Source organism: Nonomuraea sp. ZG12, from assembly GCF_052068115.1.
In the GTDB taxonomy this organism is placed as follows: Bacteria; Actinomycetota; Actinomycetes; order Streptosporangiales; family Streptosporangiaceae; genus Nonomuraea.
In genome coordinates this window covers 1-40427 of the sequence record NZ_JBQHCW010000045.1, presented here as the reverse complement: position 1 = coordinate 40427, position 40427 = coordinate 1, and the positions used below count along the sequence as shown (strand labels likewise).

Annotated in this window: 28 protein-coding genes and 2 tRNA genes; 17 read left to right on the top strand and 13 right to left on the bottom strand. The window is 67.4% G+C overall.

Features of this window, described 5'->3' with window-relative positions; genetic code table 11:
• Window positions 1-871 precede the first annotated feature (871 nt).
• The 3 genes from ACTMTF_RS47670 to ACTMTF_RS47660 all read right to left on the bottom strand — a co-directional run bounded on the left by ACTMTF_RS47670 (window position 872) and on the right by ACTMTF_RS47660 (window position 11575).
• Complete coding sequence (locus ACTMTF_RS47670; RefSeq protein WP_441116715.1) at window positions 872-1312, bottom strand: hypothetical protein; 441 nt, start codon at window positions 1310-1312, stop codon at window positions 872-874.
• Window positions 1313-2451: 1139 nt separating this feature from the next.
• Window positions 2452-3120, bottom strand: a complete 669-nt coding sequence (locus ACTMTF_RS47665) for a DUF4241 domain-containing protein (RefSeq protein WP_441116714.1) — start codon at window positions 3118-3120, stop codon at window positions 2452-2454.
• A gap of 106 nt (window positions 3121-3226) precedes the next feature.
• On the bottom strand, window positions 3227-11575 hold the full coding sequence (locus tag ACTMTF_RS47660) for a DNRLRE domain-containing protein (RefSeq protein WP_441116713.1): 8349 nt from the start codon (window positions 11573-11575) through the stop codon (window positions 3227-3229).
• Between the two features lie 1810 nt (window positions 11576-13385).
• Here ACTMTF_RS47660 and ACTMTF_RS47655 point away from each other — a divergent pair.
• From ACTMTF_RS47655 to ACTMTF_RS47635, 5 genes are all read left to right on the top strand, one after another.
• Window positions 13386-14255 carry a DNA methyltransferase gene (locus tag ACTMTF_RS47655; protein ID WP_441116712.1) on the top strand — a complete coding sequence of 290 codons (870 nt, stop codon included), beginning with the start codon at window positions 13386-13388 and terminating at the stop codon, window positions 14253-14255.
• A 157-nt stretch (window positions 14256-14412) separates the two neighbouring features.
• Entirely contained in the window at window positions 14413-15105 is a 693-nt protein-coding gene (locus ACTMTF_RS47650) for a TRM11 family SAM-dependent methyltransferase (RefSeq protein WP_441116711.1), read from the top strand.
• A gap of 229 nt (window positions 15106-15334) precedes the next feature.
• Window positions 15335-15484 (top strand): hypothetical protein, encoded by a 150-nt coding sequence (locus ACTMTF_RS47645; RefSeq protein WP_441116710.1) that lies wholly within the window; start codon window positions 15335-15337, stop codon window positions 15482-15484.
• Complete coding sequence (locus tag ACTMTF_RS47640) at window positions 15481-16665, top strand: recombinase family protein (protein WP_441116709.1); 1185 nt, start codon at window positions 15481-15483, stop codon at window positions 16663-16665. Before ACTMTF_RS47645 ends, ACTMTF_RS47640 begins: the two co-directional genes overlap by 4 nt.
• A 61-nt stretch (window positions 16666-16726) precedes the next feature.
• Entirely contained in the window at window positions 16727-17140 is a 414-nt protein-coding gene (locus tag ACTMTF_RS47635) for a hypothetical protein (protein ID WP_441116708.1), read from the top strand.
• Here ACTMTF_RS47635 and ACTMTF_RS47630 read toward each other — a convergent pair.
• Window positions 17122-17207: transfer RNA gene (locus tag ACTMTF_RS47630), tRNA-Leu, on the bottom strand. The two genes, ACTMTF_RS47635 and ACTMTF_RS47630, sit on opposite strands and share 19 nt — an antisense overlap.
• 339 nt (window positions 17208-17546) lie before the next feature.
• On the opposite strand from ACTMTF_RS47630, the gene ACTMTF_RS47625 reads away from it, so the two are divergent.
• Both ACTMTF_RS47625 and ACTMTF_RS47620 read left to right on the top strand, forming a co-directional pair.
• A complete protein-coding gene (locus ACTMTF_RS47625) occupies window positions 17547-18131 on the top strand; it encodes a hypothetical protein (protein ID WP_441116707.1) in 585 nt (194 codons plus the stop codon).
• A 252-nt stretch (window positions 18132-18383) separates the two neighbouring features.
• The gene (locus ACTMTF_RS47620; RefSeq protein ID WP_441116706.1) at window positions 18384-20312 is read left to right on the top strand and encodes a chaplin family protein; all 1929 of its coding nucleotides are present in this window, start codon (window positions 18384-18386) and stop codon (window positions 20310-20312) included.
• 195 nt (window positions 20313-20507) lie between these two features.
• Here the strand turns inward: ACTMTF_RS47620 and ACTMTF_RS47615 are convergent, their stop codons facing one another.
• Complete coding sequence (locus ACTMTF_RS47615) at window positions 20508-20693, bottom strand: DUF5703 family protein (protein ID WP_441116705.1); 186 nt, start codon at window positions 20691-20693, stop codon at window positions 20508-20510.
• A gap of 201 nt (window positions 20694-20894) precedes the next feature.
• Between ACTMTF_RS47615 and topA the strand changes: the two genes are divergently transcribed.
• From topA to ACTMTF_RS47565, 10 genes are all read left to right on the top strand, one after another.
• Window positions 20895-23582 (top strand): type I DNA topoisomerase, encoded by a 2688-nt coding sequence (topA, locus tag ACTMTF_RS47610; RefSeq protein WP_441116704.1) that lies wholly within the window; start codon window positions 20895-20897, stop codon window positions 23580-23582.
• Window positions 23583-23637: 55 nt separating this feature from the next.
• Window positions 23638-24849: a metallophosphoesterase gene (locus ACTMTF_RS47605; RefSeq protein WP_441116703.1), complete on the top strand. Its 1212-nt coding sequence runs from the start codon at window positions 23638-23640 to the stop codon at window positions 24847-24849.
• Between the two features lie 67 nt (window positions 24850-24916).
• A complete protein-coding gene (locus ACTMTF_RS47600) occupies window positions 24917-25459 on the top strand; it encodes a helix-turn-helix domain-containing protein (RefSeq protein WP_441116702.1) in 543 nt (180 codons plus the stop codon).
• Window positions 25460-25620: 161 nt separating this feature from the next.
• Window positions 25621-27657 (top strand): dTMP kinase, encoded by a 2037-nt coding sequence (tmk, locus tag ACTMTF_RS47595; protein ID WP_441116701.1) that lies wholly within the window; start codon window positions 25621-25623, stop codon window positions 27655-27657.
• Window positions 27658-27666: 9 nt separating this feature from the next.
• Window positions 27667-28848 (top strand): DNA polymerase III subunit delta', encoded by a 1182-nt coding sequence (locus tag ACTMTF_RS47590; RefSeq protein ID WP_441116700.1) that lies wholly within the window; start codon window positions 27667-27669, stop codon window positions 28846-28848.
• Between the two features lie 114 nt (window positions 28849-28962).
• Window positions 28963-29454 (top strand): sigma-70 family RNA polymerase sigma factor, encoded by a 492-nt coding sequence (locus tag ACTMTF_RS47585; RefSeq protein ID WP_441116699.1) that lies wholly within the window; start codon window positions 28963-28965, stop codon window positions 29452-29454.
• Window positions 29451-30515, top strand: coding sequence for a permease-like cell division protein FtsX (locus ACTMTF_RS47580; protein ID WP_441116698.1), 1065 nt, complete (start codon window positions 29451-29453; stop codon window positions 30513-30515). Before ACTMTF_RS47585 ends, ACTMTF_RS47580 begins: the two co-directional genes overlap by 4 nt.
• A 115-nt stretch (window positions 30516-30630) precedes the next feature.
• On the top strand, window positions 30631-31467 hold the full coding sequence (locus ACTMTF_RS47575) for a PSP1 domain-containing protein (RefSeq protein ID WP_441116717.1): 837 nt from the start codon (window positions 30631-30633) through the stop codon (window positions 31465-31467).
• Between the two features lie 78 nt (window positions 31468-31545).
• The gene (locus ACTMTF_RS47570; RefSeq protein ID WP_441116697.1) at window positions 31546-32238 is read left to right on the top strand and encodes a maleylpyruvate isomerase family mycothiol-dependent enzyme; all 693 of its coding nucleotides are present in this window, start codon (window positions 31546-31548) and stop codon (window positions 32236-32238) included.
• 90 nt (window positions 32239-32328) lie between these two features.
• Window positions 32329-32405: transfer RNA gene (locus ACTMTF_RS47565), tRNA-Thr, on the top strand.
• Window positions 32406-32535: 130 nt separating this feature from the next.
• On the opposite strand, the gene ACTMTF_RS47560 is transcribed toward ACTMTF_RS47565, so the two are convergent.
• The 8 genes from ACTMTF_RS47560 to ACTMTF_RS47525 all read right to left on the bottom strand — a co-directional run bounded on the left by ACTMTF_RS47560 (window position 32536) and on the right by ACTMTF_RS47525 (window position 40161).
• On the bottom strand, window positions 32536-33216 hold the full coding sequence (locus ACTMTF_RS47560) for a hypothetical protein (RefSeq protein WP_441116696.1): 681 nt from the start codon (window positions 33214-33216) through the stop codon (window positions 32536-32538).
• A gap of 193 nt (window positions 33217-33409) precedes the next feature.
• Entirely contained in the window at window positions 33410-33604 is a 195-nt protein-coding gene (locus ACTMTF_RS47555; protein ID WP_441116695.1) for a tyrosine-type recombinase/integrase, read from the bottom strand.
• 69 nt (window positions 33605-33673) lie between these two features.
• Window positions 33674-34078 (bottom strand): hypothetical protein, encoded by a 405-nt coding sequence (locus tag ACTMTF_RS47550; protein ID WP_441116716.1) that lies wholly within the window; start codon window positions 34076-34078, stop codon window positions 33674-33676.
• Window positions 34079-34168: 90 nt separating this feature from the next.
• Window positions 34169-34366, bottom strand: coding sequence for an Arm DNA-binding domain-containing protein (locus ACTMTF_RS47545; RefSeq protein ID WP_441116694.1), 198 nt, complete (start codon window positions 34364-34366; stop codon window positions 34169-34171).
• 277 nt (window positions 34367-34643) lie between these two features.
• Entirely contained in the window at window positions 34644-35387 is a 744-nt protein-coding gene (locus tag ACTMTF_RS47540; protein ID WP_441116693.1) for a DUF2637 domain-containing protein, read from the bottom strand.
• 62 nt (window positions 35388-35449) lie between these two features.
• Window positions 35450-36019, bottom strand: coding sequence for an FtsK/SpoIIIE domain-containing protein (locus ACTMTF_RS47535; RefSeq protein ID WP_441116692.1), 570 nt, complete (start codon window positions 36017-36019; stop codon window positions 35450-35452).
• Between the two features lie 289 nt (window positions 36020-36308).
• Window positions 36309-39311 (bottom strand): tetratricopeptide repeat protein, encoded by a 3003-nt coding sequence (locus tag ACTMTF_RS47530; protein ID WP_441116691.1) that lies wholly within the window; start codon window positions 39309-39311, stop codon window positions 36309-36311.
• Between the two features lie 412 nt (window positions 39312-39723).
• Entirely contained in the window at window positions 39724-40161 is a 438-nt protein-coding gene (locus tag ACTMTF_RS47525) for a site-specific integrase (RefSeq protein WP_441116690.1), read from the bottom strand.
• Window positions 40162-40427 lie beyond the last annotated feature (266 nt).

The window sequence follows — 40427 nt, the reverse complement described above, 5'->3', positions numbered from 1 at the left end:
GGGAGGGTAGGGGGACGGACGTGCCATGACTCGATCCTCTCAAGGAATCAAGTCTCCATCAGACCCGGCGCGGTTCACACCAAGGGAAGAAGCGCAGACACCATGAACCGGCCATCCACGCTCCATCGGCCGTCTGACTAGGAGCGAGAGGTGGGCCCGAAGGCGCGCTCAAAGATCACGTCAAGCATGCCAACCCGTGGCTGACCTGCTTGTGAAGCACTTGACCGAGCGAGTCGTCAAAGATCTGTCAACCCATCGCGTCGCGCTTGATGATGACGACGCCAGCAGGGTTGACGACGTGACGATCGGCCACATCCGACCAAGCAACTCTAGGGTGAGTACAACACGCTCAACTTCGCCGCTGGTCCCAGTGGGGCCTGCCCGAGCGGTTCGCCAGGCGGCTGCGCGGATGACTCCGGGTCGGCGAACTGCTCACGCTGGGCTGTGTCGACCCAGAGACGGTCAGGCGACCGAGACTGTCGGGGGCGATCCGGGCATGGCGGTGGTAAGAAGATCAAGGGGCGGTAGCGGCAGGCCATGGTCGACACGCTCGGGTTCCTGCTGTGCGTGATCGTCACCGCCGCCTCCGTCCAGGACCGTGACGGTGCGCACCCGCTACTGGCCCTGCCGGGGGAGCGGTTGGCCTGACCAGCGACCTGGCAGGCCGGCCGCTCCATGGCTGCCGGAGACCCATCACATCTGCCGACCTTGTGCAGCCCCGACCGGCGGCAAAGCCTTAGAACTCCTGGTGCCCAGCCCTTGGAGGACATGGGAAGGGGCAGGACTGGCCGCCATCCTTGCGAGAACTCTCTCCGTCGAGGAATTGGACCCAAAATGACCACGAAGAATCAAGTCGTGGATCCAGGCTCAGTCACATTTCAGCTCGTGGATCCAGGCCCATTTTCTCAAGCGTTCCCGGGTAATGCTCGGTGAGCATTTCAAGGAGAGCCCTGCGCGTGACGGGTCTGCAGAACTGCAGTGCCTTCAGCAAGATCTCGCGACTCTCGAGGAACTGTTCATAAACCTCGAAGTACAGCGCATTATCCACGTATCCATTCGAGCTCTTGGCGAGGCCCTCGATGAACTCGAAACAGGCATCCAATTCCCGGTCGACCGGTTCATCCCTCAGTTTGGGCAAGAGAATCGGACGCACGAAGGCCATGGAGAGGAAATCAAACAGATCCGTCTCCTTATCCGGCCATGCCTCGAAGTTCGATCGATGCGCCTCCGGGACCTCCCGGAGAATGTCGGCAGCATGCGGGACCGTCCTGAGATAGACCTGAACGATGGATGCAAATTCGATCTTCTCCAACTAAAATCTCCACTCAAGCATTTCCATTAGGGTCTATAGAGGCCGATGCAGACAGGCCCTTCCTCTAAATTGCCGTTTCTGCGACCGCAACACCCCACGTCCTGGAAATAAGTTGAAGGTGCGGCGTGGTGCCTGCATCAGGCTGGCGACGTAGCCGCCGCGGCATGTAGCCGGGGGCTTGTGCGGCGTTGAACAACCCACCGACGAAACCAAATGCCTTGTATCCACCACGCAGTTTCACTGGCCCTCCGACCGGTCGCGGAGCCGCCTTGGGGTGGACCTGCTCGAAAGACTGACCTGTGAGGCCCGACATGGCCGGGGAATTCACGACGTTCGCTCGATTCGTCGTGATGGCTTTTAGGGTCTCTGCGTTGGACTGTACGTGAGCGAGCGTTTACTGCTCCTGTCACGTCTACTGCGTTGAGCGCGTTCCACAGGCCGGTGGCCTCTTTCATGGCGATCTTGAGATTTCGACACCCGAAAGATCAACAGGAGTCGCTCTCTTTTGTACTCCTCCTGGCCAAACACTCAACGTCGCCATACCGCATCAGAAGCCGGCACCGCCGGGGCCCTGTGGACGAAACTAGTTAGTCGGTACCATGCAACGGCCCAAACTTCGAGGACGAACGCGAATCACCGTCGTCCTCATGCCACTGGCAATGTGTTGCAGCCACGAAGTCGGGCCGCCCGTTGATGAGAAATATCTTTCCATGTTTCGGAAGAGTGAAGCCGAATGCCTCTGATCTGGGATCGCTTGGAGAAGAGATCTCTTCGATCGTAAGCTGCCTATATTCAGCATTGATCCGCATCTGCTCGACATTGCTGAAAAGCATCGTCGAAGGAGTCGATCGCGGCGAAGGCCAAGCGCAAGGCCGAACGGCGACGCAGCCAGTGCGAACGGTCGAAGGAACGCAAGCCCGGCGGGCAGCCGGGACATCGCGGAGCGGGGCTGGAACCCGCACTCGGAGACGGCATCGATGGCACCCGAAGCGCCGATCCTCCCGCCGAATGCTCCGACTGCGGTGCTGATCTGGGCGTTCACGGGGTGGCGGCGGGCCGTACCTGTCCGGTCCGACTCAGCGAAGATGACCGCCCGCTGAGTCATCGAGGTCAACTATCACGCTCGGCGAATCCGCGAACTACCGAGGCAGGACGCCTTCGCTATGCGATAGCAATTCTAGGTCGGTTGCAAAGCACGCTATTTGTCCATTTGACGTTCGCCCTATCCAGGTCGGATAGAAGCCATCCCCCATTCCGCAGTCAAAAAGGATAACATTCAAGCCGGAATCAGGATCAACCAGCTCAGCAAAACAATTTCGCATTACCAAATCGCGTGCACCGTCCAGTTTAGCGTAATCTTCTTGAGTTCGCTTCAAAAATTCCATTGCAGCGAGATCCAAATAGCATCCCTGTCCGCTATCTACCGAAAACCCGAAAAATGCATCTTCGGCTAGAAGCGTGGGATCCTGCCCAGGACACAAGGCCGGTTCCCATGAAGAAACAAGCTCTTCTTTGATCACTATTTTGGCCGCAGCCGCCCTCGGGCGTACCGGATGTGGACTTTCGTCGTAATTCACTATCGACAACATGACGTTATATTCTCCTGCGGGAATCTTTTCGGCGAACGCCTGAGAGTCGTCGATCTCGCTTTCCACTCTTATGTCGTTGTCACGCACGACAATGCGACCAGTAGAAAGTCGCAGCTTGCCTGCGTTGCGTACGGAAATACGCAGAGTCTCTCCATTGGGCCAGCGGTATCGCGCATCGTCGCGAAACATATTTTCGAAATCGGCAGCTTGGATGCCCATCGATCTGCTCCCTCGGATCACAGAAACTTCTGCCCAACTATAGCACCCCCGCCCCCTTTGTGCTAGGTGTGGGTGGCGAGGGCGGGGGTGCTATAGCGAGGGAACACTAAGGATTGTTGTGAATCACAAACATGCGATTCCCGCTACGACTGGAAACGTACATCCACATGCGTGCGGGGAGATACCTGCCACGCGATCCAGAATGGTCCGGGATAACAGCGTAGAAAACTCTTTCTCCAGCATCGAGTCGACGGCCAACTTCACGTTCGACCCCGCGCATTTTCTGCTGATTCGCGTCCGCATAAAGCACGGTCATGTTACGTGGATCAGTGTTGCTTCCACCGAACTCGCGAGCGATCAGATGCGACCGGTCTACGCCGGTGTACAGGCTGAATCCTGCGGGTGTCACCCGCGACGAATTGTCTAGCATTGCTGGCCGGCCTTGCAGACACGCTATGGCGCCAGTGGGCTGTCCGCCGGTGTGAGGAGATCTCCGGTCGAGTTCGAAATATTGGATCTCGCTTGGCGCATATTGATCTGCATCGCTACAGCGCCTGCCGTCTTCCTCCAGATTATTTCTGAGCTTATCCATGTCTATTTGCTCATCTTGCGGCGTGTCGCCAGAGAGCATTAGGAGTAAACTAAGAACGCCTGCAAGGCGAAGTCCTGGCGAAATACTATTAGTTGGTGTTTGAACGCCCTTAGTCTGCAGACCGATGCCTATTGGCCCTGTGACGAGCCCGAGATCAGCATCTTCGACCCTGGGCGTTTCGCCGGTTTTGCGAGAATTTCTCTTTGCGGCATCTTCCTGCAATCCCCGATAGCCGCCGTTCCTGCCGTTGGCGTAATCATCGGGAATGTGGCCGTCTAGCTCGATGCCGGTGATGGGGTTGCCGCCGGTGAAGGCGTAGCGGTTGCTGGTCCAGGGGTCGGTGCCGAGGCTCAGGTCGTCGAGGGCGCCGTTGTAGGTGTCGCGGAGGAGGAAGCGGTTGAGGCCGGGGTTGTAGTCGCGGAACCCCATGTCGTACATGCCGGTGGAGTTGTCCCAGCGCTTGCTGTTGAAGCGGTAGGGGTTGTACTCCTCCTTCGCGGTCGGATCGACGGGTTCCGGCTTGTCGACGCCGGTGAAGAGTTTGTCGTCGTTGCTGCCGTAGGCGGTGTAGCCGTAGGTGGCGCGGGTGTCACCGGTCTCCGAGGTGATCTGTTCGACATCGGTGTGCGGGTTGTAGCCGTAGTAGGACGACTCCTCGCGGTTGTCGTCGGTGAATTTCACCTGTGCCAGGCGTTCGCCCCACGGGCTGTATTGGAAGGACTTGGTGAGCTGGCCGGCCACCTCTTCGTCCAGGACTTCGGCTGAGAGGCCGAGGTAGGAGTAGGTGGTGGTTTTGGCGTTGGCGGTGCCTTCCTTCTCCGTCTTCGACGTCGTCCGGTCGAGCGGGTCGTAGCTGTAGGTGGTGACGGTGCCGGTGACCCCATCCCCGCCGAGCTTCTCGTGGCGGGTGACGTGGTCGAAGCCGTCGTAGGTGTACTTCTCCTGGGTTTTGCCGCCGCCCTGGATGGTGCGCAGCCGGCCGTAGGGGTCGTAGGTGTAGGTGGAGGTGGCTCCGGCGGTGACCGAGGTCATGAGGCGGTTGCGGTCGAAGGTGAAGGTGGTCTGCTTGCCGAGGACTTCTTGTTCCCAGACGTTGCTGTTGGCGTCGTGGGAGTAGGTGTCGGTCTCCGCTGCGCCGCCGCCGACCGGTGTCTTCACCGACGTGGTGATGCGGTCACGGGGGTCGTAGGTGTAGGCGTAGTCGTGTTCCAGGTAGGCGCCGGGGCTGTCGGCGTTCTGGATCTTGGCGTGGTCACGGGCGCGGTGCAGGTTGCCCTGGTAGCCGAGGGTGTGTTCGGCCACGACCGTGGCGTTGGGCTTTTTCTCGATCGAGTGGCGCAGGACGCCGGACAGGAAGTAGTCGTAGTCGACGGTGTTGCCGTTGGCCTTGGTCTCGGTGAGGCGTTCGGCGCGGGGGGTGTAGGTGTAGCCGGTGGTCTTCGGCGCGGTGTCGGTGGCGTTCTTCTTGTTGACCACCTCGTCGACCAGGTCACGGATGTCGTAGCGGTAGGTGGCCAGGGTCTTGTCGTGGGTGCGCTGGGTGACGGCGCTGTTTTCGTTGTAGACGTAGCCGGTGGTGTTCTTCAGCGCGCCGTTGAGCTTCTCCTGGATCTGGTCGATCTGGTTGAGGTTGGTGTAGGCGATGTCCCACAGGTCGATCTTGGCGGTGGGTGAGCTATCGGTGATCTGGGTGAGGTTGGCGTTGGGGTCGTAGGTGTAGGCGAAGTCCTTGGCCTCGGTGTCGGTCTCGCCGGAGTTGTCGCGCACCAGCTTGACCGCGTCGGCCACGACGCTGCCGTTGGCGTCGTCGGTCAGTGTGACCGAGTGGGCGGTGCTGGCGGTGAAGGCGAAGGTGCCGAGTTCGACCCAGTCGCCCGCGTTCTGGCTCTGGTCGATCGTGGCTTGGGCGGTGCCGCCGTCGTGGTTGATCGTGTAGGTGGCGTCGGTGGCGGTGGCGCCGGGCGGGTATTGGGCGTGCACGGTGTAGCTGCCCGCGGCCGGGGTGGTCAGGTTCCAGGTGAAGGTGGATGAGCCGGTGCCGGCGGGCGCGGTGGCGTAGTCGTAGCCGACGAACCCCTCGGTGGCCGTCACCGTGGCCTGCGGGCCGACGATGTTGGATGACGGGGTGCCGCCCGAGGTGGTGGTCCAGGAACCGACCGCGGTCACCTGACCGGTGTCGGAGTTGTCGCCCAGCACCACGTCGAGGCCGAGCGGGACGCCGTCGTCGGAGTGGGTCTTGAGCTTGCCGTCGGGGTAGTACGTCCAGTCCAGGGCACGCTGCGACGAGCCGCCCGCCGAGGTGACGGTGCGGTTGGTCTGCAGACCGAGCTGGTTGTAGTCGTAGGTGGTCTTGATGTCCCATGCGTCGGTGGTCGTCTTGTTCCAGCCGTTGTCCCAGTAGGACATGGTGGAGACGTTGCGGACGCTCTGGCCGTGCGAGGGCGGGTGCGAGATCTCCTTCAGCCGGGAGACCGCGTCGTAGGCGTACAAGACGCTGTCGGGGGTGTTGTAGACCGGGTCGTCCGGATCGAACGGGTAGATCTGCTCGACGGGCCGGTTGAGCTGGTCGTACTTGGTCTCGTTGATGAAGTCCGCGGGGTCGTCGGCGGTCTCCACGCCGCGCGGGGTGACGGTCTTGGTCTGGTTGCCGACCTGGTCGTACTCGAAACGGGTGGTGACGTACTTGATGACGCCGTCGGTCTCCGCATGCGGGACGCGCGTCTCGCTCACGTCGCCGCGCTGGTTGTAGACGGTGATCGCCTGGTTGCCCTCTTCGTCGGTCTGGCCGACGGGCAGTCCGTCCAGGTCGAAGGTGACGCTGGTGGCGTGGCCGGCCGCGTCGGTGACCTTGATGACCCGGTGGTTGCGGTCGGGGGTGTAGATCGCCGTGTGATCGGCTTCGGCCGTGGTGTTCTTGCGCGGGTCGATCACCTTGATGGTGTTGCCGACGTTGTCGTACGCGTAGGTGATCTTGTGCTGGTCGGCGTTGAGGACGTCGGTCAGCTGGTAGATCGGGTCGTAGACGTAGGTGGTGGTGAACTGGGCCGCATCGGCACCGGTCAGGTTGCCCTTGGGCTCGGTCTGGGTCTTGAGGTTGCCGGCCAGGTCCCAGGTGAAGGTGGCCTTGCGCGCGTCGCCGCTCTCGCTGTCCTTGGGCAGGTTCGACTCGAGTAACTGGTCGGCCTGGTCGTAGACGGCGGTGGAGATGGCGCCGTTCGGGGCGGTCGCCTTGGTGATGTTGTCGTTGCGGTCGTAGACCGGCGCCGGGGTGACGATGTGGACCGCCGGAGAGGCGTCCTGGTCCTTGGGGACCTTCGACTCCAACGGGCGCTTGAACAGGTCGTAGGTCTGGGTGGTGGTCTTGCCGAGGGCGTCGGTGACCGACAGCACGTTGCCGCGCACGTCGTAGGCGGTGGTGGTGGCGTTGCTGTACGCGTCGGTGATCGTCTCCGGGTAGCCGGAGGGGTGGTAGTCGCCGAACGTGGTGGGGTTGCCGTTGGCGTCGGTGGCCGTGGTCAGCTGGCCGAGCGGGTCGTAGGCGTAGGAAGTGGTGTAGTCGCCGGTGGCCGGCGATTGCACGCCGAGCGGGTCGGTGACCGTGGTGAGGTTGCCGTTGGCGTCGTAGCCGAAGGCCCACTTGCGGCCTTCCGGTGAGGTCTTCTCCACCAGGTCGGCGACGTGGCCGTTGAGGAAGCTCTGGTAGGCCAGCACGGTGGGTGCGGTGCCGTTGTGGTTGGCCTCGGCGTCCTTCAGCTCCAGCGGATAGCCGGTCTTGGGATCGTAGCTCCAGGTCGCGAACGCGCCGTTGGCCTCGGTCAGTTTGACCACGTTGTGGTCGTCGGGGTCCCACTCCAGCGCGGTGGTCTCGTTCTTGGCATTGGTGATCGAGGTCGGCCGGCCGTAGGCGTCCAGCACGTACGCGCTCTGGTGGGTCAGCGGGTCGGTGACGGTGGCGTGGATGACCCCACCGGCAGGGCCGTCCGGGTCGACGTAGTCGAAGCGGGTCACCCCGTCGAGCCGGTCGGTGAGGGTCTCGATCTTCCACTTGTCCTTGGGGTCGACCGGCGCCTCGTAGTAGGCCAGGTCGCTGGTGTTGCCGCGCGGATCGGTGACGGCGACGAGCTTGACGTTCTTGGCGCCCTGGGTGGCGTCGTAGCGGAAACCGAACGTCTTGGCGCCGTCGTCGCCTTCGCCGTCGACCATCTTGGCCATCAGGCCCTTGTCGGTGTAGGCGAAGGTCACCGTGCGGCCGGCGATGTCGGTGATCGACTCGACGTTGTCGATGATGTGCGGGTTGGTCAGCTTGGTGTCGGTGACCGGCTGCCAGGTCTCGTCGTCGATGTAGGTGTAGTCCTGGCCCTTGGCGTAGTAGTCCAAGGTCAGCGTCTTACGGCCGGCGGCGTCGGTGATGTACTGCAGGAACTTGGTCGGCTTGTTGGCCGAGCGGCGGCGTTCGTAGGTGAACGACATGGTGTTGCCGTTCTTGTCGACGATCGCCGACTGGAAGCCCTCGCCGTCGAAGAAGAACTGGGTGCGGTCCGGCTTGGTGAACACCCAGCGCCGTTGCTCGGCCAGGTCGCGCTGCTCGGACGGGAAGGAGGACGGGTCGACCTGCTGCAGGTACAGGTGCACGCCACGCGGATGCGTGTACGCACAGGTGTCGTAGTCACACGCCTGCGGATCCTGACCTTCGGGCAGGGTCCACACATGGGTGGTGCCGTCCCCGTCGGTCAGTCGCACCTGGGAGGGCCATTCCTGGCCGGGAGGGTGGAACTGCAGTTGCGAGCCGAGCTTGGCCAGCGTGGAGGTCTGCAGGCTCCAGCCGTAACCGAGTGAGGCGGTGGAGGTGTCGAGGCTGTTGTACGTCATCCGGGCGAACGTCTGCGCGCCCCGGGAGGGGTTGGAAAAGGCGTTGTAGCCCCAGACGACGTTGCCGGCGTACAGGTTCGTCAGCGCGGTCGTCCCGGCGCCGGTGTTCTTGCCGGTGTAGGAGTAGAACTTCTCCAGCCCGAGCAGGTCGGAGGTGGGCGAGTGGACGCGGATCTGCTGCGGCAGTTGCGGCAGGTGATGGGTGGCCGACTTCCAGTTGTTGGTGAGCGTGTCCTGCACGTCCCACACCAACTGGACGCCCTCGATCTTGTTCGTGCCGTCGCCGCTGACGTCGGGGGCCTTGACGTCGGCGTTCACCGGAGCCGACTCGCCCGGTGCCAGGTCGTAGGGCAGCGGGGTCTTGAGCTGGTTGGCGGCGGTGGAGATGTCGGTGCCGTCGGGCAGTTTCCAGTGGTAGCCGACCACGGTGGAGGCCGCCGGCCAGGTGTGGTCGGTGGTGTTGGTGACGGTCAGCGGGATCTGCCGGACGGCGCCTGAGTCCATCCGCTCCGGGGTGCCGGGCACGTACCAGGCCGAAGCACCCGCGTTCTGCTCGGCGTAGACGACCCGCAGCCGTGGCCGCAGCACCGGCTCGTCCGCCTCGCCGGACAGGAAGGACACCGACTGCTTGGCCGTACCGGCCTCGCCGGCGACCTTGACCAGCAGGCCCTTGTTCGCGGCCGGGTCGGCCACCCATGCCTTGGCCGCGTCTGTCACCGTCCAGCGGCGCCAGCCTGGCGTGGCGTCGATTCCCGGCACGCTGGCGAGCACCGCCGCGTCGACGTCGCCGCCCGGACTGGTCCAGGGTGTGTTCCAGGTCGCCGTCTCGTCGAAGCCGCCGGTCAGCCGGTGGGCGTCGAAGCTTGCGCCGGTGCCGGTGGAGTTCGCCGCCCACAGCGACAGGGTGGTCTCGCTGATCCGCGCGTCGGCGGGGATCTGCGCGGCGAAGTCGTCGAACGTCACCGCGGCGCGGGTGTTGCCGAGCGCGGTGGTGGTGTTGCCCACCTGCAGCCGCTTCTGCCCGGCCACCTCATCGTGGCCGGTGGCGGGCTCACCGGAGGACAGCGTGGTGTCCGCGCCGCCGTACAGGGTCTTGGCGACCTGCCCAGGTCGCGGCAGCACCACCGTCAGCTCCTGCGACGGCGAGCGCTGCCCGTTCTTCAGCACCGCCTCCACCCAGTAGGTCGCCTCGTGGATGTAGGACGGGTCGGCGACCGCGTCGGTCGCGCCGCCGCTGGAGGTGTCCACATACTCGGTGACATCCGCCGGCAGCGCGGTCACCAGGGAGTCGGAACTGGTGGAGTGGCCGTCACCCAGCTGGCACCCGGACGGGCAGTAGCGATACAGCTCGTAGCCGGCCAGGTCGTCGGAGGCGTCCTCCGGGGTCGGGTCCGCGTAAGCCGTCCACGACAGCGCCGCGCCCACCGAGGTGGTGGAGGTGACCGGCTTCAGCGTCACGCTCGGCGTGCCGTACGTGACCACCAGGCGAGGATGGTTGACTGTCTCGCCGAACATGCCGTCGCCGCCGTAGGCGTTCTCGGCGGCCGCTTCGTAGACCGGGCCGCCGACCGGAGCCGTCGTCGCCTCGTCGGCTGCCTTCAACATCAGGCCGTAGGTCCAGAACGACTGGGACAGCCAACTCTGCACCACGTTGGTGACGTTGAAGGAGTGCCAGCGCGACAGCTCACCCGGCTGCCGGGTCACGGCGGCGGCCGCGGTGGGGTCGAACGTCGGCTGATCCCTCCAGGTCACAGTGGACGCGCCCCACTCGGAGGTGATCTCGTGCGCGCCCACCGTCACCGGGCCGGTCTCCCCCAGCGCCTGGTCGAAGTAGACCTCCAGCCGGGCGTCGTCGACCAGGACGTTCTCGTCCGGTAGCGCGTCCACCACCTGAATGTTGATCAGTGAACGGTTGATCGCGCCGGCGCTGGTCTTACCCACCGGCAGTTGCCAAGCGTCGTTGTAGTTGGCGGTCCTGGCCGCTGAGCTGACGTAGGTGTCCTCGGCACCGGCCCAGCCCGGCTGCAGCGCGATCGTGGGATCGATCACCACCGGCCACTTGCGCTCGCCCGCCGCCAGCCAGGCGGCGTCGGGCTTGAGCGTGATCGTCGCCTCGCCGCCCTGCTGGGTGACCTCTTGGGTGACCGCGTCGGAGTAGCGCTTGCCGTAGGGGGAGGCCGGATCGTTCTCGGCGTCGAACATGAACGGCTTCGGGATGGTGAACGCCGCGGTGCCGTCCTCACCCACGAACGCGATCGACCCGTCCGCCCGGGTCTCGGCCCGCAATCCACCCGTCTTGACGGTGAACGCCAATGACGTGCCCGCCGTCGGCGGTTCGGTCAGGACCAGATACTCCTTCACCCCTTCCGAGGTGACCTGGTAGATCAGGTCCGTGCCGTCCCACACCCCCCGGTAGGTGACCGTGGAGCCGTTCACCGCCGGCGTCAGCTGCCGCCCCTCACCGGCCACGCCCAAGGTGAGTTGTCGCTCACCGGCCTTGACCCGCAGCAGCTTGTCGGACTTGTCGCCGAACCGGGTGCCGTAGCCAGCCTTGTCGTTACCGTGGACGAACCCGTCCTCCGACAGCCCCTCGATGCGGGTGTCGATCGGCTGCCAATCACCTTCGCCGTCCCGGTAGTGCAACGGCCGGGCCGACACCTCGGCCTGCGACCGCCCGTCCTCCAACTCGTACACCCTGCTGAAGCGGGACCGTTCACCGGTCAGTTCCTTGACCCGCTCACCCGGCGGTGCGGCGACCTTCCGCTCCGGCGCGGTCGTGGTGGCGCTGCGGCCCGGCAGCGAGATCTCGCCCTTGGCCGGGCGTATCTCGCCCTTGGGCTGCTCGGCGAACCAGCCCGCCACCGTGCCGCTCAGCCACGAAGAGAACCGGGCGGCCACCCCCGGCTCGGCGGAGGTCGGAAGCGTCGTCTGGGCCGCTACCGGAGGCGGCGGAGCGAGCGCTACCAGGACAACGAACGCGGACAGGGCCGCCACGTAACGCCGCCACCGTCCGTGACGATGGCGGCGGGGCGATAAGGGTTCGGAACTCTGATCGGGGGGCGACTGCGCCATGACGGGCACTCCACTCCGCACGGCCGACGAGCGGCCGTACATAAAGAGGACCTAAATAGATCCGCAGAGCAAAACACCCGAATCAGGCCACACAACGACATAACCGGTCAATGATCACCCAAGGTGACGATCGTGATATCCGAACACTCGACCGATCACCCCAGGACAGCGGCCCCCGGCTGCGAAGATCCACCCCATCCGCCACGATCGACCTGACCCATCGTCAACGTGACCGTCCGTAAACAGTGCAGGTCGAGATCGACTGGGCGCCATCGAGGCCGGAACGTGACTCACAGCTAACTCACAGCAAAACGGCCAGCCCCAGCATGGCCGCGAAATACCTCTCTACCTGCACAAAGCCGACGAACACCCAGGTGCGCCCAAGAGATCACACGAACAGACGAACCGGAGGACAGCCATCTGCATCGACCCAACGGGCCCACACCGCCATCCGACGGAACCGCGTCAGCCCTCTTGACGACATGCCACCTCCCATGTCTAGATCAATTCGGCTCATCTGAAGATCCCGGAGGCTGTACTTGGCGCTGACCCGCCACTCACCGTTGTGACCCCCCGCGACCCATCACCCCACGACCGACCCACCCCCCGTGCCCGAGCCTTCGGAATCGCCACCGTCCTGGCCGGCCTCATGCACCTGGTCCTCGCCGCCATCCTGCTCGGCATACCCAGCAGTACTCCCACCCTGGACCCGTTCGACACCCCCGACAGCGACGCCACCACCCCGCCTGCCGCCGCCCAGCCCGCATCCGCTCTGGGCCAGGACCGCACCACCTCCGTGCCCACAGCCTCCGTCCCCACGGCTCGCACCTCCCCCGTCACCGTCACGCCGCACCCGAGCATCCGGCCCACGCCCGGACGAACCACCGAACCCGCCCCCGCCAGAACCCGCCACCCCACACGCACCCCATCGCCCTCGCACGCCCAGACGACGACAGCCCCCACCCGACGACCGGCCGGCGGGCCTGCCACGCGGGAAACGTCGCCTGCCACGAAACGCGCCACGACCCCGCCCACAGCCGACGACCCGCCGGTCACCTCCAAGCACACCCCTCCAGGGCAAACCCGGAAACCTGCAGGCCAAGCCGCCGACAAGACACCTCCCGGCCAGACGAACCAACCACCCGGCCAGGCCGCCGACAAGACCCACGGGCCGAAGGACGAACCAGTCGCCAAGGCTGGCCATCGTGCTGAAAAACTCGACGGCTCCAACAACGCCCCGCATGGGAACAACGCCGCACCAATGCGGTGAAATGGCACCACCTGGTACAGCTGCAACCAGCCAGCCTGGATCAAGAGACGCTGATCGCATCAGCAAGTCCCGTGGCTCAATCTGTGGTGGTTGCTGATGGGATTAGCTCTGCCGAAGGTTCCAGTCGGGCGCGAGGATGGAGTGCACGACGAGGGGCGGATCCTGATATGGGACGTTCCCCTTACTGACTACAGTCAGTCCAGCACCGTGCCTCTGCCTGGCCATCGTGTCCATCTGCAGTACCGGGCCGCCATGGTCGCTGAGCAGTCGAACTCCGCTCAGCAAGCACGTGGCCCGGCACTGTGGTGCGTAGACAACTCTACGACCGGAGGACGGTGAAACTGCGGCTGAGCAAGGGCCTTAACTAAGCCACGACGCCACAGAATACGGCAGTTTCCAATCAGCGCCGGTCAGCTGGTGTTTCAGTGCATGGGAACGGGTGACCGTCGCGGGTCACCGTAGATGAGTAAGAACGAAGGTTCGCGTCCAAAGGGATCGCAGACTGCTGAGAGGCGGTTGGTGCCGCTCTCGGTGTGGTTGTGTTCCGACACCATGCCTGGAAGGTCCAACGCCAAGGACAATCCGCGCGCGATCGATGCGGTATGTGGGCGTCATCGCCAGGCCGTTGGGCGGGAGCTGGCGCGGCATTTGATCGGTGCCTGCACTCGTCCGGGTGGGGTCGTCGCGGACGTCTTCACGACGAGTGAGACGGTGCTCGTCGCGGCGGCGGAGATGGGGCGGCTGGGGATCGGGTGTGTTCCGCGTCTGCCGGTCGCCCAGCACCTTGTCGGCCGTCTGCGGCGGGAGCTTACGGCGGAGCAGCGGGCGGCGGTGAGAATGCGCCCGCATGGGCCGCATGAGCTTCGGGAGGCGCTGCTCGGACTTGAGGGCCGGGTTGAGCTGTTGATCGCGGCGCTTCCGCCGTACCCGGAATTCGGACAGCCGATCGGCTCGGCTGGAGTCTCCTGCCCCGCGTGTCGGACCGAGCAGCCGACGCTCGGAGCGCCACAGCTGGGCCGGTTCCTGGAGGATGCGCGGCATGTTCTCGCGCCGGGTGGTCACTTGGCTGTGATCACGACGGCCCGGTACGAGCGGGGCAGGCTGGTGGATCTCGCGCCGGGGATCATCCGGCGCGCGTCGCGGGCCGGGCTTACCTACCTTCAGCACGTCATCGCGCTGCGTGTCCCGGTCGAAGGTGATGCCCTCGTGGTTCAGCCTGGGCCGGCAGAGCTGGCGCAGCTTCGCCGTGCTCAGGCTGCGGAGCTGCCGCCGGTGGTGTCGGTGCACGCGGACGTCTGCCTGTTCGCCCGCACCGTCGGAGGCGTCCGATGAACGAGAACGTTCTGTCGTCGGTGCTGTTCACCGGTCAGTTGCAGTCTCGGGTTCAGCGGCGTGGCCGGTATGTGGCGGAGTCGATGCGGCATCCGGGCAAGATGCTCCCGTCGATCGCCGCTCAGGTGATCTCCGCGTTCACTGCGCCGGCGAGCTGGTGGTGGATCCGATGTGCGGGATCGGGACCACCTTGGTGGAGGCGGTGCATCTGGGGCGGGAAGCGGTGGGGATGGAGTATGAGGCGGATTTCGCCGGTCTCACTGCGGCGAACATCCAGTACGCCCGCTCTCGTGGGGCGACGGGGAGTGCTCGGGTGACCTGTGGGGACGCGCGGAACATCGCGGCGGTGTTCTCAGGTTTGCGGGGCGAGGCCGCGCTTGTGCTGACTTCCCCGCCCTATGGGGCGCACACGCATGGGCATGTCCGCTCCGGTAGCCGGGACGGTGGCGGGCCGGTCGAGAAGTGGAATCACCGTTACTCCGCCGACAAGGGCAATCTCGCTCATCGGCGGTTGCCCGAGTTGATGGAGGGGTTCGGGCGGATCCTGTCCGGGTGCGGTGAACTGCTGCGTCCAGGTGGTGTGGTTGCGATCACCGTTCGGCCGATTCGGGTCGACGGGCAGCTCGTCGACCTTCCTGGTCAGGTCATGGCGACGGCTGAGGAGGCTGGTCTGGTGCTCGCCCACCGTCTGGTGGCGTTGCTGTGCGGGCTGCGCGATGGCGGGTTGGTGAATCGGGCGTCGTTCTTCCAGATGTTGGAGGCCTGGCGGAGCCAGGAGAAGGGACTGGCGGTGTGTGCCGCGGCTCACGAGGATCTGCTCATTCTACGGAAGCGGGGTGGCCAGGCTTGAGGGTCGCAATACCTGTTAGTACGACGACGCAGGGATGGAACTGCTCCTCGTTTTCCACAGGCTGTGTACAGCTGTGTGCGGCTGGACGGCCAGGAGGCCGTGTCCAGAGCGTGGTTGACATCGGTTGTCGAGTCGAGCGGTCATGTAGGACCGCCGGGGGTGGGTGGGCCCGTAGGGCCCGGCCCGGTCGCCGGTGGGCGTGGGGACTCGTTCCGAGCCGGAGCGAGTCGTGAGCGGCGCAGGTGGCGGGCTGCGGTTGGTCGTGCCGGGGGAGGAGCTGCGGCTCACCCCCGGCGCGGCCGGTGCGCTGCTGCGGATCCTGCTCAAGGCCGTCGCCCGCGCCAAGCAGCCACAGACCGCGAAGGAGCAGGAAAGATGACGATCAGGTTCGGCTTCTACGGCCGGGTGTCGACCGAGGACAACCAGGACCCGGAGGCCTCACGGGCTTGGCAGTTGCATCGGGCGCGAGCGCTGATCGAGTCGCGGGGCGGGGAGGTCGTCGCGGAGTTCTTCGACGTCGACAAGTCCCGCTCGATTCCCTGGCAGCTCCGGCCGCACGCGGCGGCGCTGATCGAGGAGCTGAAGGATCCGGAGCGGGGCTTCGACGCGGTGGTGATCGGTGAGCCGCAGCGGGCGTTCTACGGCAACCAGTACAGCCTGACGTTCCCGTTGTTCGAGCACTTCGGGGTGCCGCTGTGGGTGCCCGAGGTCGGCGGGCCGATCGATCCGGTGAACGAGGCCCACGACATGATCATGGGCGTGTTCGGCGGGCTGTCGAAGGGCGAGCGGAACCGCATCAAGATCAGGGTACGTGCCGCCATGGCGGCGATCACCGCGACCGAGGGAAGGTTCCTCGGCGGGCGTCCCCCGTACGGCTACAGCCTCCAAGACGCCGGTCCGCACCCGAACCCCGGCAAGGCGGCCGACGGGCGGAGACTGCGGCGGCTCGTGGCCGACCCGGTCACCTCACGGGTGGTGCGGTGGATCTACAGCGAGTTCCTCAAGGGACGCGGCTACCTGGACATCGCCGAAGACCTGACGCTACAGGGCATCTTGTCGCCGTCGGCCAGCGATCCCGGCCGGAACAAGCACCGCGATCAGCGGGCATGGTCGAAGTACGCGGTCCGGGTCATCCTCACCAACCCGCGCTACACCGGCCACCAGGTGTGGAACAAGCAGCGCAAAGACGAGATCCTCCTGGACATCGAGAACGTCGCGCTGGGCACCACGACCAAACAGCGATGGAACACCAAGGACCAGTGGATCTGGTCGGAACATCCCGTCCACGACGCGATCGTGAGCGTCGAGGAGTACCAGCGAGTCCAGGAGATTCTCGCCACGCGTGCCCGAGGCCAGTTCAGCCAGCGCCCCCACCCCACACGGCGTCCGTACGCCTTCCGGGGAGTGCTGTTCTGCGGGTACTGCGAGCGCCGGATGCAGGGCAACTGGAACAACCATCAGGCCCTACTACCGGTGCCGTTTCCCCGCCCAGTACGCCATCGTCAACGAGCCCGACCATCCCAAGGTCGTTTACCTTCGGGAGTCGGAGATTCTGGATGAGGTCGATGGCTGGCTGGGTACCGCGTTCGGCCCGGAGAGGTTGGAACACACGATCGCGGCGATGGCCGAGCAGGCGATCGACCCGAACGAGGCGGCCGTGATCGACCTGCGCAAACGACTGTCGGAGTGTGACCGCAAGCTCAGCCAATATCGCTCCGCGCTCGACGCGGGAGGCGACCCGATCGAGATCTCCTCGTGGATCAACGAGACGAAGAGCGAACGCGCCCGCTTGGAGGGGGAGCTGAAGGCGGTTCCGGCTGCCCAGCGCATCAGCGTTGAGGAGATCAGATCGATGATCGAGGAGGTCGGCGACTTGGTTCGCCTGGTCTCGGAAGCGGACCCGGATGACAAGGCCGACCTCTACACCCGGCTCGGGCTGAAGCTCACGTACTACCCAGAAAAGCAATATGTGGAGGCCCGGATTACTCCGGAACCCCCACATGTGCGAGCGGTGTGTGTCCGAGGGGGGACTTGAACCCCCATGCCCCGTAAAGGGCACTAGCACCTCAAGCTAGCGCGTCTGCCTATTCCGCCACCCGGACGTGGTGCCTGCACGCGAGACCGTCATCTCGCGTCGGCTCCGTAAGGTTAGCAAACTCTGGGGGGTGCGTCATACCGGGAATCTGGAGAGGCGCCCTGGAGCCGGCCGGGAGGCGATTCGGCCGTGAAAACTGTCCTCGATGCGGGCGTGTCATGGGGTGGACGGGCAGGTCGGGGCGATAAGGGACGGTTTGTGGCGGGTGGACTTGACCGGTCACTGGATCTCAGTCGAAAAGGCTTTGCGGCAACCATGGGTGCTGCTACGGTTACTTTCCGTTGAGGGGTGAGTCCAACGGACCGGCCTCACGATGTGAGGTCGGTCCAGGAGCTCAGGAGGTCACGTGGCACGCACGTCGGTGCAGCAAGTGGGGGACATGTCCCTCGCTGCGCGACGCGTGCCCGCGACGATCTCGGCGGACGGTTCGATCACCTGCCGGGCTGACCGGATGGCGCGGTTCGCGGCCGGCGCCCGTCGGGTCATCGTGCGAGCGGCCGCGGCCGGCGTTCTGCTGGCTGCTGGTTGGTTGCTCGCCGTTGCGTTCGGGATGCTCTTCGCCGCTCCGGCGGCCGCGGACACCACCGCGGCGACAGGAGTCGGCACCCCTCAGCCGGCCACCGGCATCTCGCCGGTGAGCGGGATGACCTCGGCGTCGGATGACGCCGGGGCGATGGCGGGGCTGACGGTCGACGGGCTCACGAGCCAGTCCGACCCTGGCCTGCCAGCACCTTCCACCGCCGACAACATTCTGGACACCGATGGTCTGGTGCCCAATGGCGGTGGCAACGGCCCCTTCGGGCCGCATGTGGGCGATGTCGCGCGGTCTGATTTCGACCCGCGGCTAGAGGCTCGGCACGTCCCCTGGGCGTTCGAGCTCCCCCCTGTCGTCCGCACAGCGGCGGACGACCCCTCCTTCTCACCTGACTGATCCCCACCACAGGTCCCGGCTTTCGACTGCCGGCGGCGGAGCGCGGCCTGACTGCCCCTCCGCCAGTGGGTGACACGTCAATCACTGGTTCGCCAATCCGAGGTCTCCGCTGTGCGCGGTGCGCCAACGACCTCGCACGGCCTCGGCTGCCCGCGAACTGTCAGGTATTCCCCCAAATCATCAGTAGGAGCATCCATCATGCGTACGTGGGCGAAGGCTTCGGCCCCTGCGGCTCTGCTCGCGGTTGCAGTCATGTCTTTCGGCGGCGGCACCGCGCTCGCCGACACCTCCGGTGACGGTTCCATCGGCGGCGGCAACCAAGTCAACCTTCCCATCTCCCTGCCGATCGACATCAGCGGCAACTCCGTCGCCGCGGTCGGCGAGTCCACCGCCTCCTCCCGGGGTGGCGCGTCGGTGGTCGACACCGGCAGGGGCGGCATCCCCAACGAGACCTCCGGCAACCACAGCGTGCTGGGCGGCAACCAGGTCAACGCGCCGATCAGCGCGCCGATCAACGCCTGTGGCAACGCGGTCTCGCTGGTGGGCAGCTCCGACGCCGGGTGCACGGGCGGCGCCACCGTGCGTAAGTCCGGCAAGGGCGGCTCGGGCGGAAACCGTACCTCTGGCGACCACAGCGTGCTGGGCGGCAACCAGGTCACCGCGCCGATCAGTGCGCCGATCAACGCCTGCGGCAATGCGGTGGCGATCTTCGGTGACGCGACGGCGGGCTGCAAGGGCGGCTCATCGGTCCGCGACACCGGGCCCGGCGCGGGCGGTAACAGGACCTCCGGCAGGAGCTCGGTGCTCGGCGGCAACCAGGTGATCGCGCCGATCAGCGCGCCGATCAACATCTGCGGCAACTCCGTGGCGGCCTTCGGGCAGGCGTTCTCCGGGTGCAAGGGCGGCTCGACCGTCACCAACGGCGGCGGGCACGGCCACCACCACGGCTACCAGAGCGCGCGCCACCACCAGGGCTCGACCGGCAACGACACCGACGGCCGCTTCGGCGCGGGCAGCGGCAACCAGGTCATCGCCCCGATCAGCCTGCCCATCACCGCCTGCGGCAACGCGGTGGGCAACGCTCAGGCCGGATGCGCCGGCGGCGCGTCGGTGCACAACTCCAAGAGCGGCTCCGGCGCGGGCGGCAACAGGACCTCCGGCCGGTCCGGCGTGCTGGCGGGCAACCAGGTGGTGGCCCCGGTCACCGCGCCGGTCAACGTCTGCGGCAACGCCGTCGCGCTGTTCGGCGAGGCGTTCGCCGGCTGCAAGGGCGGCGCCTCGGTGAAGAACGGCGGCAAGGGGGCCGGTGGCAACACCACCTCGGGCCGTTCGGGTGTCGGCTCGGGCAACCAGGTCGTGGCCCCGATCACCGCTCCGGTCAACGCCTGTGGCAACGCCGTCGCGGCGCTCGGCCTCGCCGAGGCCCACTGCAAGGGCGGCGCGGCCGTCTCACCCCACCACGGCGTGGGCGGGGGCGGCAACAGGACCTCCGGCCGGTCCGGCGTGCTGGCGGGCAACCAGGTGGTGGCCCCGATCACCGCGCCGATCAACGTCTGCGGCAACGCGGTGGCCGTCCTGGGTGACGCCGCCGCCGGGTGCCTCGGCGGGGCGCACGTCGGTCAGCCTCCGCACGACGGTGGCCACAACCCCTACGTGCGGCATGTGAGCAAGGTCTCCCCCGCCGGGACGGGCGGCACGCTGCCCGCACTGCCCGCCGTTCCGGCGCTGGGTGGGCTGCAGGAGGTCGGCACCATGGCCCAGCAGATGAGCGGCTCCGGTCTGCCGCCGCTGCCGGTGGTCGGTGACGTGGCCGGCCAGGCCGGTCTGCCGAAGCTGCCCGCGCTGCCTGGCCTGCCCGGCGAGCCGAAGGCCCCGCCGAGGGCCAAGAAGCCGTCAGGCGGCCCGTCCTTCACCAAGCCTGCCGGTGCCGCCTCCTCCGGGCCGGCGTCCGCGCTCGCTCCGGCCACCTCGCTGGTCGGCTCCACCCCGGTCGGCGGCGCGGTGAGCTCCGCGACGGGTGGCCTGCCCACCAGCGGCCTGGGCCTGATGAGCGCCGCTCAGCCCATGGGCGTCACCGGGATGAACACCGGCGCGTTGTTCGCGCTCGTCCTGGGGGGCATGCTGGCGGCCTCCGCGACGCTGTTCGCCACCACCCGCCGCTTCCGCCTCGGCCGGAAGTAACCGCACACGGCCACTGCCCGCCGCCAGCGGGCAGTGAGCGATAGACGCTTTGCCCGTTCCGGGGGCGCGGCCCGGAGCGGGCAAAGCCATGTCCGGACATCGGCGTGAGCGGGCCGAGCGGGCCGGGATACTGGCCCGGTAGGCCCAGTCGGGCTTCCGGGGACCGGCCCGAGTGGGCTGAGTAGGTCCTGGGCATCAAAGGGTGCTGCGGACACGCATGATCCGGCGGCGGAGGCGTACGCGACGGCTCCCGTCGGGGTACAGACGCACCCGCGAGAGTTCCCACTGGCCGTACTCCGCGTGTTCGGTCAGCAGCTGACGTGCTGCTTCGCGTGATAGCTCGCGCGGGATGAAGATATCCATGTAGGAGTAGTCGGGCACAACGATTAGTCTCCAGAGTTGAGTCAGGGCGCCATGCAGCTCGATGGGCTTATTCTGCGTGCTGGTGGGTGGACCTGGAAGCCAGTGGGTAGCCCCGGGGGAAGGAATTTTTCGCGAGTCGGGTTACCTTTCAGATCTGTGCCGGCTCCCGGCAGGGGGATTTTGCTAGCGAACAGCGAGGTAGGAAGCAGCGTGCCAGCCATGAACGGCAGCGCCGGCGGAACACGCCTGGTGATCGTCGAGTCGCCGGCCAAGGCGAAGACGATCGAGGGGTACCTCGGCGCCGGCTACATCGTCGAGTCCAGCATCGGTCATATCCGGGATCTTCCGGAGAAGGCCGACGACATCCCCGAGCGGTTCAAGGGGGAGCCGTGGGCGCGACTGGGCGTGAACGTCGAGCATGAATTCGAGCCGCTGTACGTGGTCAACCCCGACAAGCGGTCGCAGGTCGCCAAGCTGAAGCAGCTGCTCAAGGACGCCGACGAGGTCTATCTCGCCACTGACGAGGACCGCGAGGGCGAGGCCATCGCCTGGCACCTGCGTGAGGTGCTCAAGCCCAAGGTGCCGGTGCACCGCATGGTCTTCCACGAGATCACCCAGCAGGCCATCCGTGACGCGGTCGCCAACCCCCGCACGCTCAACCTGCGCCTGGTCGACGCCCAGGAGACCCGGCGCATCCTGGACCGGCTCTACGGCTACGAGGTCAGCCCGGTCCTGTGGAAGAAGGTCAAGCCGCGACTGTCGGCCGGTCGGGTGCAGTCGGTCGCGACCAGGCTGGTGGTGGAGCGTGAGCGGGAGCGGATGGCGTTCACCTCCGCCCACTACTGGGACCTGCAGGCGCTTTTCGACACCGGCAGGACCGAGGAGCGGCCGCGGGACTTCACCGCGAACCTCACCGGGGTCGACGGCCGGCGCGTTGCGCAGGGCCGCGACTTCGCCAGCAACGGGCAGCTGAAGAACGCCGACGTGCTCCACCTGTCGGAGGCCGCCGCCGGCGAGCTGGCCGGCCGGCTCCGGGAGTCGTCGTTCGCCGTCAAGTCCGTCGAACGCAAGCCGTACACCCGCAAGCCGTACGCGCCGTTCCGGACGACCACGTTGCAGCAGGAGGCCAGCCGCAAGCTGGGCTTCTCCGCGAAGTACACGATGCAGGTCGCGCAGCGCCTCTATGAGGAAGGCTTCATCACCTACATGCGCACCGACAGCATCACGCTGTCGGAGACGGCCATCGCGGCCGCGCGCTCTCAGGCGCTCAAGCTGTACGGCGCGGCGTACGTACCGGACAAGCCGCGTGTTTACACCAGCAAGGTGAAGAGTGCGCAGGAGGCGCACGAGGCGATCAGGCCGTCCGGCGAGGAGTTCCGTACGCCGGGGGAGACGGGGCTGAGCGGTGACCGGTTCCGGCTGTACGAGCTGATCTGGCAGCGGACCGTGTCGTCCCAGATGAAGGACGCCGTGGGCGAGTCGGTCACGGTCAAGGTGGGCGGCCGGTCGTCGGCCGGTGAGGACGTGGAGTTCAGCGCGTCGGGCCGGACGATCACCTTCCACGGCTTCCTGAAGGCGTACGTCGAGGGGGCCGACGATCCGTCGACCGATCGCGACGACGCCGAGAAGCGGCTGCCCAACCTGGCCGAGGGCGATCCGCTGACCGTGTCGCGGCTGGACGCGGCCGGGCACTCGACCAAGCCGCCGGCTCGTTACACCGAGGCGTCGCTGGTCAAGGAGCTGGAGGATCGGGAGATCGGCCGCCCGTCGACGTACGCGTCGATCATCGGCACGATCCTGGATCGCGGCTACGTGTTCAAGAAGGGCACGGCGCTGGTGCCGTCGTTCCTCGCCTTCGCCGTGGTCAATCTGCTGGAGCAGCATTTCGGCAACCTGGTCGACTACGACTTCACCGCCGACATGGAGAAGGTGCTCGACGACATCGCCAACGACCGGGCCGAGCGGGTGCCGGAGTTGCAGCGCTTCTACTACGGCGCCGACGGCGACGAGGGCCTCAAGGACATGGTCAGCGACCTCGGCGACATCGACGCCAAGGAGATCAGCTCCTTCGCGATCCGGGACAGCGACATCGTCATCCGGGTCGGCCGCTACGGCCCCTACCTGGACCGGGACGGCACCCGGGTGAACGTGCCCGAGGACACGACGCCCGACGAGCTGACCGCCGAGAAGGCCGAGGAGCTGTTCTCGCGGCAGACGGGCGATCGTGAGCTTGGCCACGACCCGGAGACCGGGCACATGATCGTGGCCAAGGACGGGCGGTTCGGGCCGTACGTGACGGAGATCCTTCCCGAGGAGGCGCCGCCCGCGGAGGGGGCACCGAAGAGGCGGACGAAGAAGGCCGAGGCCGTCAAGCCGCGGACGAGTTCGCTGTTCAAGACGATGTCGCTGGAGACCATCACGCTTGAGGACGCGCTGCGGCTGCTGTCCATCCCGCGCCCTGTGGGCGAGCTGGAGGGTGAGCCGGTGGTGGCGTACAACGGCAAGTTCGGCCCGTACCTGAAGAAGGGCACCGACTCGCGCTCGCTCGCCTCCGAGGAGGACCTGTTCACGGTCACGATCGAGCAGGCCAAGGAGCTGTTCGCGCAGCCGAAGCAGCGGGGCAGAGGCCGGGCCGCGGCCGCGCCGCCGCTGCGTGAGCTGGGCGACGACCCCAACTCTAAGAAGCCGGTCGTGGTCAAGGAAGGGCGGTTCGGGCCGTACGTCACCGATGGTGAGACCAACGCGTCGCTGCGCAAGGGCGACACGGTGGAGGAGATCACCATCGAGCGGGCGGCGGAGCTGCTGGCCGAGCGGCGTGAGCGGGCGCCCGCGCCCAAGAAGGCGACCGCGAGGAAGGCTCCGGCGAAGAAGGCGCCTGCCAGGAAGAAGCCCGCCGCCAAGTCCTGAGAGTCCTCTCAGGCAGGCGGGCGCGGCCCTTCTGCGCTGCTCGTAGCATGATGACGTGGCCTTTCTCGTGGTGGTCGTGAGTGTGGTCGTTGCGATCCACCTCTATCTGTGGCACCGGCTGGTCCGCGCCACCACGCGGCCGGGGAGGGTGCGCACCGGGCTGACGTTCGCGATGGCCGGGCTGTTCCTGCTGGTGCTGGGCACCTTCGGCGGGATGCGCCTGGAGTCGCTGTCCTGGCTGTCGTGGCCCGGTTACGCGTGGGTGGGGATCATGTTCTACCTGCTCGTGTTCCTCCTGCTGCTGGAGGTGCCGCGGGCGGTGGCCGGGCTGATCATGCGGCGGCGGGTGGCGCCCGTTCTGGCGGTGAAGGAGTTGGCCTCGGTCGGGGGCGCGCCCGACTCAAGGCCGGCAGCGCCTGCGCCGGTCGACGATCTGCTGAGCAGGCGGCTGTTCCTCGGCCGCGCCACGGCCGCCGTCGCGGGCGCGAGCGCGCTCGGCACGGTCGGGTACGGCGTGACGGTGGCGCTCGGTGACCCGGTGATCGAGCCGGTCAGGGTCACGTTGCCGGGGCTGGACTCCCGGCTCGGCGGGCTGCGTTTCGCCGTGGTGAGCGACATCCACCTGGGGCCGCTCACGGGCAGGGCGCACACCGAGCGGATCGTCCGCATGATCAACGGGCTCGAGGCGGACGTGGTGGCGATCGTCGGGGACCTGGTCGACGGCTCGGTCGAGAGCCTCGGCGCGCTGGCCAGGCCGCTGCGGGGGCTGGAGTCGCGGTACGGCTCCTACTTCGTCACGGGCAACCACGAGTACTACACGGCCAACGGTCCGGAGGAGTGGATCGAGGAGCTGGGCGAGCTCGGGGTCCGGTCGCTGCGCAACGAGCGGGTGGAGATCCGGCACCAGGGGGCCGTGCTCGACCTGGCCGGGGTCAACGACGTCAACGGCGCCGCCACGGGCGACGGCCCCGACTTCGCCGCCGCGCTGGGCGGGCGGGCGGAGGGCCGTACGACGGTCCTGCTCGCGCACCAGCCCGTGCAGGCGGTGGAGGCCGCTCGCCACGGCGTGGACCTGCAGCTGTCCGGTCACACGCACGGTGGTCAGATGGTGCCGTTCAACCTGGTGGTCCCGCTGCAGCAGCCGGTGGTGTCCGGGCTGGGCACGGTCGACGGGGTGCAGGTGTACGTCACGCGGGGGGCAGGGTTCTGGGGGCCGCCGATCCGGGTGGGAGCGCCGCCGGAGATCACTATGCTCGAACTCCGCTGACTTTCCGCACTTCGCCGCTCACACAGCGTCTCCGATGGCGTAGTATCTCAAGGGATACGCGGAGGTGATGATGGACTCTTTCCCGGTCGGTGGGGTGCCCGACGTCAGGTTCTGGGCGGAGCAGGGCGGGATGCTGCTCAAGCAGGCCCGGCACGCGGCGCGGATGCGGCAGAAGGAGCTCGCGGGGGTGAGCGGCACCTCACGCACCACGCTGTCGGCCTACGAGCACGGCCGCAAGTCGCCCACCCTCGAGACCGCCGGGCGCATCCTCGACGCGGCCGGCTTCCGGCTGGCGCTGGAGCCCAAGGAGGGGTTCTCCGCCGGTGTCGCCGACGACGGCCGGCCGTTCTCCGTCCCCGGCCACCTGCCGCGGCTGACCGTGGCCGAGGCGCTGGGCACGCTGCGGCTGGGCGGCCGGATCTACGATCTGGCCGATCGCGGGGAGCGCCGCGAGGCCTACTCCGCGCTGCTGTGCGAGGGCGGCCCGAGAGAGCTGCTCGACCATGTCGACGGGGTGCTGCTGGTGGAGCTCTGGGAGGAGCTGGAGCTGCCCGCCGCCGTCCGGACGGCCTGGGCGCCCCTGATCGAGCAAGCGCGCAGAGGGGGCTGACGGCAGCGTGGTTTCGACGATGGTCATTACGGGGGCCCATTCGCGCTGTGCCACCTGCGCGCGGGGCCATGAACGTACTACCCTCAGCGACGAGCCGCCGGGTATATCCGACTCGTCGCTCGCCATCCCACTCCCAGCGAACACCTGGATACGCTGACATCATGACCGCCCTCGGCCGACAAACACACGTGCTGGCTATCGCGCCGTTCCGCCGGCTCTGGACGGCCATGTCCGTGTGCAGCCTGGGTGACTGGCTCAACATCCTGGCCCTGACCGCCCTGGCCGGAAACCTCACCGAGGGCGACTACCGCATCCAGTCGCTGGCCATCGGTGGCGTGTTCATCGCGAAGATGCTGCCCGCCGTCCTGCTGGGGCCGCTCGCGGGCGCGTTCGCCGACCGGTTCGACCGGCGGCTGACGATGTTCACCGCCGACCTGGCCCGCTTCGCCGTGGTGCTGTCGATCCCGCTGGTCAACAGCTACCAATGGGTCATCATCGCGACGCTGCTCGTCGAATGCGTCAACCTGTTCTGGGTGCCGGCCAAGGACGCCACCGTCCCCAACCTGGTGCCCAAGGAGCAGCTCGAGTCGGCCAACCAGCTCAACCTGATGGTCACCTACGGCACCGCGCCGATCGCCGCGGTGCTGTTCGCGGCCCTGTCGCTGGTCGGCGACGTCACCCGCAACATGGTGCCGTTCCTGGCCTGGATGGACCCGACCGCGCTGGCGCTCGTCGTCAACGCCTGCGCCTACCTCGTCTCGGCCTTCCTCATCTTCACGCTGCGCGACATCCCCAAGCGCGACGGGGCGATCTCCACGCCGTCCGTGTTCAAGCAGATCGTCGAGGGCTGGCGGTTCGTCGGCACCAACCGCCTGGTGCGCGGCCTGATCATCGGAATGCTCGGCGCGTTCGCCGCGGGCGGCGCGGTGGTCGGCGTCGCCAAGATCTACGTGGTGGCGCTCGGCGGGGGCGACGCCGCTTACGGCATCGTGTTCGGCGCGGTCTTCGTCGGCATGGCGCTGGGCATGTTCTTCGGGCTCCGGCTGCTGCGCGAGCTGTCGCGGCGGCGGCTGTTCGGCCTGTCGCTCATCCTGGCCGGGCTCGTGCTGGCGGCCATCGCGCTGGTCCACAACCTGGTGATCGTGGTCATGCTGACCGTGGCGCTCGGGGCCTGCGCGGGCATCGCCTGGATCATCGGCTACACCCTCATCGGGCTCGAGGTCGAGGACTCGATGCGGGGGCGCACGTTCTCCTTCCTGCAGTCCACCGCCAGGGTGACGCTGTTGCTGGTCGTGGCCGCGGCCAACCCGCTCGCCGCCCTGTTCGGCGAGCACCTGTTCCGGCTCGGCGACCTGGCCTACCAGTTCAACGGCACCAACATGGTGTTGCTGGCCGGCGGCGTGCTCGCCACCGTCGTCGGCATCCTCGGCCTGCGTCACATGGACGACAGGAAGGGCGTCTCGCTCTCCGAGGACATCATCGCGGCGGTGCGCGGCAAGCGCTTCCAGGCCGACACGGCCGAGCCGCTGCCCGGCCTGTTCGTGGCGTTCGAAGGCGGCGAGGGCTCCGGGAAGACGACCCAGTCCAGGCTGATCGCCATCTGGCTGCGCGACCAGGGCTTCGACGTCGTGCAGACCCGGGAGCCGGGGGCCACCAAGATCGGCATGCGGCTGCGCGCCATCCTGCTCGACGCGGCCGAGCGCGGGCTGTCGGCCAGGGCCGAGGCGCTGCTCTACGCCGCCGACCGCGCGGAGCACGTGGAGAAGGTCATCCTCCCGGCTCTCTACCGAGGCGCCCTGGTCGTCTGCGACCGCTACGTCGACTCGTCGCTGGCCTACCAGGGGGCAGGGCGCTCGCTCGACCCCGAGGACGTGTCCAAGGTCAACGCCTGGGCGACGGGCGGGCTGGTGCCGCACCTGACCGTGCTGATCGACACGCCGCCGGAGCTGGGGCTGAGCAGGCTGGGCGGGGCGGTGGACCGGATCGAGGCCGAGCCGCTGGACTTCCACGAGCGGGTGCGCAAGGAGTTCCGCGCACTGGCCGCCGCCGCCCCCGACCGCTACCTGGTGGTGGACGGCACACTGCCGACCGGAGAGATCACCCGCGCGATCCAGGACCGGATCCGCGAGATCCTGCCGGACCCGGTGCCGGAGGAGTCCGAGAACGCAACGGGCACGATGCCCGCCATCCGCGACTAGCCTGATGCCGTGGGTGTCTTCGATGACCTAGTAGGCCAGGACCAGGCGACGACCGTACTGTCGCGAGCGGCGGCGGCCGCCGCCGAGACCGTGCGGGGCGGGCGCGGCGCCGGCATGACGCACGCCTGGCTGTTCACCGGACCGCCCGGCTCGGGCCGCGAGGAGGCCGCGCGGGCCTTCGCGGCGGCTCTGCTCTGCCCCGACGCCGGCTGCGGTCACTGCGACCAGTGTCACCAGGTGTTGATCGGCTCCCACCCCGACCTGGAGACCGTACGCCCGGCCGGCTTGTCCTACAGCGTCAAGCAGACCCGCGAGCTCATCCTCAGAGCGGCGGGCGCGCCGACCCAGGGCCGCTGGCGCGTCATCCTGTTCGAGGGGGCCGACCGGGCCACCGAATCCGCCGCGAACGCCCTGCTCAAGGCCATCGAAGAGCCCCCGCCGCGTACAGTTTGGCTGCTCTGCGCGCCCGCCGCCGACGACCTGATGATCACCATCAGGTCCCGCTGCCGGCAGGTCACCCTGGTCACCCCCGGCACCGAGGCGGTCGCGCACGTGCTGGCCACCCGCGACAGCGTGCCGTGGGAGACCGCCCGCTTCGCCGCCCGCGCGGCCCAGGGGCACATCAGCCGGGCCAGAGCCCTGGCGCTGGACGAGGCGACGCGGCTGCGGCGCGAGGCCGTCCTGTCCATCCCACGCTCGCTGACCGGCGTAGGCGAATGCGTCAGCGCCGCCGAGCGGCTGGTCAAGACGGCCGAGGAGGAGGCCGCCGCCTCCACGGGCGCGCTCAACGCGACGGAGACGACCGACCTGCGCAGGCTCTACGGCGAGGGCTCCACGGGCAAGGGCCTCAACCGCGGGCTCGTACGCGGCGGCGCCGGGGCGCTGAAGGAGCTGGAGGACCGGCAGAAGTCCCGGGCCACCAGGATCAAGCGCGACTCCCTGGACGCGGCGCTGCTGGAGCTGACCTCGTTCTACCGCGACGTACTGGCGATGCAGTTCGGGGCGGGGGTGGAGCTGGCCAACGACGACATCCGGTACGAGATCGACCAGCTGGCCAAGGCCTCCACCCCGGAGGAGACGCTGCGGCGCATCGACGCGATCATGCGGTGCCGCGAGCGCCTCGACCTGAACGTGAATCCGCAGATCGCGGTCGAGTCCATGATGTTGTCGCTGCGTATGAGGAATTCGTAGCAGTCTGCCCGAACGGGCCGCACCCAAGATAGTGCGGTGACTGAAGCAGCAGATGGGGCCGTAAGGCGTCTCTGTGATGTGGAAGTCGAACTGCTTTCCCGAGGGAAGGCGCTGATGCGCGAGCAGGTGGACGTCTCGGTGATTTTCGCTGAGCATCACGTCGGGCTCGTGAGACTCGCACTGATCATGGTGGGCGATCAGGCGACGGCCGAGGACGTCGTGCAGGAGGCGTTCGCCCGCACGCACGCGGGGCGGGGCAGGCTGCGAGATCCCGGCAGGGCACTGGTCTACGTGCGCTCCGCCGTGCTCAATGGGTGCCGGTCGGTGCTGCGGCGACGGGCCACGGTGTTCCGGCGGGCGGTGCCGTACGACCCGCCTGTCTGGTCGGCGGAGAGCGCCGCGATGGCGACGGAGGAGCGCCGGGAGCTGCTCGTGGCGCTGCAGCAGTTGCCGCGCAGGCAGCGCGAGGCGCTGACGCTGCGCTACTACCTCGGTCTGGCCGACCAGGAGATCGCCGAGACGATGCGGATCAGTGCGAGCACGGTCAGGTCCACGATCGCGCGAGGGCTGACCGCCCTCCGCCGGGCACTCGGGGAGGATTCATGAACAGTCCGATGGAGGATCGGCTGCGCCAGGCTCTCACTGAGGCCGGGGCGACGGTCGACACCAACACCATCCGGCCGCTGCACGGGGGTCAGCGGTCCCGGTTTCGGGTGGATCTCCGGCTGGTGGCCGTGGCGGCCGTCGTCGTGCTCGTGGGGGTCGCGGGCGTGGTGGGAATGGGTGGTCCGGGGGATGTGAACCATGCCGTGGCGGTGAATCCGGAGCCGGACCGCCAGATGGGCAAGGGGGAGATGGCCGTCTTCCTGTGCTCGAAGGCGGTGCCGAAGGAGCGTCTGTGCCAGGGGCGTGACGTCACCGCCGCGGAGACGAAGGCGGTCGACGCCTTGGTGCGGCAGTTGCCGGAGGTCGAAGCGGTGGTCTTCGTCGACCAGGTTCGCGCCTACGAGAGCTTCCGGCGGGATTTCGTCCACAACAAGGCGCTGATGGACAGTGTCGGAGCCGTTGACCTGCCGGCATCGTTCAGGTTGACGATCAAGGAGGGGGCCGACCCGAAGCAGGTGTCGCTGGCGTTGCGGGGAGTGCCGGGGATTCAGAATGTCGTGGATCTGCCTTCTGACATGGCCGCCGACAGGGTGGAGACGACGAGATCCGTGGTCAGGGCCTTCCTGTGTGGCAAGGGGGCCGCTCAGGTCTCATGTGGCGCCGAGCAGGTTCTTGATGGAGAAGGCAATCTCAAGGGGGTCAAGAAGGAAGGAAAAGCGGTGACGAACGCGGAGAAGAACGCCCTTCGCCAGCTGATCGAGTCGCGACCCGACGTCGAGTCGTTCACGTTCGTGGACCAGGCGGCGGCATATGAAGACTTCCAGAAGTCGCTCAAGAGCGAGTCACCCCTCAAGACCGCAGTGAAAGTGACGGACATGCCCGAATCGTTCGTGTTGACGATGAAGCCAGAGGTCGATCGGAACATGACGATCGACAAGCTGAGGCGGCAGTCGGGTGTCGCGACGGTCGTCGACGGGGCTTGTGCGGCCGACACGAGTCTGCTGATCGCGCGTTATGGGCTGATCCTGCCTGAGAGCAAGGTGTGCTCAGGCCGCGAGTGATCCTGCCGGTATCCGGCGCCCGCACCCTCACTGTCAGCGTCCTGGACACGTAATGTGGCAGCGAAGGCCGTAAGAACCCCCGAGGCCGTCAGGAGGCGAGCGCGAGTCCATGGGAATGATCATGGCCGTGAGCTTCACACGCTACGGACGCCTCTACTACCTCGATCCGGGCGGGCACAGCCCCAGCGTGGGCGACAAGGTGCTGGTCCCGACCGACTCAGGACCCGAGGTGGCAGAGTGCGTGTGGGCGCCGCAATATACGAGCGAGGACATCGACGGGCTGCCGGTGTGCGCGGGCGTCGCGGGCGAGGAGCACCTGTCCCGCGACGAGACCAACAAGCGCCGCAGAGCCGAGGCGCGCAGTGTGTCGAAACGACTGATCAAACGGCATACGCTGCCGATGAAGGTGGTGGGCGTCGACTATCTGGACAAGGACAACGTCTACACGGTCTACTTCTCGGCCCCGCACCGGGTCGACTTCCGTGCCCTGGTCCGCGATCTGGCCCGTAACCTGCGGGCGAGGGTGGAGCTGAGACAGATCGGGCCGCGGGACGAGGCGCGCCTGCAGGGCGGCATCGGCCCGTGCGGCCGTGACCTGTGCTGCGCCACGTTCCTCAAGGACTTCGAGCCTGTCTCGGTCCGCATGGCCAAGGACCAGGACCTGCCGGTCAACCCGCTGCGCATCGCCGGCGCGTGCGGGCGGCTGATGTGCTGCCTGAAGTACGAGCATCCCCTTTATCAGGAGTTCCGGGCCACGGCTCCCCGCGTGGGCGTCACCGTGGACACCCCACAGGGGCAGGGTACGGTGGTGGGCCACAACGTCCCCTCGGACTCGGTCGTCGTCCGCCTCAACGACGGCGGCCGCCGCTGCTCCTGCTCCAAGGCCAGCGTCTGCGGCCCCCGCAAGGCCCACGACGCCGCTTACGGCAACGAGCCCACAGACCAGGCGTAGGAGCGGGATTCTCCCGGGCCGGGCCTTCGGGGCCCTGGCCCGGGCCCGCCACGGTCACGCATTCGCTAGGGTCGCACCGTGCGCGCCACCGACCTCCTCCGAGGGCTTCGCCGAGAGCTCGAGGCCTTCCGCGACTGCCTCTATGCCGACCTGACGACCCCGATCCAGCACTGCGGCGATTGGACCCTGCACGACCTGGCGGACCACCTGGGCCGCGAGAATCTGTGGGCAGCGGCAGCCGTGGAGGAGAGGCATGGCGGCTACAAAGCCCCGCCGGCGCCGAGGGACGCCGCCGATATGGGGCGGTGGTTCGAGGGGACGTCCAGGATCTTGCTGGAGGCGCTGGACACGGACCCGGCCACCGAAGCCTGGACGTTCCACCCGCCGCACACGGTCGGCTTCTGGCAGCGGCGGCGCTGCCTGGAGACGCTGGTGCACCGCTGGGACGCCGAGCACGCGCTCGATACGGCACGGCCGCTCGACCCTGAGCTGGCCGGCGAGGGGGTCGCCGAAGTGCTGGACACGATGGCTCCGCGCCAGATAGCCCGCGGCCGGGCCACCTCGCCCCCGCACGCCCTCCGCCTGCTGACCACCGACACCGGCACGTCCTGGACGTACGGTCCGGGTGACCCGGTCGCGGAGATCGCCGCGACGGCGGAGAACCTGCTGCTGATGCTCTGGAACCGGCTCCCGGACAGCCACCCCGCGATCACCTGGGCAGGGGACGAGGCGGCGGGCCGGTCGGTGCTGGCGGGGCCGCTGACGCCCTGAGCTGGGCCCGCCGGATGGCGGAAAACGTCGGCTGCTCGGGGGAGCGAGGACTCCTCGGGCTCCTGTAGACTCTTCCAAGCCGTACGGCATGCCGCCTTAGCTCAGTCGGCCAGAGCACTTCACTCGTAATGAAGGGGTCTCGGGTTCGAATCCCGAAGGCGGCTCCAGGTCAAAGGCCCCTCGCGATGATCGCGGGGGGCCTTTTGCTAACACCCTTGCTAACACAGCTACCAGGGTGGCCCTCCGGTCTTCTTGGCTTCGGGTGCCGTTGTCCCATGACGTATGTTCGAGCGGCGCCTACGCGCAGTCGCTCACAGGCTCGCTCCGGCTCGCAGTCCCGCTGATCAGAACCCGACTCACACCCTCGGCATCCTTGACGCCATAGGTGCCCTGGAGCGACGCGAACAAGATCTCGGTGGGATCGGCGCCAGTTGACCAGTCCTTGCCGCCCTTTCGCACAATTGATTGCCAGTACGCACGTGGTGTGACAACAAATGAGCGCTGTGTGCATGGCTCGACGTTGATCTCCCAGTTTTCGGGTGCGCGTGTGCCATGCGCCAGCGAGAAGAAGACGACGCTCGCCATGGCGGAGTTGGCATTTCGAACTGTCACCAGCAGGCCCTTGGGAACGGCGTAGGTCACCACGGCGACACGGCCAACGAAGTCCGCATGACGGCGCAACTCGTCTCGATCAGCCTGCGAGCGCCATTGCCAGACCCCAAGTCCAAGACCAGCGACCGTCACGAGGACGATGACAACGTTGATTCGATCCGCCATCGGGCGCTCTGCGAACCACGCCAGACCAACAATGACGGCGACTGCGCCAAGAAGAGCTGCCCAAATGGGCAGGTGCCCGAGCCCGCCCGGTAGCTCCAGGTCGTACGTGAAAAGTCTGCCCAAGAACTCAAGGGATGCAAAGATGAGGCTCCCTAGGGCAGCCAGAAGGTCAAGCAGTAGATCTCCGAGTTCCGCGAGCAAGCATGCCTCCGCTAAGCGGTCCATGATTCGCATGGCGACAGGGGGTGATGGCGACGAATGTCGGCTGGTTCCCATTATGCGCCATTGATCCTTCATGGCGGCTGACGATCTGATGCAGCAGCTGCCCCCGGAACCGCGACCCCTCATGCCTGAAACCCCTTGATGAACAAGGGGCATCTGGCTCGAAAACGTCCTACTGGGTGTCGTCCAGAGATTTGGCGAAGATGTCGGCGGCGGCGGTTTCGGCGGAGCGGATGACGTGGGCGTAGACGCGCAGGGTGATCGCTGGGTCGGCGTGGCCGAGGCGGGCGGCCACCACGTGGACAGGGACGCCGGCCAGGAGCAGCAGGGTCGCGTGAATGTGTCGTAGGTCGTGCAGGCGGATCATCGGTAGCGGCTCGGCGGAGGCCTCGGCTTGCCGACGAGGTCGACATCCCGCCAGCGCAGATTCAGGAGTTCACCACGCCTTGCGCCGGTGTAGGCGGCCAGGTGAAAGAAGGCGTAGAGGCGGTGTGTGAGGGCCATGCTGAGGAACTTCCGGAGCTGGGCGGCCGTCCAGATCGCTCCAGGTCTTGGGCGTCGGAGCGTGGGCGCTTGGCCTTCTCCACGGGGGAGCTGCTGATGAACTCGTGGACGAGTACGGCGTCGCCGGAGGGCACGGCGGAGGATCGCGTGGGTGTGGGTGACGGTGGAGACCTTGAGCGGCTTGCCGTTCTTGCTGCCTTTGGCCAGGAGGTCGCGGTACAGCTTGGTGATCGTGGAGGGGCCGCACCGCTTGCAGGCGCATCTTGCCGATGTACGGCTTGACGTAGAGGCGGATGCCGATCCGGTAGTCCTCCAGGGTGCCGGGCTTGATCTCCATGGCGTGGTCTTCGATCCACATGTCCAGGTAGTCGGCGACCGTGATCTCGTTGCGGTCCACGTACTCACCGCGCCGGGCGTTGACGCGGGCCTAGTCGCGGGCGGCCTTCGCGTCCTCTTCGGTGGCGAAACCGCCCACCCATCGAGGCTTGCTCTCACCGGTTTCGGGATCGCGGACGCGGATGACGTATGACCAGGTGGTTCCGCGCTTCATGACGCCGTCGCGTAGCTTGGGCGCCTTCTTCTTGCGCGGGTGCTCGTCTGGGGTGCCGACAAGGGTCTGCGTCATGCGGCGACCTCCTTCCTGGTCAGGTGGGTGATGTAGTCGGTGAGCGCGGAGACGGGGATGCGGCGGGAGCCGTCGATGCGGATCGAGGCGACCGCGCCGGAGGCGAGCACTTGTGTCGTCCATGATCAGCGCTCCTTTCGCGGGGTGATGCGGACGTACACGCGGTAGGTGCGCGGACGTGTGCGCGGGCACCTCAGGGTGGGCTTGGAGAAAGGCGGCCAACTGAATCGAGCCGTGGACGAAAGCGGTTCGGTCGTCGGTCATCGGTGATCCCCTTTCAGCGGGTGCGCAGAGCCTGGAGCAGGGTGGCGGCGAGTTTGTCGGTGACGCCCAGGCGGACGCGCAGCAGGTCACGGGTGATGGGCTTGCCATGCTGGGCGTGATGTTCGTCGGCCACGCGGCGGGCGTAGTTGATCAGCGCGGGGTCGGGCGCGGGATCAGGCGCGGGACCGTCGCCCTGGCGGTCGTCCTGGTCGTCCTCGTGGGCGGGGATGAGCGCGCGACGGTCCGCTTGCGGGACAGCTTGGGGACGGTCGGGGACGGATGGGGACGCCGTCGTCCAGGTCGGGGACGTCTGCGAAACGTCCGGGGACGATTCACTGGTGCTGGTGCTGGTGCTGGTGCTGGTGCTGGTGCTGGTGCTGGTGGCGCGGCGTTCGAGCATGGAGACGGCGACGAGGAAGGCGGCGGCCGGGGTGGCGGCGGTGATCCAGCCCCACACGGTCGGGTCGGCCTGTTGCAGGTTGGCGGCCAGGGATAGGACGATGCCGCCGGTCAGGACGAGGACGGGCCAGGACAGTGGGCCGCGCCGGGTGCGGCCGGTGTGTTTGTCGTGTTGGCGTTCGCAGGCGGCCATGACGCAGGTGAGGTCGATGCAGACGGCGACGGCCCAGGCCATCCAGCCGTGCTGGCCGTGTTCGGTGGCGGTGTCGCGGATGTGGGTGAAGGAGCCCGCTCCGGCGATGAGGGCCAGGACGAGGACGGGGCCGGTGTCGAGCAGCCAGGCGGCCAAGCGGCGCATCAGCGTTTCCTCCCTTCTGGTGGGTCAGGCGGTCTGGGAGTCGGGCTGTGGTTGTGCGGTCATCACGTCGGCCCAGGCCGGGGCTTGGTCGGCGTAGGTGCGGGCGGCGTGTTCGGCCGCGGCTTCGGTGACGTGGAAGGAGCGGGCTTGGTACCACTGGCCGTCGTGGCCGGCGACGATGGCCACCCCCGCCCGAGCTGGGCGACGCGCAGCAGCGCCGTCGAGGTCTTGGCGATCTCGTCCTTCTCCGACTTGTCCGCCATCAGGTACAGCTCGGCCAGCTCATCGACCAGGACCACCACGGGGACCGGCCGCATGGTGGGCGGGAGTTGCCAGATGTTGCGCGCCGAGGCCATCCGGCATACGCCCATCCGGTCCGTCATGAGTGTCACCAGGTCATCGAGCAGGGTGCCGCATTCGGCTCGGTTGGTGGCCAGCGCGGACAGCCGGGGCGCGTACGGGGTGAACTCGACGCCGCCCTTGAGGTCGAAGCCGACCAGCGCGACCGGTTGCGGCGCCAGTCCGACGATGAGGGCGTTGGCGAGGTTGGACTTGCCTGATTGGGTGGCTCCGGCGTTGAGCCAGTGCGGCACGGTGCGGAAGTCGACCACCCAGGGCTTGCCGGTCTCCAACCGGCCGACGGTGACCTTGAGCAGTTCCGTGGACGGCGGCAGTACTCAGCGGGCAGCGAGCTCAGGAGTCTAGAACTCGACCAAGATCATTTTGGGCCTGCTCAAGCCGGATGAGAACTTTCTCTACGGGTTGAACTTTCTCTACGGGTTCAAGGGCCGAGCCGCCTGCGGCGCCTCGGCCGCGCGTCGGCGGCAAGCCGGCCCGGCTGCGGCTCTCCGGCCGGTCCGGGCCAGCACCGCCCACGCGCACATAGACCCTCGGCAACATAGACCCGCAGACCTGCCGTGATCAGGAATCGCCCAAGCCCGCTCGCATCCGTTCGGCTTCTTGTCGCATCTCTTCTGCTTCGGCCGGACGATTCAGCTCTGAAAACGTCACGCCGAGGTTGGTCAGGGAGGTGGCGAGGTCGGGGCGGTAGCGGTCGGGGTTGGCGGCGGCCAGTTCCCGGTAGATGGTGACGGCCTCCTGTCCGACCGGCAGGGCGTCGGCCGGGCGGCCCAGCTCCGCGAACCAGATGCCGAGGTTGGTCAGGGAGGTGGCGAGGTCGGGGCGGTAGCGGTCGGGGTTGGCGGCGGCCAGTTCCCGGTGGATGGTGACGGCTTCTTCGGTCACCGGTAGGGCGTCGGCCGGGCGGCCCAGCGCTGAGAAGCGGACGCCGAGGTTGGTCAGGGAGCTGGCGAGGTCGGGGCGGTAGCGGTCGGGGTAGGCGGCGGCCAGTTCCCGGTGGATGGTGACGGCTTCTTCGGTCACCGGCAGGGCGTTGGCCGGGCGGCCCAGCGCCGAGAAGCGGACGCCGAGGTTGTTCAGGGAGCTGGCGAGGTCGGGGCGGTAGCGGTCGGGGTAGGCGGCGGCCAGTTCCCGGCGGATGGTGACGGCTTCTTCGGTCACCGGCAGGGCGTCGGTCGGGCGGCCCAGCTCCGAGAACGTCACGCCGAGGTTGGTCAGGGAGCGGGCGAGGTCGGGGCGGTAGCGGTGGGGGTTGGCGGCGGCCAGTTCCCGGTGGATGGTGACGGCTTCTTCGGTCACCGGTAGGGCGTCGGCCGGGCGGCCCAGCGCTGAGAAGCGGACGCCGAGGTTGTTCAGGGAGGTGGCGAGGTCGGGGCGGTAGCGGTGGGGGTAGGCGGCGGCCAGTTCCCGGTAGATGGTGACGGCCTCCTGTCCGACCGGCAGGGCGTCGGCCGGGCGGCCCAGCTCCGAGAACGTCACGCCGAGGTTGGTCAGGGAGCGGGCGAGGTCGGGGCGGTAGCGGTCGGGGTAGGCGGCGGCCAGTTCCCGGCGGATGGTGACGGCCTCCTGTTCGACCGGCAGGGCGTCGGCCGGGCGGCCCAGCTCCGAGAAGAGGATGCCGAGGTTGGTCAGGGAGCGGGCGAGGTCGGGGCGGTAGCGGTCGGGGTTGGCGGCGGCCAGTTCCCGGTAGATGGTGACGGCTTCTTCGGTCACCGGCAGGGCGTCGGCCGGGCGGCCCAGCTCCGCGAAGCGGACGCCGAGGTTGGTCAGGGAGTCGGCGAGGTCGGGGCGGTAGCGGTCGGGGTAGGCGGCGGCCAGTTCCCGGTAGATGGTGACGGCTTCTTCGGTCACCGGCAGGGCGTCGGCCGGGCGACCCAGCTCTGAAAAGCGGACGCCGAGGTTGGTCAGGGAGTCGGCGAGGTCGGGGCGGTAGCGGTCGGGGTAGGCGGCGGCCAGTTCCCGGTAGATGGTGACGGCTTCTTCGGTCACCGGCAGGGCGTCGGCCGGGCGACCCAGCGCCGAGACGTGGACGCTGAGGCTGGACAACCACCGTGCGCGTTCCCCGGCCTCGGCATCGGCTGGAGTGCTGTCCAGGATGCGTCGTGCCAGCAGGGCGTGCGCCTCGGCGAGCACCATCGAGGGATACGGCAGCGCCTCGTACAACGCCACCAAAGTCTCCCGTGGAGCTGGAACCGACCCCACCTCACCGGCAACGACCGGAAGCAACCGCTGCAAGATCTCCCCGGCCGCGTCCAACTCCTGCGCCGCCCGCGCCAACGTCACCAGCGCCCGCCGCGCCTGCCGCTCATCCAAATCCGCCAGACACCCCTCCAGCAACTCGACCGAGCCGCCCAACTGCCGGGTGACGTGCAACTCCGCCAGCCGATCCGGCCGCAACCGCCCCAGCCACTCCCGGCCACCCTCGCCATCCTCCGGCGGATACAACTCCCGCAACCAGTCAGCCACCACACCCGAGGCCATACCGTCGGGCACTCGCCCCACCACCTCCACCGCCTGAGCACGATCCCGCGCCCCCAGCAGCGTCCCGGCCGCCACCGTCTGCTCCACCACCCGCGCGCTCAGCCCCCACGCCCCCTGCACAAACCCCCGCGCCCGCGCCGACTGCAGCCAATACCGCCGCTCATGACCGAGCAACTCCTCCAGCACATCCCCCACGCTCACCGACACTGCGCCAGCTCCCGACCGCTGCGAGCGCAGCACCGCCACCAGCGCAGCCGCATGCAAGTCCAAAATCCTGTGAGGTCCGTCCCCCAACTCCACCGCAAAGGCTTGCGGCGGCTCTACCCCAAGCGCGGCGGCGAAATAGGGCACCGCCTCCGCCACCAGATCACGATCCAACTTGCCCGCCATCACCCGCTCGGCCAACTCAATCCCGGACCCCGCCGCGGCCACCATCTGCCGCACCCGCGCCGAATCGCCCCCCAGTTGCTGCCACCACTCCCCGGCACTACGCGCCAGAAGCAACACCCGCACCCGCCGGCCCTCATCACCGGCCACCGCATGCAACAACCCCGACAGCCCGGTCCGCGTCTCGGCGTAATCCACTACAACCAGCACCTGACGCTGCTCCACCGCTCGCCACCGCGCCAGCGCATCGGCCTCGCCATCGTCGCGAACCTCCAACTGGCCCCATCCCGGGCTCAGCCGATGCGCGAGTTCCACCGCTAGGCGCGACTTACCGACACCACCCGGCCCCGTCAGCAACCGCAACCGCCCCGCCCGGGGATCACGGCACCAGGCGAGCAGTTCTTCCACTTCCCGCTCCCGGCCCTCGAACGGCACCACACCTCGCGACGCGTGCAACAGCATCGCCGGACCCGACCCGTCAGGCAGCAACTCGGCCGCCGCAACAAGGGCTTCTCGTGCCGCAGCCTTCTCCCGCCTACGGTCGATGACGCTGGGTGCGAAAGCCGACACGACCCCGCCGACCACAGCCCCGAGCACGGTCTCCAGTGGCTTGCCGTCCGTGAACGCGGCCACGGCGACCGCCACCGCCACCGCACCCACCACAATCGTGACGAACACCCGCAGCCAACCGCTCATGTCCTCCTGTGTAGAACGCAACAAAGATCCACACGATCTCCGTTACCCAATCGTTCGGTCCGGCCGTGACGATCGCCCACTTCGGCCCCCGCCGCACGGGTCGGGGCGATCGGCTGCCGCGACGCGACTCCGTCGGGCCCTGCCGTCGGGGCAGAGGGCTGAGCACCGATCTTGCTAACGAGAGTGCTAACAACGGTTCTGGACGACCATGGACAGTCGCGGACCGGCGGCACTTCTTCCCATCGCCGGAGCAGGCATCCAAGAGCATGGCGGACGGCTGCGGACGATCAAGTTCTCACTGGTAATGAAGGGGTCTCGGGTTCGAATCCCGAAGGCGGCTCCAGGTCAGAAGCCCCTCAAGAGATCTTGAGGGGCTTCTGAGTGTCTAAGTGAGTGACTAAGCTTTCCGATCTCACGCCTTGAAGATCCGATCCATGGCCACCGCACCATCCTGTAGGACGGGACGGATCTGCTTGCGGTAGACCAGTTCGGTCACCGCCGTGCTGCTGTAGCCGACCAGCCGGGAAATCTCCTCCAGTGGGATGCCCTGGTCTGAGAGCAGGGACACGAAGCTGTGCCGCAGCTCTCGGGGCGTCCACTCGTCGGGGTCGAGGTCGGTTTTAGCGATGACCACTCGGAAGGCGCGCCGTACGTTGTGGGAGTCGAGGGGCGTGCCCACAGTGGAGGCGAACACGAGCCCGTGTTCCTCCCACCGCTTGCCCGCTGCTTCCTTGTCTTCCTCCTGCTGGGCCTTCTGCACCCTGAGGGCTTCCACACAGCGACGAGGGAGTGCGAGCGTGCGCCGGGACTTCCGAGTCTTGGTATCCCCTCCGGTGCGAGCGACCGCCACACGGCTACATACGGCGGCACAGCGGGTGCCGCATTGGGAGTGCCTTCCAGGTCTACGTGATCCCACGTCAGCGCTCTCAGTTCCTCGGTGCGTGCGCCGGTGAGCAGAGCCAGCACCAGATAGCCATGCATCCGGGTTCCTTCGGCGGCCTTGAGCACGATTTCGGCCTGAGCCAGGGTGACGGAAGCAGGCCAGGCTGTCGAGGTGACCACGACGGTGACGCCCGCTCACTACTTGGTGATCGAGCACACGTTCCCGCTGAGCTG

Bases quoted from the DNA above. Each gene is read 5' to 3' on its own strand.
- ACTMTF_RS47665 (WP_441116714.1), bottom strand. From the start codon at position 3,120: ATGGGCATCCAAGCTGCCGATTTCGAAAATATGTTTCGCGACGATGCG.
- ACTMTF_RS47655 (WP_441116712.1), top strand. From the start codon at position 13,386: ATGAGTAAGAACGAAGGTTCGCGTCCAAAGGGATCGCAGACTGCTGAG.
- ACTMTF_RS47640 (WP_441116709.1), top strand. From the start codon at position 15,481: ATGACGATCAGGTTCGGCTTCTACGGCCGGGTGTCGACCGAGGACAAC.
- ACTMTF_RS47635 (WP_441116708.1), top strand. From the start codon at position 16,727: ATGGCCGAGCAGGCGATCGACCCGAACGAGGCGGCCGTGATCGACCTG.
- ACTMTF_RS47620 (WP_441116706.1), top strand. From the start codon at position 18,384: ATGTCTTTCGGCGGCGGCACCGCGCTCGCCGACACCTCCGGTGACGGT.
- topA (WP_441116704.1), top strand. From the start codon at position 20,895: ATGAACGGCAGCGCCGGCGGAACACGCCTGGTGATCGTCGAGTCGCCG.
- ACTMTF_RS47600 (WP_441116702.1), top strand. From the start codon at position 24,917: ATGATGGACTCTTTCCCGGTCGGTGGGGTGCCCGACGTCAGGTTCTGG.
- tmk (WP_441116701.1), top strand. From the start codon at position 25,621: ATGACCGCCCTCGGCCGACAAACACACGTGCTGGCTATCGCGCCGTTC.
- ACTMTF_RS47585 (WP_441116699.1), top strand. From the start codon at position 28,963: ATGCGCGAGCAGGTGGACGTCTCGGTGATTTTCGCTGAGCATCACGTC.
- ACTMTF_RS47580 (WP_441116698.1), top strand. From the start codon at position 29,451: ATGAACAGTCCGATGGAGGATCGGCTGCGCCAGGCTCTCACTGAGGCC.
- ACTMTF_RS47575 (WP_441116717.1), top strand. From the start codon at position 30,631: ATGATCATGGCCGTGAGCTTCACACGCTACGGACGCCTCTACTACCTC.
- ACTMTF_RS47555 (WP_441116695.1), bottom strand. From the start codon at position 33,604: ATGATCCGCCTGCACGACCTACGACACATTCACGCGACCCTGCTGCTC.
- ACTMTF_RS47550 (WP_441116716.1), bottom strand. From the start codon at position 34,078: ATGGAGATCAAGCCCGGCACCCTGGAGGACTACCGGATCGGCATCCGC.
- ACTMTF_RS47545 (WP_441116694.1), bottom strand. From the start codon at position 34,366: ATGACGCAGACCCTTGTCGGCACCCCAGACGAGCACCCGCGCAAGAAG.
- ACTMTF_RS47540 (WP_441116693.1), bottom strand. From the start codon at position 35,387: ATGCGCCGCTTGGCCGCCTGGCTGCTCGACACCGGCCCCGTCCTCGTC.
- ACTMTF_RS47530 (WP_441116691.1), bottom strand. From the start codon at position 39,311: ATGAGCGGTTGGCTGCGGGTGTTCGTCACGATTGTGGTGGGTGCGGTG.